The sequence below is a fragment of the Pandoraea sp. 64-18 genome, assembly GCF_001899225.1.
In the GTDB taxonomy this organism is placed as follows: Bacteria; Pseudomonadota; Gammaproteobacteria; order Burkholderiales; family Burkholderiaceae; genus Pandoraea; species Pandoraea cepalis.
The window spans coordinates 57,082-114,752 of record NZ_MKVU01000004.1 but is presented as its reverse complement, the minus strand read 5'-3'; the positions used below and the strand labels follow the sequence as shown (position 1 = coordinate 114,752).

Sequence of the window (57,671 nt, the reverse complement as noted above, 5' to 3'; positions counted from 1 at the left end):
GCGCAGTGCTTCGAGCTGACGCTCGACCTCGGCGCGCTGCGTCTGGCGTTCGCCGAGCAGGCGCGCGGCTTCGTCCACGTCCTTCTGGGCGAGTTCGATGAGCAGCTTGAGGGGCAGGGTGGAATTCATGGCCGCCGCCGGTTAGTGGAACAGACCGTGCATCTGGTGCACGGCGTCCGGATAACTGGCCCGCTCGCGCATTCCCTGTTGCAGGAAGTTTTCGAGTCGGGGATACAGCTCGATCGCCTGATCGAGCATCGGATCGCTGCCCGGCGCGTACGCGCCCACATTGATGAGGTCGCGGTTGCGCTGATAGCGCGAGAGCATCTGCTTGAAGCGCCGTACCTTGTCGAACTGCCCATCGTCGATGAGCGCGGTCATCGCACGGCTGATCGACTGTTCGATGTCGATCGCCGGATAGTGCCCCGACTCCGCCAATTGACGCGAGAGCACGATATGGCCATCGAGAATGGCGCGGGCCGAATCGGCGATCGGATCCTGCTGGTCGTCGCCCTCGGTGAGCACGGTATAGAACGCGGTGATCGAGCCGCCACCGTCCGGACCGTTACCGGCACGCTCGACCAGCGCCGGAAGCTTGGCGAACACGGAAGGCGGATAGCCCTTCGTGGCCGGCGGCTCGCCGATCGCCAGTGCGATTTCGCGCTGGGCCATGGCGTACCGGGTGAGCGAGTCCATGATCAGCAGCACATCCTTGCCCTGATCGCGGAAGTACTCGGCCAGCGTGGTGGCGTACGCCGCGCCTTGCAGGCGCAGCAGCGGCGAGACGTCGGCGGGCGCCGCCACGACGACGGAGCGCGCCAGGCCGTCCGGCCCGAGAATGTTTTCGATGAAGTCCTTCACTTCGCGGCCGCGCTCGCCGATCAGGCCCACGACGATGACTTCGGCCTGCGTGAAGCGGGCCATCATCCCCAGCAGCACGCTCTTGCCGACGCCCGACCCGGCGAAGAGGCCCATGCGTTGGCCGCGCCCGACGGTGAGCAACGCATTGATGGCGCGCACCCCCACGTCGAGCACCGAGTCGATGGGCGCGCGACCCAGCGGATTGACCGGCACCGACGCGAGCGAGGCGCTGTCGGTCATGCCCAGCGGGCCGAAATCGTCGAGCGGACGGCCGGCGGCGTCGACCACCCGGCCGAGCAGCGCTTCGCCCACGGGCAGACGCTTGCCGTTGTGACGTTGATTCGGCAGCGGACCGTCGGCGGCGGGCTCCATCGGGTACACGCGAGCGCCTGGCAGCAGGCCGGCGACCTCCGTCTGCGGCATGAGAAACAGACGGTCGCCACCGAAGCCGACGACTTCCGCTTCGGCCGTGGCCGGTTCGCGCGAGGCGTCGTGCACCGGCAGCTCGATCAGGCAGCCCGCGCCGACCGGCAGGCGCAGACCGACGGCTTCGAGCACGAGACCGGCGGCGCGGGTGAGGCGGCCGCAGCGGCGCGTCGGTTCGACGGCGTGAACGTGCGCGATGCGCTCGCGCAGCGTGTTCTGCCAGCGGCGAAGATGCGAGTCGCGGGCGATCTCGCGAGCGTCCAGGACGTGCGTGGCGGCTTTCGGCGCGGCGGATTCGATGGCAGCGCTCGGATCGGGACTGCCGGGTTCGGCGTCGGCGCTTGGCCATTGAGCCGGACGGTCGCTGTGATCGGCGTGGTCGGCGTGATCGTTTGGGTCGTCGGGTTGCAGCGCGCCGGCCTGCGCGGTCGGTGGGGTCGTATCGAAGCCCGAGCCGACGCCCGTATCGATTTCATCCCACAGGCGCACCGAGGGCTTCGTGCCGTCGTTCGCCGGGGCGGGCGCGGAGGGCGTGGAGGGCGCGGAGGGCGTGGCGGCATCGTGCGTGTTCTCGGTGCTGGGCAGCACCGGCGCATGCGCGGTAAGTGGGGTGAGGTCGGCGTTCACCACGGCAGATCCTTGCCCAGCGCGGCCATCACACGCTGCCAGCGCGTGGCGACGGTGGCATCGACTTCGCCACTCGCGGCTTCGGCCTTGCAGCCGCCGCGTTCAATGGTGGAATCGGCGCGCACGGTCCAGCCCGCAGCGCGCAGTTCCGCGCCCACATGCGCGTCGACGAGCGCGACGTCTTCCGGATGCAGGAGCAGACGCGGCGAGCCGGTCAGCGGATCGTTGGAGAGCAGGTCGCGCACGAGCGGCAGCAGCGTTTCGGGGCGAATCGTGAGGGTCTGGCCCAGTGCCTGGCGTGCGATGTCGAGCGCCAGTCCGAGCAGCGGCTCGGCCACTTCGCGATCGATGGCGTTCACCGCGTTGCCGAACCCATGCGCGATATCGGCGAGTTGTGCGGCACGCGTGTCGACTTCCTGTTGTCCGGCAGCCTGCCCGGCGGCGTAGCCCTCGGCGTGACCGGTGGCGTAGCCTTGCGCATGGCCCTCGGCGCGCGCCGCCTCACGCCACGCAGCGATCTGTTCCGCGAGCGCGGGATCGTCGAGCGGGTTGGGCGGCAACGGTTGCGGCGGGGACGGCGGCGGCGGCGGGTCGAACGACGCCATCTCCCAGCGCTGCCAGGCGGAAAGGCGTTCTTTCGGAATGATGGTCGACATGCGCGCGCGGTCCCTGGTCGGTTACACGTAAGCGTCTTCGCCGCGGCCGCCCACCATGATGGCGCCCTGATCGGCGAGGCGCCGCACCACTTGCAGCACCTTCTTCTGTTCGGCTTCGACTTCCGAAACGCGCACCGGACCGCGGGATTCGAGATCTTCGCGCAGCAGCTCGGCCGCGCGCGCGGACATGTTCTTGAAGAACTTCTCGCGCAGCTCGACCGGCGCGCCCTTGAGCGCGATGATGAGCGACTCCGACTCGATCTCCTTGAGCAGCACCTGGATGCTGCGGTCTTCCACGTCGAGCAGGTTCTCGAACACGAACATCTCTTCGACGATCTTCGCCGCGAGGTCCGAGTCGTAGTTGCGCACGGCTTCGATGACCGACTCTTCGTGCACCCCGCCCAGGTAATTGAGAATTTCCGCTGCGGTGCGTACACCGCCCATCGGGCTGCGCTTGATGTTCTCGCTGCCCGAAAGCAGTTTCGTCAACACGTCGTTCAGCTCACGTAGCGCGGCAGGCTGAATGCCGTCGAGCGTGGCAATGCGCAAGACGACGTCGTTGCGCAGACGCTCTGTGAACAGCGCGAGCACTTCCGAGGCCTGGTCGCGGTCGAGGTGTACGAGGATCGTGGCGATGATCTGCGGATGCTCATGGCGGATCAGCTCGGCGACGGCCGTCGAGTCCATCCACTTCAGACCCTCGATGCCGCTGGTGTCGCCGCCTTGAAGAATGCGCTCGATCAGGCCCGCGGCCTTGTCGTTGCCCAGCGCCTTGTTGAGCACCGAGCGGATGTATTCGGAAGAATCGAGCGAAAGCGCCGAGTGCTGTTCGGCTTCGAGCACGAAGTCCTGCAACACGTCGGCGATCTGGTCGCGCGTGACCTGCCGCAGCGAGGCCATGGCCGCGCCGAGCTTTTGCACTTCGCGCGGCGCGAGGTACTTGAAGACCTCCGCCGCTTCGTCTTCACCCAGCGACATCAGGAGGATGGCACTGCGTTCGAGTCCCTCAGCCGCGCTCATCGCCACCACCCACCCATGATTTGACTACCGTTGCCACGATCTTCGGATCCTGTCGCGCGACTTGGCGCGCGTACTGCAAATTGCGCTCGTAGGCGCTGACTTCGGCCCGCTTGCCGGCCTCGCCGTCGGCATTCTCGCCCTCGACGCCTTCTCCCCCGGCGGCACCGGCCGCACCGGCCAGCGTGGGCTCGGCCGGCGGCGGCGGGGTCAGATGCTTGCGAATGGCCGGACGAATGACGCCGAACCACAGATAGAGGCCGACCAGGCCGATCAAGACCCACTTGCCGACTTGCTTGGCCAATTCGATGTTCTGGCGCTGACGCCACCACGGCAGGTTGGCTTCCGGATCGGCCTCGACCGTGAACGGGCTGTTGACGATGTTGAGCGTGTCGCCGCGCTGGGTCGAGTAGCCGATGGCTTCCTTCGCCAGGTTCTGTATCTGGTCGAGCTGCGCTTGCGTGAGCGCCACCATCGCGGCCTTGCCCTTCGCGTCGGTGCCCGGGTGATAGTTCACCACCACGGCGGCCGACAGACGCTTCAGACCGCCCGTCGCTTGCTGAACATGGCGAATCGTGCGGTCGACTTCGTAGTTGACCGTGGCGTCCTTGCGGTCGCTGCGCGGGCCCTGCGGCGCGCTGGCGGCGCTTGCCGCGTTTGCGGCGTTTTGCTGGGCGAACTGCTGCTGCGTTTGCGTGATGGGCGCGGTGGCTTGACCCGGCGGCTGGTTCGACAACGCGCCGGGCACCCCGCCGGCGGGCGTGATGCCGATTTGCGAGGCTTCGCTGTTCTGCTGACTGCGCACCGCCTGCTCGCCCGAATTCGGCTTGTAATTCTCCGACGTCTGCTCGACCTGGTTGAAGTCGACGTCCGCCGTCACCTGAGCGTGCACGTTGCCCGGCCCGACGATCGGGTTCAGGATGGCCTCGATACGGCGCGCATACGATTGTTCGAGTTCGCGAACGTACTTGAGCTGGCTGGCGTCCAGACCCAGCGCATTGGCGCTCTGCGCGGAGAGCAGATTGCCGTTCTGATCGAGCACCGTCACGTTCTTGACCGGCAGCTCGGGCACACCCGATGCGACCATGTGGACAATGGCGCTGACCTGGCCGTCGTCGAGCACGCGGCCCGGATACAGCGTGACGAGCACCGAGGCGCTGGGCTTTTGCTGCTCACGCACGAAGACCGACGGCTTGGGGATCGCGAGATGCACGCGCGCGGCCTGCACCGCCGACAGCGATTCGATCGAGCGGGCGAGTTCGCCTTCGAGGGCGCGCTGGTAATTGACCTGCTCGGCAAACTGGCTGATGCCGAACTTCTGGTTGTCCATCAATTCGAAGCCGACCAGACCGCCCTTGGGCAGCCCTTGCGAGGCCAGACGCAGCCGCACCTCGTGCACCTGCTCGGCCGGCACCAGAATGGCACCGCCGCCCTCGGCGAACTTGTACGGCACGTTCATCTGCTGCAGCGAGGTGATGATGGCACCCCCGTCGCGATCGCCCAGGTTGCTGTACAACACCTTGTAGTCGGGGGCACGGCTCCACAGGAAAACGGCGATCAGCAAGGCGATGAGGGCCGCGCCACCGATGAGCAGCGGCAAGCGCTCGCGCGAGCGCAACTGCGCCAGCAGGGGCGACTTGGCGGCGACGTCCGCCGACTGGGTGGCGGCGTTCATGCGCGGCTCCACGCCAGCGGCGTTAACACGACGTTCTTCGCGGTGGAAGTGCTCACTAACATGCGACAGAATTCTCCGGGGGTACGCTTGGCATCGCGCTCACGTGCGACGGGCGCTAAGGATTGGAAAGGTCCGTTACCCGGTGCGCACGATGCCGATGGTCCTGATTATTCGTTGCCGAATATGGAATCGTTTCAAGGATTAGGCGGGTGTTTTGCCGCCAATTAGGGTCTTGGGGGCTTGCCAGGCGGTGGTAAGCTCCGACGTAACTGATAAGAGGCAAACCGGTGAGCACGACGCGGTGTCGCGGCGCTGCCGGTGCCAATCGAAGACAAGCGAGGACGAGCATCATGGCCATTCCGGGAATCGAGTCGGTATTGCAGAAGCTGGGCAGTGTGGCGTCGCAGGCGGCGGGCTCGATCCTGGGCACCTCGACCGCTGGCACCGGCGCGGCCTCGGCGACGGGTGGTTTCGCGTCCGAACTGGAAAACTCGCTCAAGCGCGTCTCGTCGGCGCAGAACGGCGCGGAGTCACAGGCCCGCGCGTTCGAAATGGGGCAGTCTGGCGTGGCGCTCAACGACGTCATGGTCGATCTGCAGAAAGCCAACATCGGCTTCCAGATGAGCTTGCAAGTGCGCAACAAACTCGTGTCGGCCTATACGACCGTGATGAACATGCAGGTGTAATGCCCACGTAGGGCATGCGGGGGCGCGCCGAGGTGCGTCGTCCGCACCGAAAAGGCCTCGTCGACCATGGACGGGGCTTTTTTATTGTCGGCGGGCGCGTGCTCGCGAGAGGGGCGATGCGCTGCCGGCCGATGACGTGCCCGGGCCGGCAGGCCGCGCACCGGTTACGCCGCACCCGCGCATGCGGGTTGCGGCGGCATGATGCGCTTCAGAAATGCGTGAAAGCGCGGCACGGTGAATGCCGCATCGTCCAGCGGGGTGCTGTAGAGCATGCCCTTGTTGACGAGTGCCTGTCGAACCGGTTCAAGCGCTTCGGCAGGTTTGCCAAATTCCGCGGCGACGGCGTGCAGATCGTGCGGACCTTCTCCCAACTCTGCCATCGCCCGCAGGTAGCGCTTTTCCGTCGGGGTCAGCCGCTCGAAGCGGAGGCGGTAAAAGTTGTTATCCAGCGCATCGATGGCCGCCCTCGACGCAAGTCTGACGTGTTCCGAAGTGATGGGACTTTCGTGCGCCACCTTCCAGACGAGCTTCCCCCATTGTTGGAGAAAATACGGGTAGGCGCCCGTGCGCTCGACGATCTCGTCAAGCGCATCCGGCGTGATGGCGACGCCGGCTTGTGCGGCGGGGACGGCGATCGCATCGCGTGCCCCGGCATTCGAGAGCGGTCCGATCGTGGCGATTTCGAACATTCGCTCCGCATAGGACTTGGCGTCACCCACCTGCCGGATCAGTGGCGGCAAGCCCGCGCCGATCAGAATGACGGGCAGCCGGTATTGCGCGCATCGGTGAAGGGCGTAAAGCAACGCGGACAACTCCCGCTTCGGCATGCCCTGAAGTTCGTCGATAAAAATGGCGAGCACGGTGTGCGCCGATCGGGCCGCGCGCCCCACCTCAACGAGCAGTGCACAAAGATCCAGGTCGAGAATGCCGCAATCCGCCAGACCTGGCTCGGGCGCGTAATCCAGACCGACTTCGATGCCGTCATAGGTGACTTTCAATCCGGAGACGAAGCCGGCGAGCGCGCGCAATCCTCGAACGACGGTGTCCTTCGCCGACTGTGTTCGACTCATGCGCAATAACGCGACACGCAACGCCGGGGCGATCGATGCCGGCAGCGACTTCACTTCCGGGGCTTCGAGATGCACGGTGATCGCGCCTTGCTGTTCGGTGTCGTAAAGGAGACGTTCGAGCAGCACCGTCTTGCCGACACCACGCAGGCCGATCAGCAGTTGACCATTGGCGTGGCGTCCGATGCGAAGGCGTTCGATGCAGACACGCACTTCCTCGCGAATATCATCGCGTCCGGACAAGGCGGGCGGCGGTGTTCCCGCGCCGGGATTGAAAGGATTCTGAATGGCTTCCATGGCAGACACGCAAGGTTGGGTTGGCGAGCAAATGCCCATGCCCGGCACGCGGTGCCGCGACATACGGAGAGAATCCTAGTGAGATCGCTTGTGCTGCGCGGATGGCAAAACGTCTGCCCATCGCGAGGAAGCCGGGGAAGCCTTTGCCCGCAGCGGTGCGCCGCTCGTCAGCGGTTACGGGGCAGGGCAGGAATTCAGACACTTCACCGCACGCTCGCCCGATGTGCGAACGGCATGACTTAGCGCGTGCGGTGGTCGGCGGATGGATTGTCGAATGCGTTGGACGGTGACGTGGCTGCGGCGGCCGGCAAGTCGGCCGAGGACGCCGGGGCGGCGACGCCCGGCGGCAGCGGCGGCGGGTGGCCACCCCGTCCCGCTTCGAGTTTGTAGAGCCACGCCAGCAACTCCGCGACCGCCTGATAGAGCTGCGCCGGAATCCGCTGATCGAGGTCGACCTGCATGAGCAGGCTTACCAGCTCCGGCGATTCATGCACATACAGGCCATGCTCGTGCGCGGTGCGCACGATCGTTTCGGCGAGCAGGCCGTAGCCCTTCGCCACCACGCGAGGTGCCGTGTCGTTCGCCCCGTAGGCGAGCGCGATCGCCGTGCGACGTTCCGGTGGCAGCGTCATGCCGCACCTCCGGTCTCTGCGTCTGGCGGCACATCGCCCGCCGAGGGCCCTCGCTGCCCGGTGGCATTGGTCGGGGCGGCAGCGTGCACTGGGCGCGCAGGGTCGGCCGGGTTGGCACCTGCCGATGACCCGCCGACGCTTGCCCCCGCGTCCGTCAGCGCGCCGAACGACAATTGGCTCGCGATGAGTCCGACGGCCGCGAGTCGCTGGCGCAATACCTCACCCTCTTGCGACAGTACATCGGCCGACACGGACGAATCGGTCAGCAGGCGCGCCTGTAACTGCTGCCCGGACAACCCGAGCGTGACGTCGACCGTGCCCAGCAACGGCAGCGTGAGACGCAGATGGGTATGCCATGTCGAGGGCGTGGCCGCCTCGCCGGGCATCGGTTGCCCGGCCCGTTCCTCGACCTGCCATGTCATCGGCGCTCCCGGCCACGCCATGCCGTTCCATTGGAATTGCGGATTCACCAGCATGTCCAGCTGCTGACGCACCAGCGTGACACTTTCCGCGGGCGCATTCGCCACGGCGGCCATCACCCCGGCCGGGCCGTGCGGCGCAGCATTGGGCGGTGAGCCGTTGCTCAGCGCAGCGAGGGTGGCGTCGGCCCCCTGCGCGCCTGGCAATACGCTGCTCGTTGTGTGCGCCACGCTTGCGGCATGCGCCAACGCGTTGGCCGTGTTGGGCAGATTGGCGCTCGCATGCAGACCGCTATCGGCTGCCTCGCCCGTTGCCGGTGGCGCAACGACGCCGGGCGACGCGGCACCGGAGGCGGCCGCCACGGGCGGGGTCGACGGGCTGAGCGTCGGCCAACCGGTGGCCAGCACGGCGTCGGCGCCCGCAGGGCCGAGCAACCGGGTGAGGGGGCCGGGACCGGGCAGCGTGGCGTCGGCACCGGCCGCGCGCAACTGCGCGGCCAGATTCGCCGAAGCGGGCCAGCGCAATTGCGGCTCGGCCTGTAGTTGCTCGAACGAGCGGCTGCCCGAGGCCCACTGCGACAGATGCGATTCGTAAAAGAGCCCGCTCGCGGACAACGCCTCCTTCAACGCCGCCGCGAGCAGTGGCGCGAGCGCGGGCGCGCCGGTGCCGGGGGCGGCCGGCCATACGGGCGTGCTCGCCTGCACGGGGCCAGGCGAGTCGGGCGCCAGCCGCAGAATCGTGTCGATGGTGCGCGCGGCGGCCGAGAGCGTCGCCTGTTGAACGGGGGAGGCAAGCCGGGCACCGGCTTGCGGCGGCGCGTTACCGAGTCCGACGGCCGTCGTCGACGGGCGGGTGGCGAGGTCGACGAGGGCGGACGTGGCGTCGCCGGTGGGCTGCAGGCCCGATACGGCACCTGGCGCAGTCGTCGAGGCCGCGCCTTGCCCGGCACCCAGCAATGTGTCGAGCCGTCGTGCGAGCGTTGTGGCCAGCACCGAATCGAGACCGGCCATACCTGACTGACTCCGAAGAATGGGCGACGCGACGCGCTGGCGCGTCAGGCGCCCAGGTTCAAGCCGTAGACTTCGTGCAGGGCACGTTGACGGCGTGTGCTGTTGATCATGGCATCCAGATGCGCCAGGCGCGGTACCACGAGATCGCGGATCGCGGCGTCGTCGGCCAGAATGCGACGGATGACGGCGTGCTTTCGCGCCCGCTCGTCCTCGCTGAGCGGTAGCGACGCGTCGAGCTGCTTGATCGAATCGACCTGCGCACGATACTGCATCTCGAGGTCGATGAGGGCATCCCAATCGCCATCGCGCGCCACGCCGAGCATGCGCTCCGTGAGGCCGGCAATGCTCTCGTAGCAGTTCAGCAACGACTTGGCTTCATTCATAGCGCACTCCGGTGCCCGCCTGTGCGGCGGGGGCCCCCGTGCCGGCCGCCGGCGTGATCGCTCGCCAGGCCGATGCAATCGTATCGAGCAGGGTGTCGACTTCCTGCACCTTGACCACGTCGTTCTCGAGATTCGCTTCGAGCAGGCGTTGGCCCATGTAGTCGTAAAGATCGCGCAGGTTGCGAGACAGTTCTCCGCCGGCGTCCATGTCCAGGCCGTCGCGCAGACCGCCAATAATGCCGATGGCTTTCGAGAGCGCGAGTCCGCGATCCGCGATGCGGCCGTCTTCGAAATGGACGCGGGCCTTCGTGAGGGCTGCCTTGGCGCCGTCGAACAGCATCATGATGAGCTGGTGCGGACTCGCGGCGATGACGCCCGTCTCGAGTCCGACTTTGCGATAAGCGTTGGCGGCGTTTTGACCGTACATGACTTTCTCCGAAGCGCGCGGCGTGAGTGCGTCGCGCGCTTACTTCGAGGACGACGACGAAGACGACGACCCGCCAAGCACCTGCTTGAGGTAGTCGCTCGTGTTCTGCAACTTGGCCATCGTCGCGTCCAGCGCCGTGAACTGGGCGAGGTAGCGGTTCTGCATCTGCGTCATCTGGTCTTGCCAGTCGCTTTCCTGTTGCTGCACGTGCTTGATGCTGGCATTCAGGTTCGACGTGGCCGTGCTGATGGCGCCCTTGGCACTCAGGAAGTTGCTGACCTGGTTCGACAGCAGCGACGCATAGCCTTGCGAGAAATTGATGGTGCCGCGATTGCCGAGGTTGGTGCCGGTGACCTGGATCTTGAGGCCGTCGGTCAGCGAACCCGCGGCGCCGGTCAGCGACTGGCCGCTGCCCGTGGCGATCACGCCGCCGATCGAGCCGCCGACATCCACGCCATCGGTGCTGGGCGACACCCCCGTGCCGAACAGCGTGGTCTGGGCATTGCCCGACGTCACGCGGATGTTCGAGGCGGAGCCGTAACGGTTCGACGTAATCGACAGCACCCCGGCCGTCTGCTTGACGGTCACTGTCGAGCCGTTGGCGACGAATTGCGAGTTGCCATTGATCGCGGCCTGCAAGGCGGCGGCCATCTTGTCGGGCGTGTAGGTGCCGTTCGGGATGGTGATGGTCGTGCTCGTGCCGTCGACCTGCACCGTCAGCGTATTGTTGGTGCCGTTGATGACGGTGTTCGCGCCAAGCGTGGCGTTCGACGTGAGCGTGCCTTGCGTCGCCAGTCGCGTGACGACGACGTCGTACTGGCCCGGCTGGGTATTGGTGGTCGAGCTCTGGTAGTTGATCAGGCTGTCGCTGGTCGTGCCGTTGGTGGCAAGCAACGACGCGAGTTGGGCGAAGCCGCCCGAGGCGATGGCCTTCTGCAGCTTGGTCGAATCGACCGCCAGCTGGCCCGATGTATCGGTGGCACTGCCGGAGCCGTCGCCGGCCTGGAACGTCACGCCGATGTCCGCGAGCGAGGTCAGCACCGATCCCGAGACCCCTGGCAGCTTGCCGTTCAGGATCTGCTGGATCTGCGTTGTGATCATCTGCGTGGTCGTGTCGCCGATCAGCGGACCGTTGTTGTTCGAGGTGCTGCCGGGCGAGGCGCTCGACTTGTCGAAGTACGTCAGTTGGCCGATCGCGGAGTGCAGCGTGTTGTACGCGGTGACGAAATCGCTGACGGACTTGGTGACGCCGTCGCTGTTGTTGCTGACGCTGACGGTGGTCGAGCCGGTCTTGAGCAGGGTCATCGACAGACCCTGCACGGCGCTCTTGACCGTGTTGGTCTGGCTCGACACGGCCAGGCCATTGATGGTCAGGTTCGCGTTCTGGCCCGCGGCCGTCTGCGTCAGGTTCTGGGTGGCGGTCGGGTCGTACGCCAGCATGTTCGTGAGCGTGGCGTCGCCGCCGGCGGCGACGTCCACCTTCATGCTCATCGCCTGGCCGGTCTGCGTCGAGGTCAGCACCAGGCGGTTCGGCGTGGCGCTGCCGTCGTTGACGATCGTGGCCGTCACCCCGCCCTTGGCGGCGTTGATGGCGTCGCGAATGCCTTGCAGCGAGTTGTTGCTGTTCGTGATCGTGATGCTGAACGGTGCCTGCTGCGCATTCGGCGAGAAGCTGGCGCCGGTGTACGTGCCGTTCGCGAGCGTGCCGCCCGATATCGTGCCGAAGCTGAACGTCAACTGGGTGGACGCGCCCGTGCCGATCGAGGCGGCAGGATCGGACACGCCGGACGTCGACAGGCTTTGCGCCTGCGCCAGTTGCGTCGTGTTGATCGTATAACTGCCCGCCTTCGCCGTGGTGTCCGCCGACGTCGTCAGGAAGGTCGCGTCGCCCGGTGTGGCGGTCATCTGCAGGAACGACGACGCCGACGACAGGGCCGACAGCGACGACTGGAACGAACTCAGCGCCGATTGCAGGCTGCCGAGTGCGGAGACCTTGGTCTGATAGCTGGCTTCTTGTGATTTGAGCAAGCTGAGCTTTTGCGTGGCCGGCTGCATCAGACTGGTCACGAGCGCGTTCACGTCCAGCCCGGAACCGATGCCCGGTGACGAAATGGAGCCCGTAGTGCTACTGCCGGTAGTCGCCATAAATTGCTCGCTCTCTAAAATGGTTGCTCAACTCACAAAACGCCGGCACAAAAAAGACTGCCTTTGTAATGTTTGCGGCGGCGCCCCCCGTGAAGGTGGCGCCGCCGGCGGCCCGGCCACGTTGCCGCCGGGCGTCAAACCCAACCCAACAGGCGCTTACTGGAGAAGCTTCAGCACTTGTTGCGGCAGTTGGTTGGCCTGGGCCAGCATCGAGATACCGGCTTGTTGCAGGATCTGCGACTTGGTCAGGTTGGCCGTTTCCGCAGCGTAGTCGGTGTCTTGCACGCCCGAACGCGCCGTGGTCAAGTTCTGCGTCGTGGTCGACAGGCTCGAAATCGTCGACTGGAAGCGGTTTTGAATAGCGCCCAGGGTCGATTGCAGCGTGTCGACGGTGCCGATGGCCGAGTCGATCTGCGACAGCATCAGCGTGGCGCTGTTGACCGTCTTCACGTCGGCTTGTGCCAGACTACCGCTCGTGGCGTACGTCGTGGCTGCCGTCGGCAGGCCCAGCTTGGTCAGCGTTGCCGCCGTACCGCCGCTGATCTGGAAGGCCGAACCCGAGCTGAGGTGCATCTTGCCCGTGGTGTCGACATACGCGTTCACGCCGCTGTTCGACGAGTTGATCGCATTGGCCAGGTCGCTGGCGCTGTTCATCTTGCCGGTGATGTTCGTGGCCTTGCCGTTGACGGTCAGGACCAGGTCCCCTGCGGCCAGCGTTTGCGAGAACGTACCAGCGACGGCGGTCGACGTGGTCGTCACACCGGCGGCGGCGCCTGCGACGGCCATGCCCAGCGTGGTGGCGTCGGCACCGGCGATCGTCATCGTTTGTGCCGCGTCGGTGTTGGTGATCGCGATTTCACCGGCCGAGTTGACCGAGGCGACGTTGCCCGTGAAGCCCGCGGATTGTGCGGCGGTGTTGATCGCCGTGGCCAGGTCGGCCGAGCTGTTGTACGTGCCGGCCTTGACGTTGACGGCGGCGCCTGCACCCATCTGCACGGTCAGTGCGGCAACGGTGAAGCTCAGCGGGTTGGCGGCGGACGTCGTTTGCGCGACCGAACCGATGCTCGAGATCGTCATGCTTTGTTGCAGGTTGACCGAGATGGTCTGACCTGCGTTGGCGCCGACCTGGAAGTTCGCCGTGCCCATCGAGCCGTCGAGCACGTTCAGGCCGTTGAACGACGTTTGCGTGGCCAGACGGTTCACTTCCGCCAGACGCTGTTGAACTTCCTGATCGAGCGCGGCACGGTCCGAAGCCGAGTTCGTCGAGTTGGTCGACTGAACGGCCAGCGTGCGGATGCGTTGCAGGTTGTCGGTGATCGCCGACAGGGCGCCCGCGGCGGTTTGCACCAGCGAGATACCGTCGTTGGCGTTGCGCTGCGCTTGCTGCGTGCCGTTGATCTGGGCCGACATGCGGTCCGTGATCGCCAGACCGGCGGCATCGTCGGCGGCGCTGTTGATGCGCATACCCGAGGACAGGCGCGTGATCGAGGTTTGCAGGCCCGACTGCGACGTGCTCAGGTTACGTTGTGCAACCAGCGAGAAGATATTGGTATTGATGACAGATGACATTTAGCCACTCCTTTCCCAAAATTTTTGGCTCCGGCTTAAGCGCCGTAACTTCGGCTCTACAGCCATTCGCCGAAAGCCGCCGTTGTAGGGGATATCGGACGGCCATTGGGAAAATTTAGGGTGATTTCACAAAATGATGTGTCACCCCCCATCGACGGGCCCTGTCGATGTAGGAAAAACGCTAGCGGACCAGTCTACAAAATTCTTCCCCGATCGATCCCGCAAGGAAAGGGGCAATCTGCCGCTTATTCAATCCCTGTAAGGCTTGGAGAGGCGCAGGCGACTGCCTGGCCCCTGTCGCGCGACCGCCAATTCTCGGCAGGTGGCAACGCTTTGAAGGCGCACGAGAAAATTTCTCGCCCGGGTGAGAAAGCGTTGCCGGACGCAACGCTGTCGACGACCGAGGTCGGTTCGGCGGTCCGAAATGCACGTGGCCCGCGTTCTCGGGCCACGTAGTGATCGCTTACTTCTGATTGGGTGGTGCCGGAGCGCTCAGGCGCAGAGCGGTCCCATCTCGGCGCTGACCAGGCCGTGTTGCATCACGTAATAGGTGAGTTCGGCGTTGTTGTTCAGGCGCATCTTTTCCAGCAGGCGCGTGCGATACACGCTCACCGTCTTGACCGAGAGCGAAAGCGCATTGGCGATGTCGGTCAGGCGCTTGCCCGAGCCGATCATGCAAAGCGTCTGATATTCCCGGTCGGACAGGCGCTCGTGCGGCGGTTGGTCGGCGTCCGGGCCGAGGTAGTCGGCGAGCGTCTCGGCGACCATCGGGCTGACATACTTGCGGCCCGCGGCGACCTGCCGCACGGCGGAGACCAACTGCTGGGCGTTCGAGCGCTTGCTCAGATAACCGGCCGCGCCGGCCTTGAGCGCCCGAAGCGCGAACTGGCCTTCACCGTACATGCTGAAGATCATGATCGGCAGACGCGGATGTTTGCGTCGCAGGGTCTTGAGAATTTCGAGCCCGTTCGTGTCGGGCAGCGAAATGTCGAGCAGGACGATGTCCCACTGGGCGGCGTCGGTCATCTCCAGCGCTTCCGCGCCGCAGTCGGCTTCGCCGACGACCGAGATGCTCCCGCTGTCGGAGAGCAACTGTCGCACGCCCTGACGCACGATGGCGTGGTCGTCGACGATGAGCACTCTGAGCGTCATGATGCGTATCCGTGAAGAGCAAGCGATTCCGGGGCATGATGGCCGGTCGCGGGTGCCGCGGCCGGGGACGACAGAATCTGGTGCCAGGGAAGACGCGCGCTCACGAGCGTCCCCGATCCTTGCGCACTGCCAATACGTATCGTGCCGCCAAGCGCCGTGCAGCGCTCGCGCATCCCAACCAATCCGAAATGTCCCTGCTTGCGACGCGCGCCGCGGACCAAGCCGCAACCGTCGTCGGAAATCGTGAGTTTGAGTGAACGATGACCGCCGTCGAGCGCCACCACTACGCGAGAGGCGTGTGCGTGTCGGGCAACGTTGGTCAAGGCTTCCTGCGCAATTCGATATAACGCCAGCACCGCGTCGGGCGTGAGCCTGGCGACGCGCTCGCGCGTCACGTCGTCGCAGCGCCAAATGCAGGTGAGACCGCTTTGTTCGCCAAAGCGACGCAGCCAGGCGCGCAACGACGCGACGAGACCGGCGTCGAGCGCGGGGGGGCGTTGGCGGCAGACGAGGTCATCCGCCGCGTCTTGAGCCGCGTTTGCTGCCTGCTGAATCTGGGTGCAGAGGGACTGCCACTCGGCGGCGTCGGCCGGGGCGCGCGTGGCAAGACGCGCTACCACCAATTGCAATGCCGTGAGGTGCGCCCCAAGTCCGTCGTGTATCTCCCTGGCCAGGCGCGTGCGCTCGGCTTCGCGAGCGGCGTCAATTGCGTGTGCCTCGGACTGTGCCGGCGCGCGCGAGGCGGACTCGGCGGGCAACGCCGTGTCGCACGCGGCCGCCAGACCCGATGTCGGCGTCACGGCGCGCGTGTGCAACGCGTCGTCAAGTGACACGCGACGTCTCGCAGCCTGTGCGGCACGATCGACGAGAAACGGCATGGAGGCAAATTCCTGAGAGAAAAAGTCCCGTGCCGCAACTTGCGCGCCGAGACCCCACCGAATTTAACAAACTTTACATTTCGTCACAATTACACGTGGCAAACAAGCACGTGACGGACGTCGAAGCATAACTCTTTGATTTGGATCAAAAAGTATTGGCTTGCTTAAGGGGAATTCTGCGAAGACCCCAAAATATATCAGGGTTTGTCCTAGCGCATGGAGTCGAGCCAGTGTTTCAAACGATTTTTTCAATCTAACCAACGGTAAAGCCTGAGTTTTTCTTGCGAATTCATACGGCTGCGAGTTTCTATCAGGCGGTGGTGCAGGCTTGCGGTGTGCGGTATCGGAGACGTGACGCCGGCAACGTCTTCTAAAGGGCGTTGCGTTCAGCCTCTATCGCGAGCGGTAGCGTCACGGTCACCATCAGACCGCGACCGTCGTCGCCCGACGCCAGCGTCACGGTGCCGTAACTGGCCGCCACGATTTCCTTGACGATGGCCAGCCCCAGCCCGGTGCCGGGCTGACCCGGCGGCGCATTGCGATAGAAGCGCTCGAACACACGCTGCCGCGCCTCGGCCTGGATGCCCGGCCCATCGTCGATCACGCGCAGGCGGGCCATGTCCTGAGGACTGTCGATGGCGACGGTCACGCGACCACCCTCGTGGATATAGCGGATCGCATTGTCGACAAGATTCATGACCATGGCGTGAAACAGCTCGCCATTGCCCTCGACCCACACGTGCGCTTCGGTCGTCTCCAATCCCAGATCGATATGGCGTCGTTGCGCAAGGGCGACGAGTTCCTCGAGCACGGCGGCGGCCACGGCCACCAGATCGACACGCGAGCGCGAGAACGCCGGCGTGTCGGCCGCCTCCGCCTGCGAGAGCAGCAACAGCTTGTTGGTGAGATCGGCCAGCCCTCGACTGCTCGTCTGCATGGCGGCTAGTACGTCGGCCAGCGCAGCGCGATCATCGAGCTGCGCCGCGAACTGCAACTGGGTATCGAGCAGCGTGAGCGGGGTGCGTAGCTGGTGCGCGGCGTCGGCCACGAAGCGCCGCTGTTGCTGCGCCTGTGCCGAGAGCCGCTGGATGCACAGGTTGATGGCGTCGACGATAGGTCGCAGTTCGGTTTGGAGTTGTCCGGCGCGAATGGGCACCAGTTCCTGCGGCGCGCGCCCGGCGACCTCGTCCTTAAGGCGAATGAGCGGATGCAGCTCGACCGTCAGCCCGATGAGCACCAGCAAGGCGGCCAGCGCGGCCATGGCGATCTGGCGGTGCAGCGACGGTTCCCACAACTGCGAGAGCATCGCGTCGTGCGCGTGCATCGTCTCGGCCACCACGACCGCGACCTGATAGGGTGTGCCGGCGTTGTACATCGTGCGCACATAATTGACGGCCCGAAGCGGTTCGCCATTCACGGTGACGCTGAAGTACGCCGGGGTCGTGCCGGAAAAGAGCGGCGGGCGCGGGAAATCCGGCGGGCCGGCGAGCAATTGGCCGTCTTCGGTGACGACCTGATAGAGCACCCGGTCCCGCGCCGGCGACGCGAACAGTTCGAGTGCGGAGGGCGGCACGCTCGCGCGCAGGGCCCCATCGACCCAGGTGAGTTCCCCGGCGATCACTTGCGCCGACGTGAGCAAGGCCCGGTCCTGCACGAGCGCGGCGGTGTCGCGCGCACTGCGATAGGCCTGCCACCCACTCGCGCCGATGTAGAGCGTGAGAGGCAGCATCAGCCACATCAGCAGCCGTACGCGAAGGCTAAGCATCTTTGGCGCGCAGCAGATAGCCCAGGCCGCGCAGCGTCATGATGGCTGCGTGGCTCGTCTCGAGTTTCTTGCGCAGACGATGGATATAGATCTCGATGGCATCGGCGCTCGGTTCGTCGTCGAGACCGAAGACGCCGTCGACGAGGGCGCTTTTGGCAACGGTCTTTCCCTGCTTGCGCATGAGGATTTCGAGCACGGCATGCTCGCGCGACGGCAGCGCGAGCGGCGCACCCGCGATCGTAAACTGTCGCGTGCCCGCGTGATAGGCCAGATCGGCACACACCAGATCCGCGCTCTGCTCGGGCGCATGCCGGCGGGCGAGCGCCTTGACGCGCGCGATTAGCTCGCGCACTTCGAAGGGTTTGACCAGATAGTCGTCGGCCCCCGCGCCGAGACAGTCGACCTTCTCGTCGACGGAACCGCTGGCCGTGAGAATGATCACCGGCACATTATTGCGACGCTCACGCAGCCGTCGCAGCACATGCTTGCCGCCGAGCTTTGGCAGCATGAGATCGAGCAGCACCACGTCGTACGTCTCGGTTTGCAGTAGACGGTCGGCGGCGTCGCCGTCGCGCGCGGCGTCGACCGTGAAGTTGTCGTCGCGCAGCATGCGGGCGAGCCAGTGGGCGAGGGTGTCGTTGTCTTCGATCAGCAGCAGTTTCATGACGGCAAAGGCGTAGGGCGACGCAGACAGCGGCGCAGACAGCGACGGCGAGTGTGCCCGCCGAACCGGCGCAAGCCAACAGCGGGTAAACACCCATCGGTTGCGCAAGAAAACCTGCATGGGACGAAAGCTCGATGAAAGCTTCGGTTTTCTACAATTCGCATCAAGGCAAAGGAAACGATTCAGAGGACCGCTGCCTGGGCCCTGTGGCAAACCACAGCGGTCGGCCGGCGCCGCAACGCGACGCTTGAGCCATTATCCCTAAAAACGATGGAGACACCATAATGCGAGCAAGCCATGGCGTGCGTACGCCGAAAGCCTTCGTGAAACCCGTTCTGGCCGCCGTGTTCGGCGCATCGCTGGCGCTGGCCGCCGTGCCGAGTTTCGCCGCCGACAGCGGCAAGATCACGATCATGGTGGGCGGCATCACCAAGATGATCTACCTGCCGGCCAAACTCGCCGAGCAACTCGGATACTTCAAGGACGAAGGGCTGAACGTCGAGCTGCTCTCGCAGCCGGCCGGTGTCGACGCCGAAAACGAATTGCTCGCCGGTGCCGTGCAGGCCGTGGTTGGCTTCTACGATCACTCCATCGACCTGCAAAGCAAGGGCAAGGAAATCGAGGCCATCACGGTCTTCGGTCAGGTGCCCGGCGAAGTCGAACTGGTCAATGCCAAGAGCCGCGACACCATCAAGAGCATGGCCGACGTCAAGGGCAAGACCCTGGGTGTGACGGGCCTGGGTGCGTCGACCAACTTCCTCACGCAGTACCTCGCGGCCAAGCACGGCATCACGTCGTCGCAATTCTCGGTGCTGCCCGTCGGCGCGGACAACACGTTCATCGCCGCCATCAAGCAGAACCGGATCGACGCCGGCATGACGACCGAGCCGACCGCCTCGCGTCTGATCAACACGGGCGACGCGGCAGTGCTCGTCGACATGCGCACGATGAAGGGCACGGTCGACGCGTTGGGCGGCGCTTACCCGGCGTCGAGCCTGTACGTGCAGCGCGCGTGGGCCGACACGCACAAGGAAGAGGCGACCAAGCTGGCCCGCGCGTTCGTGAAGACACTCAAGTACATCAACACCCACTCGGCCGCAGAGATCACCGAGAAGATGCCGAAGGACTACTACGCCAACAACAAGGCGCTGTACCTGCAGGCGCTGCAGAACTCGCTGCCGATGTACTCGCCGGACGGCCGCATGCCGAAGGATGGTCCGGAGACGGTGCTCAAGGTGCTCGCCGCGTTCAACCCGAACGTCAAGGGCAAGCACATCGACCTTTCGAAGACCTACACCAACGCGTTTGTCGACGCCGCGAACGTGCCGAAGTAAGCGTTCGATCTCGCGTCACCCTTTGATCCTGTAGTTCCGGCGCGCGCGTCGCTCGACGCGCCGCCACCCGAGCCGCCCGCACCCGACGACCGTCCGGTGTGTGGGCAGACTCACCCCTGAAAAACCGCAACGACACCGTTTGCCCTTCGACGTCACTGAGGAACCGGGCATGACCCAGACCATCACCCCCACTGCGCCGGCGCGCGCTGCGAGCCCTGTCTCGCGCGATACCCCGGCCATCGAATTCGACAACGTGTCGTGCCGCTTCATCTCGGCGGACGGCCACGCCACCATCGCGCTGCGCAACTTCAGCATGTCGGTCGCCCGCGGCGAGTTCGTCGCCATTGTCGGGCCGACCGGCTGCGGCAAATCGACCACGCTGTCGATGATCACCGGCCTGCTGCGCCCGACTGCCGGCAGCGTGCGCGTGATGGGGCAGCCGGTCAACGGCATCGACCCGCGCATTGGCTTCGTGTTCCAGAACGACGCGGTATTCCCGTGGCGCAGCGTGCGCGAGAACGTGGCCGCCGGCCCGCTGTTTCGCGGTCAGTCCAAAGACGCCGCTTACGCACTGGCCGACCAATGGATCAAGCGCGTGGGCCTGGACAAGTTCGGCGACCACTACCCGCACCAGCTCTCGGGCGGCATGCGCAAGCGCGTGGCGCTGGCACAGACCTTCATCAACAACCCCGAAATCCTGTTGATGGACGAGCCGTTCTCCGCGCTGGACATGCAAACGCGCACGCTCATGCAGGACGAGTTGCTGCAACTGTGGTCGTCAACCTCCGGCTCGGTGGTGTTCGTCACCCACGATCTGGAAGAGGCGATTGCGCTGGCCGATCGCGTATTCGTGCTCACGGCGCGTCCGGCCACGCTGAAGAATGTGTACACGATCGATTTGCCGCGTCCGCGCGTGATGTCGGAAGTTCGCTACGAGCAGCGCTTCATCGACATTTCGCGCGAGATCTGGGCGGATCTGCGTGAGGAAGTGAAGATCGGTTGAAGACGACGCCCCCGCCGGGGCATCGACAATGCAATTGCGGGCCGCGCATCGACGCGCGTGCCCACGCCGTCTGGAGGAGGGCATGAACATGAGTGAACAGGCCATGGTGGCAGGATTCAGTGACGCCGATCTCGCGCGCGAGGAAGCCAGCGCGCAGCGTCGCATCAAACAGCGTCGCGCGCTGGTGATTTTTCTGCGCGTGGCCATTCTGGTGATCGGGTTGGGCGGCTGGGAAGTGGGCGCGCGCGTGGGGTGGATCGACCCGTTCTTCTTCTCGCAACCGACTCAAATCGTTGCGCAGATCTATGAATGGTGTGTGGAAGGCACCTCGCAGGGCCCGCTCTGGACGCAGGTGTTCGTCACGCTCGAAGAGACCGTGCTGGGCTTTCTGATCGGCGGCGTGGCGGGTGTGATCTGCGGCATCGTGCTCGGCCGCAACAAGCTGCTCTCGGATGTCTTTAGTCTCTACATTCAGATCGCCAACTCGATTCCGCGCGTCGTGCTCGGGTCGATCTTCGTGATCTCGCTGGGTCTGGGCATGGCCTCGAAGGTGGCGCTTGCCGTGGTGATGGTGTTCTTCGTCGTGTTCGCCAATGCCTTCCAGGGCGTGCGTGAAGCCGACCGCTACATGATCGCGAATGCGCAGATCCTGGGCGCGTCGCGCCGTCAGGTGACGATGTCGGTGGTGATTCCGTCGGCGTTGTCGTGGATTCTCGCCAGCCTGCACGTCAGCTTCGGCTTTGCCCTGGTGGGTGCGGTGGTCGGTGAGTTCCTCGGCTCGAAGCAGGGCATCGGCCTGCTCATCTCGACCGCGCAGGGCGCGTTCAATGCGAGTGGCGTGTTTGCCGCGATGATCGTGCTTGCCGTGGTGGCGCTGGCGGCGGATTACCTGCTGACGTCGCTCGAGAAACGTTTGCTGAAGTGGCGTCCGGCGGCGTTCAGCACCGAGTAATGCCGACGGTCATCGTCTGCGCATAAAACAACGGCGCCATCCATTGCGGATGGCGCCGTTGTCGTTTGGCGTGGGACGTGGGACGTGGGACGCGAGGTCGCCAGATTCCTGAATGCCTCGCGGTCTCCGGGCGTCGTCAGATGTTGAGCTTGCTGACCTTTGTGCCTTCGACGTTCAGGTTGGCCATGAGACCGGCGTTGGTCATCACGATCACTTCGACCGGCGAAGTCGCGGTGTTCAGATCGACCGCGCCGTTCGCGCCGATCTTGACCAGGGCCACGGAGGCGTCGGCCCCCGCCGTCCAGCCGTCGGTGCGCTGGAATTTGTCGAGGGCGTCCTGCGTCATGAACAGGAAGATAATGGCCTTCGACTGCGCACCGATCTGCAGACCGAACGACGCCGTCACCGTGTTGTAGTAGCCCTTCGTGGCGCCGCCCACGCGCAGCGCGCCTTCGCCGTATTGGCCGCCCACGACGAAACCGGCTTGCAGCACCGACGGGAACACGAGCATGCCGCGCGACTTGTTCACCAGTTCGCGCGAGCCCGGTACGGACGCATACATCTTGTCGAGCGCGCCATTCACGGAAGCATCGATCTCACGGCGCTTGTTCGCGTTGGCGCCGGGTGAGCTGTCGCTCTTGCTGGCCTGCGACGGGGTGGTCGTGGTGCAGCCCGACAGCGCGAATGCAGCGGCGGCAACAGCGACGGAAGTCTTCATCAGGAATTCGCGTTTTTGCATTTTCTCCCTCCAGGTAGCGTGTGCCCCGTGCTGAGCACGGCGGCATGGATCCGGATAAAACGTCGGGCCGATGACGCATTCCACGCGGCACGCGTCGTGTCGGCCATGAAGCGGATGATGAGAACGATAATTCGGCATCCGACGGATGTGTCTGCGTGAAATCGTGGCAGACAACCCATCGGCGTGACGACGATTATGCGGTCTCTGACGTTATTGTCAAGGAAATAGGGCAACAAGTTCCGTTAACTTGCAGACATCTCTCGTCAACTTGTAGGTGTCCGCCTACGTGCACTTGCGCATGTACTCTTCCTTGAGCGCTTTGCGCGGGCGGGTGCGTGTAGGAATGTCGACGCGATCGCCGGCGGGCGACTCGACCCGGCGTCCGCGCTGGTAGACCGGCTTGTCCGGCGTGTTGGCGATCTTGTCGGCGAGCGCGCGACACTCGTCGCGCAGTGAGGGCGATCTCGCGCCGGACGCAGTCGCCTGCGATGCGGCCTGATCGCGCGCGGCTTGCGAGCATTGCTCTGGCGGCAGGGCGTGGCCGACGCTATCGAAACACACGGGCGTCTGCGCCCACGCGCCGCCGCTCACACCGAGCAGTGCGACGACGGTGGAAGCTTGCAGAAAACGTTTGATCGGCGCGTAAGACCGCGCAAGATCGGCAATGCCAAGCATCGACGCTGCGACGCCGTTTGGCGTGAATGACGCGGATGAGGTGAAGGCTGTGAGGGCAGTGGACATCGGGGACAACGTAGCGGCGCGGCGTGGCATCGTCGATCTCCTCAAGGGAACCGCGCTGCGGCGCGGGTGCGCCTATTCTGGCATCGCCCCGGCGGGATTGTCGATACCCGCGACGCCATGCCGCGCGGCGCCCATGCCCGGGCGGTCCGTGCGCAATTCGAGCCGATAGCCGACGCCATAGATCGAGCGCACGATTTCCTCGTCGGGCCGGATCGCCTGCAACTTGCGACGCAGGTTCTTGATATGGCTATCGACCGTGCGATCGGCCACCACGCGGTGATCGTCGTACATGCGATCGAGCAGGTGGGCACGAGGGAAGGTCTTGTCGGGATGGCTGGCGAGCGTCGCCAGCAACCGCAACTCCACCGGCGTGAGCGGCAGTTCGTGTCCGTCGAGCCGTGCGTGATGACGCATCGCGTCGATGACGAGCGCGCGCGGCGGTGCCGCGTTTGCAAGACTGGCGGTTCCCTGGGGGCCGAAGGTGGTACTGGCGGTACTGGCGCCTCTCACCCGGCGCAGAATCGCCTTGACGCGTGCCACGACTTCGCGCGGACTGAAGGGCTTGCAGATGTAGTCGTCGGCGCCGAGTTCGAGGCCCAGCAGCCGGTCCGTCTCTGCCGCGCGCGCCGTCAGCATGACGACCGGCACCTCGGAGAACTCGCGCACGGCGCGGCAGACTTCGAGGCCGTCCATGCCCGGGAGCATGAGATCGAGCAGCACCAGGCGCGGTTGTGTCGCGCGCACGGCCGGCACCACGTCGCGGCCGTCCGAGAGAATGCGGCAAGGCATGCCCGCCACCCGCAGGTATTCCGCGAGCAACGCGGCGAGCTTGGGCTCGTCTTCGACGATCAGAATCGGGGCGGTGTTGGAGAGGGTCATCGCGTCGGTCGGTGAACGTGGGGCGGAAAGCGGCGCCGGGGTCAATGCGTGCGAAGCGCCCGGCGACGGGTTCGGCGAGGTCGAAGGCATGGGCGAAGGGTTCATCACGAGCTCGCAAGGGCGGGGTCATCGAGCCGCGCGGGCCCGGGGCGGCTCGTCCCGCCGGGTGACCGGTCGCATCCGCCGCCGCACGCCCCCCCTGCGGCCGCAGGCGCAGGGCGGTGACGCGGCAGAGTGATCGTGAGTCCGAGACCCCCCAGTGGGGAATGCCGCGCGGCGATCTGACCGCCGTGCGCTTCGACGATATGTTTGCAAAGCGTCAGCCCCAGACCGGCGCCACCGCTTCGCCGGCTGCGGGATGCCTCCACGCGGAACAGGCGCTCGAACAGACGCGGCAGCGCGTCGTCCGGCACGCCCGGCGCAGAATCCTCGATCTCCAGACGCAATTGCGTGGCCGTGGCCGACAGGTACACGCGCACGGCGCCGCCGCCGTCGGTGTAGCGCAGCGAGTTTTCGAGCAGATTGCCCAGCAGTTGCGTCACGCGGTGGAGATCGCCGTTGATGATGAGCGTGTCGTCGGGCAGGTGCACGTTCAGCGCGATGCCCTTGGCGTCGAACCAGTCGCCGAACGCGGCCACGGACGTGGCGACGCGCTCGGTCATGTCGACGGGGGCGAACGTGTAGGTGAGTGCGCCGACGTCCGAGAGCGAGAGTTCGTACAGATCGTCGATCAGTTTGGAGAGCTGCGAGATTTCAACGCGCAGCGAGGCGAGGGCGTCTTGCGTGAGCGGGCGTACGCCGTCTTCCAACGCTTCGATTTCCCCGCGCAGGATCGACAGCGGCGTGCGCAGCTCGTGGGAAATGTCCGCGAGCAGGTCGCGGCGCGAGCGGTCGTTGCGGGCGAGCGTGTCTGCCAGGCGGTTCAGATCGACGGCGAGACGGGCGAGCTCGTCGGCACCGGCTGTCGGCGCGCGTACGCTGTAGTCGCCCATCGCCATGCGGTGGGTGGCCTCCAGCAACGGGGTGACGGGCACGAGCAGACGCCGGGCGAGATGCAGCGCCACGACACCGAGCAGCGCGACGCCGAGGACCGTCAGATACATCAGGTTGTCGCCGCACAGCCAGCGATGCCCGCCGAGCGCGGCGCGCACGGCGAGTGCCGTGGCCGTCATGGTGATCAGGCCTGTCGCGAAGAGCGCGAGGAAAAGCTTGCGGGTGATGCCGGAGTTCATGCGCTGCGTGGTTGGGCGAACGGTGATGGCGGGAAAGCGCGCCTGACGGGGCGAACCCATGGAGCTCTGCCGACGTTGGCGCGCCATTTTCTCAGCATCGGTGTGGCGCGCGGCGGGCCTCCACAAATTTTCCTCTATTTGTGCTTAGTGCCTGCACCTGCACTCCTTACTATTCCTCTCGACGCTGGCCGCCGTGTCGGCTGCGCCATCGATCAACCGTTCACACTATTCCAAGACGACCGGATCCGGCATCCGGGATCGGCGCGGGGGCGCCTCACCATGTCGAAGCTGTCGATGCTACCGCGCGTTGCGGCGCGCGGTGTTCTCCGGACGCTTGCGCTGCTGGCCGCCACGGGCGCCATGTTGGGGGCCTGCTCCAGCTCGTCGCCGGCGCCCACGCCGATGGGCATGATGCCCATGCCGCGCGTGGCGAACGTGCAGACGGGCGGATCCATCTACCAATCGACCACCGCCACGAACTGGTTCGAGACACCGGTCGCGCATCGCATCGGTGATCTGCTTACGATTGCGGTGTCCGAAAACTCGTCCGGTGGAAACAAGTCGCAGAGCGACATCTCGCGCAACGCGAGCGTGACGGGCAAGAGCGCCAAGGCCAATGGGGCCGATTCCGTGCTGGAGCGCTGGTTCAACATCGGTCAATCGGCCAGTGCCTTCAAGGGCAACGGCAACAACAGTTCGAGCACGGCGCTGGCCGGCACGATTGCGGTGGCGATCGTGGACGTATTGCCGAACGGCGCATATGTCGTGGGCGGGGAAAAGCAGGTCCTGCAAGGGCGCAATATGGAGACGTTCCGCTTTACCGGCGTGGTCAACAAATTCGACATCTCACCGGGCAATGTGGTCGCATCGAGCAAGGTGGGACAGGCCAAGGTGGCGCGCGTGGAGGAGGGGCAGGTCGCCGACGGGAGCAGTGGTGGCTGGCTGCAGGGCATTCTGCTCGGCGTGTCGCCGTTCTGATGAAACGACTGGCGATCGTGCTGATGCTGGCGGCGGCCGCCAGCGCCACCCTGGGCGGGTGCCTCTTCACGACACCGGTGCCGGTGCTCGCCGCGCAGGTGGCCTCCAGCATGGTGTCGACGGGCGTGATGCTGTCGGATCAACTGCCGTCGATCGTGCCGCCGACGACGCCCGCCGCACCGGAGCTGCTCTCGCAGAATGTGTGTATAGAACTGGCGCCCGACGGCATTTCCGATCTGCTGCCGGCGATACAGGGTCGCCTACGCGCTTATGGCATCGTGAGCACGATCTACAGCCCGGGCACCTGGCCGACGGGCTGCGTGGTGCTCAATTACTCGGTGCGCCGCGCCTGGCGCGATGCTCTGTGGGGCAACACGCCGAGCGAATACCTGGCCTATGCAACGCTGACGCTCAGCCGCAACGGATCAGTGATCAATACCGTGTACTTCGACGGTCGATCGCGTACGGTCGAATCGTGGTCGGCGTCAAACTCGCGCATCGCGCAACTGGTTGATCGGCTGGTGGTGTTTTGAGCGAACAAGGGGCGGCGACAAGCGTCATCCGCGCAAGGGCGTTCAGAACCGGTAACTCACCTTCAGACTCCCCGCCTGCGACGATGCGCGTGCCGTATTGACGAGCGCATCGTAGGCGAGCGAGATATCCAGGTGCTTGGCCAGTGTCACGCCGACGCTGGCGCCGAGCGTCAGGAAGCCGCGCGGCAAATCCGCACCCGATGCGACGAAGGCCGTACCGTCCTGCGAGGCCACGGTGATCACCCGGGCGACATCGAGCAGTTCGTGCGCGTACGCCACGCGGAACTGGACGTTCACGGGGCGCGTTGCGTCGCCGAACGCCTTGTCGAGCGTCACACCGACAAACGGTTGCAGGCTCCGCGTGTTGTCCGTGCCAACGCGCAGATTCTGTCCGCCCGCACCGCTTTCGTCGAAGCCGTTCGCGTGGAAGTAGGCGTAGCGCAGGCCGGCTCGAGGCGTCACGACAATGCCCGCGATCGCCATCGGTGCACTCGCCTGTGCCGCCGCCGTCAATTCCTGCCCGATATGATCGCCCTCGGCCGTGCCGATGCCCGCGAACGGGCGTTTCTGCGACAGGAAGTGAAGGCCGTACCCGACAGTGGCGGCAACATCGACCGCGCCCATCTCACGGCTTGCATACGCGGCAAGGCGCAGCGTGTCCCGTGTGCCTGAGCTCGCCGTGCCCTTTTCCGAAAGATCGGCATGGGAATAGCCGCCCGCCAGCCCAAACATGACGCGTTCTTCGTGCCGTTCCGCGCCAGCAAGGAAGCCGTATTGATTCTCCTGAAAGCCAGACTGAGCGCCCGAGCCATTCACACGTGCGTGCAATCCGGTGGCCGTGGCCCAGACGGGCGAGGTACGCGGCGCCGCGTCGCCGGTGGCAAGCCCTGTATCCACGGCGCGTCGCGTGGCTTGATCGAGAAGCGCCGCGGCCGTCGACTGCGCATTCGCCAGCGCCGCCGTGCCCAGCGCGGTGTAGACGCTCGTGTTTTTCGGCGCAATCACGATTGCGCCCGAGCTCCCGGGATCGCTGACGGACGGATCGACCAGCGACAGGATGACATCGTTCGCACCATAGGCGACCGACGATTGCAGGCTGCCAAGATTGGCGCCTGCCGCCTGCGCGCCGGTGACCGAAGAGAAGCGACCTTTGACGCCATTCGCCGCGGTCACCACCGTATAGCGTGTTGCCTGGTACGTGCCGGGATCGTACGTAATCGCCAGCACCCCGTTCAGCGTCGCGCTTCCCGATACCTTGAGCTGCGACGCCGCCGTCGGACTCACCTCGATCGCCAACGTTGCATTGGACGCCTGTGTGTAGTTTCCACTGATGCGCAACGTGCCGATGGAGCCTCCCGGCGCCACGATGCCGCCGTTGGTCACGCTGCCGATAATCGTGCCGTGCCCGCGCAACGTCCCTTGTGCGCCGACGGCCACGTCGCCGCCCAGTGAGGCGGTGTCGTGGTTGGCGTCGCCGACTTCGAGCGTGCCCGCCGCAACGCTCGTCGTCCCCGTGAAGGCCGTGCTCGCGCCATTGAGAACGAGCATGCCGCTGCCGAGCTTGGTGAAGGTCCCGCTGCCCGCAAGGTCGCCGGCATACGTACTGTTGCCTGAGGCATCGACGCTCAGCGAATTCGCCCCCATGAGCAGACGCGTGCCTGCCACGCCGCTTAATCCGGAGACCGCTTGCGTACCCGCAGCAGACATATCGAACGTCGCGCCGCTGCCCAGCATCGCAAGGCTCGTCACCGAAGACAATTGGCCGGCGCCTGTCAATGCCAGTGTGCCTCCATTGATCGTGGTCGCGCCGGTGTAGACGTTCGCGGCCGAGAGCGTCTGTGTGCCGCCATTCAATGTCAGCCCACCGGAGCCGCCGATGCTGCCGGAGAAGACGCCCGAGGCGTTCGTGAGCGTAAGGGTGCGGGCCCCGAGCGCGACCGACCCACTGCCGGCGATGCCCGTGAGCGACGCGCCGTTTGTCGTTGCCGAAATGTCGAGCGCGCCGTTACTGGTCACGCCACTCGATGCTGCGACACTGCCGCCGCCGCTGAGCTTGAGCGTGGCCCCGCTGTCGACCACGGTCGCGCCGGTGTAGGTGCTGGTGCCTGTCAGCGTCTGGGTGCCGGCGGCCACCCGAACGCCGCCCGTGCCGTCGATGACGCCGTCGAACGTGCCGGCCGCGTTGGTGAGCGACAGTGACTGTGCGCCAAGCCGCACCGTACCCGCGCCTGAAAGCGCCTTGATCGACGTCCCCGACGTGACGGCGGATATATCGAGCACCGAATTCAGCACGACGCCGGACGAAGCCGCGATGCTGCCGCTTCCCGCCAGGGCGAGTGTGCCATTGCTGATCGTGGTCGCCCCCGTATACGTGTTGATGCCCGAAATCGTCAACGTGTTGCCGCCCACGACACTGAGCGAGCCAGCCCCGGAAATCACGCCCGACATCGTCAAGCCGGTCGACGCCGTGGAGACGGTCGCGCGCGACGCCGCGTCGCTCAGAATGACATCGTTGTTCAGTGTCAGCCCTGTGTTGCTTGCGGCAATGGTGGCCGTCGCCCCCGCGTCGAAGAGCAGCGTTCCGAGGATCGAGGAGCCCGTCAGCAGATTCAGCGAATTGTCCGTGCCGCCAAACTTGATCGCCGCCGCTCGGGTCCCACCTGCGCCGGTCAGCGCACCCATGATGAGACCTGCGTTCGTGATCGAATCCATGCCACGCGTCACCACGCCGACACCGCCTCCGATGCCCATACCGCCCGAGATCGTTCCGATATTGGCGAGGGAATTGTGGGTTTGGGCAAGATCGACCCCAGTGCCCCCGGCGCCGCCTGCCGCGGACCCCGAGGCGCCCGCGCCCGCGGCCCCGCCTGCGCCGCCCGTGATCGTGCCGGTGTTTACGATGGACGCACTGCCGCCGAGCGAGAGCAGGCCGTCGCCGCCAGCGCCGCCGCCGCCGCTGAACCCACCGGAACCCCCGGTGCCGCCGACGCCCCCGGTAATCGTCCCGTTGTTGGTGATCGTCGCTGCGACCCCGGCCGAGGTGAGTCCGCTACCCCCGCCGCCACCGCCCCCGCCGTTGCCGCTCACGCCGTTGGTGGTATTACCCCCGTTGCCCCCAGCCCCGCCCGTGACCGCTGCCGCGCCTGCGACGGTGATGTTGCTGCCAAGGTAATAAAGGCCGGTGTTGCCGCCGTTCCCGCCGCTTCCGAAGTTGGTTCCGTCCGGTCCCGTGTTGCCGGCGTCGCCCGTCACGGGGGCGTTGATAACGATGTTGCTGGAGGCGATCACTTGCGCGGGACCGTTGGCTGTCGCGGCAGCGACGTCTCCGGTTGCGCCCGCGCCGCCGGTACCGAGGGCCCCCCAGCTTCCCGGGTCCTGTACGGTCACGGTGCTGGCGTCGAGGTGGCTGGAGCCGCCGCCCTGGCCATTTCCGGCGCCGCCCGCGCCGCTTCGACCCGGGAAACCGTCGCCGCCCGGTGCACCGCAGCCGCTGGTGTCGCTGGGCGTGCAGGCCGCGGCCCAGACAGGGGCTGCAGCCCCGGCGAGGGCCAGCGCAATGGCCGTGCTCCCGACCGTTCGAATGAACCCCTGACCCGTCGGTCCTCGGGCTGGACGTCGCGCCGGCACAAAGCCGAAATGTGGAGCCGAAGACGTCACCGACGTCGTAGCGGCGAGCTGCGCCTGACGGGCTGCGCACCCGAGTTTGCCTTGGACCACGAATAATCTCTCGTATCGCGCCGTGCATGGCGACCGGTGACCGAGAAGCTACGGCCTTTCCCCCGCACTACGGCAGACATGGGACGCCAATGCTCAGGAAGACCGCGCCTATTTCGATGGATGAGCATCGGTGCGTGCGCTATTTGAGTGCGCATAGGACACCGAATGTAATACAAAGGAAGGTAACTCGCTATAAGGGTGACGTTTCCCTGCGACGGTGTCCCGCGGTGAAGTGGGCGGTGAGGCTTCAGGCGGCCAGATGGCGGTTCGCGCCTGGTCGGCCATTCTTGCCCTTTCAGCCGCGTCAGGATGGCGCGGCCCAGCCGAACCCATCTTCCTTCTGGACAAACTTTGGGAATCCGTTGGCAGCGCACACCGCGTTGCCGTTGGGCCAGCGCCGTTCAGCTGTCCGGACAATCATCCTGCCGGGCGGCAAGCACCTATCGAGCCATTGCGGCCCGCCGTCTTTTTGTATCAGGTCATTGGCGACGAGCATATGCACGCCGGACGTAGGAATGTCCGTCCGAGTCTTCGGACACGGAGCCATCAAGGCGTTCAATTCCGGCGGCGCCGCATATTCCGGATGCCCGCCGAATGCAGAATGAGAGCGGATGTAAGTGCTTGATTTGATTGGCGCGCCCGACTGGAATCGAACCAGTGACCCTCGGCTTCGGAGGCCGATACTCTATCCCCTGAGCTACGGGCGCTATGCTGACCACCGGGGGAGAAGGCGCGAACGCGCGACCGGTAGGCAAAGAGGTAGAAGCATAGCGGTTTTGCCGCGCGCCGTCCATGCCCTGTGCATCGTCTCGCCACACAATGCGGCAATTCGTTGCCAAGCGCCGCGTGAGCGCGGATTTACTGTACATGCAGTACCCCCGCACTTCGCGCACGAAGCACGCGGAACACCGCTTTGGCTTTCGCGTAAGCTAGGGAAAATACGGGACTTTTGCGGCGTCTGCGCACCGCCTTGGCGTGTCATCGGTCAAGGGTTTGTTGCTACAATGGCTCGATATTTTGACCGGATGGCGCCAGCCGCCCGGGGTGATGCACTCGGTTTCCACAAAAATACTATTGAGAGATCCCGCATGAGTGAAGCACATAACGAGCATGAGTCTCTGATCAAAACACCCAAGCAGCTCATCGCCGCCGTCGTTGCGGGTTTCCTGGTTCCGATCGTCATCATCGTCCTGCTGGTCAATTACGTCGGCAATAACGCCCTGACCGGTGCCGGCAGTTCCGCCATGACCGAACAGGCCATCGCCGAGCGCATCGCGCCCGTCGCCAAGGTCGATATCAAGGACGCCAACGCACCACGCGTCTATCAGACCGGCGAACAACTCTACAAAGCCGTCTGCGCCGCCTGTCACGCATCGGGCGCAGCCGGCGCGCCGAAAGTCGGCACGGCCGACTGGGCGCCGCGCATCGCACAGGGCTACGATGGCATGCTCAAGATCGCTCTCGCCGGCAAAGGCGCCATGCCCGCGCGTGGCGGCACCAGCCCCGACGACGTGACGGACTACGAAATCGGCCGAGCGATCGTCTACATGGCCAACGCCTCCGGCGGCAAGTTGCAAGAACCGGCTGCCCCGGCACAGCCCGCGTCGGGCGCTGCAGCGCCCGCCCCGGCATCGGCGGCACCCGATGCAGCTTCCGGCGCCGACGCCAGCACAGCCGCCGCCGCCGCCGCGATGGCCTCGCTCAAGACCGCCCCCCCGGCCGCCGCCGGCGCAGGCAGTAATCTCGAAGCGGGCAAGAAGCTCTACAACACCGTTTGTATGGCCTGCCACGCGAGCGGCGTGATGAACGCCCCGAAGTTCGGCGACAAGGCCGCATGGGCCCCGCGCATCGCCACCGGCATCGATACGCTGCACAACGCGGCCCTCCATGGCCTGAACGCCATGCCGCCGAAGGGCGGTGCCGCCAACGCGTCGGACGACGACGTCAAGGCCGCCGTTGATTACATGGTGAGCGCGGCTAAGTAAATCGCCAAGTCAGCGGTCAGGTAAGCGCTCAAGCGCCAAGTCTGGCGTGAATCGCTCGGCACCCACAAGAATCCCCGCTTCGGCGGGGATTCTTGTTTCTGGCGTCCGACGAGCAGCGTCCAACTACCCATGGCGAGGGAGGCTGGATTACACCCGCACCGTCAGCGTCGGATCGAACGCCGCGTTTTCGACGCGTCCCTCGAAGCAATAGCCGCGCGGATTGCACAGCACCCGGGTCGCGCCGACGCGGTAGTCAAACGAATCGTGCGTATGGCCGTGAATCCACAACGCCGCCTCGGAGGCTTCGACGAATGAGGTCAAATCCGAAATAAACGCCGGATTGACGAGCGACCCTGCGAAACGGGGATGGATGCTCTGCGGCGTTGGCGCATGATGCGTGACCACGATGGTCGGGCCGTCGTGCGGTGCGGCGAGCACGCGCGCAAGCCAGGCGACGTTTTCACGGCACAGCGCCGCGCAGTCGTCCGGCGAGAAGAACGGCAGATCCGCCCACGGCACCGCCGGATCGCCCACGCGAATGCGTGTGAAGTCGCGTACGAATTTGCGTGACTCCTCTACGACGTCGTCGTGCTTGCCGTCGGCATCGTACAACGCGAAGTCCGTCCATAACGTCGTGCCGACAAAGCGCACGCCGCCAATCACCTCCGATCGTCGCTCAAGCAGATGCACGTTCGTGCCCGCGCTCAGGTGCCGCAAGTCGGCCAGCGTGCCCGCCAGTGTCGCGCCGTAGAACTCGTGATTTCCGGGAACGTAGATGACGGGGCGCCCCAACGCTTTCGCCCACTCGATGGCTTGCGCCGGTCGGCCGATGTCGCCGGCGAGAATCGTGACGTCGGCGTCCACCTCGGGAATGGCCAACGGCGCCACGGACAAATGCAGGTCGGACAGGATATGCAGTTTCACGCACCAGCTCCACAAAGTCTTGGGATCGGTGCCGCACACGCGCCGCCGCCGTGTGCGCCGAGCGCATCACGTGAGCGCGGGCGGTGTGGGCATTGGGTCGAAATCAAGGCAATTCACGTTTTGTTTCGCCCGTTTTCTACCGACTATCGCCCGCGTCACGCCGATGGTCAAGATGTCTTTGTCATCGGCAGGATGCGCTTCTATAGTGAAACTTCACCTGACGAGTGGAGGCGAGCCTATGCGGAAACTGTTGGTTGCTGTTCTGCTTTGTTTGACCGGTCTGGTCGGGATGGTCGTGGCGTCGAGCCCGGCAGCCGCTTGCGATCAGACGTCTTCGGGTAGTGGCAAATAGCAGCAAGCATTGACTTTACGGTACGCCGTGCCGCCGCCGACAGCCCCGGTACGATGTCGCCGTTCCTCAAGCCAGCCCCCGCTCGCGGGGGCTATTCATAGGTAGGGCGTGGTCGGCGCGCGTCGAGTCAGGCGCCCGAGGAGGATGGGGTCTTGTTCGCCCCGCCCGCGAGCATGGCCTTGAGGCTGGCGAGCCGGTCCTTCGGCGACATGGGCGCGTCTTCGGGGGGCGGGGGCGGCGCTTCGTCGAGTTGCATCTCGGGCACGAAGCGCGAGACCTCGCACGAATAGGTTTCGCGTGCCCGCTTGCGCTTCTTGCACCATGACAGTTGCAGCGAGCGCTGCGCACGCGTGATGCCGACATACATCAACCGGCGCTCTTCCTCGATCTTTTCGGCGGTAACTTCTTCGTCCTCGCGAAGGTGCGGCAGGATGCCCTCTTCCACGCCGACGAGAAACACGTGGGGATACTCCAGCCCCTTCGAGGCGTGCAGCGTCGACAGGCGCACGGCGTCGGGATCGTCGCCGTCGCGGCCTTCGAGCATCGACATCAGCGCAATGGTCTGCGTGAGTTCCATCAGGCTCTTGCCGTCGTCGTCGAGGCCGTCGGCCTTGTCGAAGCCGGTGGGCTGCGCCTCGTCGCCCCGCGTGCCCTTGCGCTTCATCCATTCGAGGAATTCGAGAACGGTGGTCCAGCGCGATTGCGCCTGACGCTCGTCGAATGTGTCGTACAGATAGGCCTCGTAGTGAATCCCTTCCATCAGATCGTCGATGACTTCATTGGCCGGGTCGCGCGCCGCGCGCGCTGCAATGCGCTGGATGAAGTCGCAAAACGCACGCAGCGGTTCGAGCTGGCGCGGCGGCAGCCGCGCCTCGACCGCCCCCATGTAGACGGCCTCGAACAGCGACACCTTGGCCTGTCCCGCGAAGCTGCCGAGCACTTCGAGCGTGGTGCTGCCGACCCCCCGGCGCGGCGTGGTCACGGCGCGAATGAAGGCGGGATCGTCGTCGGGGTTTGCCAACAGCCGCAAGTACGCGCACAGATCCTTGATCTCCGCCTTGTCGAAAAACGACTGGCCGCCGGAGAGCACGTACGGAATGCGTTCGCGCCGCAGCACCTGCTCGAAGATACGCGCCTGATGGTTGCCGCGATAGAGAATGGCGTAGTCGCGAAACTCGGCGCGCCGCTCGAACTTGTGTGCCGACAAGCGAAATACGACCGACTCGGCTTCATGCTCTTCGTCGTTCATCGCCGTGACCGTGATCGGATCGCCCAGGCCGTGCTCACTCCACAGCTTCTTCTCGAAGAGTTTCGGATTCTTCGCGATGACGTTGTTCGCCGCCGTCAGAATGCGCGACGTCGAACGGTAATTCTGTTCCAGCTTGACGACCTTGAGCGTCGGGAAGTCGACCTGCAACTGCTTGAGGTTCTCCAGCGTGGCGCCGCGCCAGCCGTAGATCGCCTGATCGTCGTCGCCCACGGCGGTGAACGCCGCGCGTGGACCCGCGAGCAGCTTGAGCAGCAGGTATTGGCAGGTGTTGGTGTCCTGGTACTCGTCGATGAGCAGGTAGCGCAGCTTGTTCTGCCAACGCTCGCGCACTTCCTCGTCGCGTTCGAAGAGTTGGGCGGGTAGCCGGATCAGGTCGTCGAAGTCGACGGCCTGATAGGCCTGCAACGTGGCCATGTAATTGCGATAGACGAGGGCGGCCTGATGTTCGTCGGCGGTTTCGGCGGCGGCCAGCGCTGTCTCGGGGGTGACCAGTCCGTTCTTCCAGAGCGAGATGGCGGTCTGAACGCCGCGAATCATCGCCTTGTCGGTCGTGCCCAACTGCTCCTGAATCAGCCCGAAGCAGTCGTCGGCGTCGAGAATCGAGAACTGCGGCTTCAACCCGACGTTCGCCGCCTCGCGCCGCAGGATTTGCACGCCCAGCGAGTGGAACGTACAAATGGTGAGCTGGTTGACAGGCACCTTACGGCCTTCCTTGCCCGGCGTGGTCAGCAGCTTGCCTTCGAGCTGCTTGGCCACGCGCTCGCGCATTTCGGCGGCGGCCTTGTTCGTGAAGGTCACGGCGGCGATGTGCTTCGGCTCGAACCCCTTCGTCTCGATCAGCCAGGCGATCTTTTGCGTGATGACGCGCGTCTTGCCGCTGCCCGCCCCGGCCAGCACGAGACATGGGCCGTCGAAATAGCGCGTGGCTTCGTTCTGAGCGGGATTGAGCGGGAAGGAGGACATGGTGTGACGCGAAGGAGATGAAGACGGCGGCCGGCAAGGGTGCGCGCACGGCGAGGGCTGTGACGGCGATGCGCGGCCGCCCGCCGGGGCGATGCATCGGCAAGCGCCGGGCGGTGGGCAAGTCTATCATGCGAGCGCCACTCGGCTGTGCGCGCCCGACAGGCGTTGTGCGAACGCCAACTGTGGGGCGGGCGCGACGCCGGAGGCTGGCGTCGACGCAGACCGGATGCCTATAATGGGCAACGTTGCCATCGTGGTGAGGTCGCCGTGCAATGTCCAACCTGTGGGACGAACAATGCGCCGCGTGCGCGGCACTGTGCGCAGTGTGGCGCAAGACTCGCGCACGCCGAATCTTCCGGCTGGGTCACCGGCGCGCTCGTGTTCGGCACAGCGGTTTTCGCTGCCATCGCGCTGCTCGGCATCTGGTGGAATCTGCGCGCCCCCTACGTCGACCCGGTGCCCAAGTCATCCGACGCAATGACCGTCACCCCTTTCAACTCCGGTAACGAAGCACCGCCAGCCGTCGCGTCGGCCGCGCTGGCGGCTGCGGGTGCCGACCCTGCGTCAGGCGAGGCATCTGCCGCGTTGGCCCGGGCGCAGGCGTTGGCGGCGGTCGATGCGGCCGCGTCCGGTGCGGCGGCCGACGTCGCTTCGGCCAACCAGCCCGCGCCGCTCACCGCCTCGGCGGCCACCGCAGCGTTGACTGCCGCTGTCACGGCGCCCACATCGCCCCCGACCCGCAACAACGCGCCGGACGACATGATGCAACTGCTCAGCCGCCGCGCAGGGGCAGGTGCGGTCGGCAATACGGCGCGTCCGCCGGCCAATGTCGATCTTCCCGCGCATTTCGACAACAACGATATTGGCTCGATCGCCGCCGAAGCCCAGCCGGGCGCGGCACCGGTGGCATCACCGGCAGTGGCGCCGTCGACGGCCAGTGCCGTGGCCGCAGCGCTTGCGCAGTGCGACCGCTATCGCTGGTATGAGGTAATACCGAAGCAGCGCTGTGTGTGGACGGTGTGTAACGGACGCTGGGGCAAGAATGGCTGTCCGGCGGGCACGAATCCAGGCGAGTCACGCTGACCGGCGCACGCGCCCGGCGCGATCAAAAAAGCGCCCATTTCCCCGTGCGCGACGAAGGACTGGGAAAGCCCGTCCGACGGTGTTCAACGCCGATTGGCGCTCAGGTAATCCGCATCAAATTGACAGCCTTCGTCTTTCGCCGTAAAGTGCGCGAGCGTGGTCGGGAGAGCGCACCGGGAAGCACATGCCGGGGCCGCCGAAGGGGTAATACCCACAAACTCTCAGGCATCAAGGACCGTCCGCGCCGAAGGCATCGCCTTCGATCTCTGGAGAGCGGTTGCAGCGTGCGTGGCACGCGGACAACCCACCGAAGGGGCCGGCACGAGCGGCATGGCGCACAGCGCGCCGCACGCACCGGGCAATCTCTCAGGTACCAAGGACAGAGGGGTCATCTCGCCAACTGGCATTGCGCCGGGCTCGTGCACATGCACGCGCCGGACGCGGAAAGTGCCGGTCGTCGAGATGACCCCTTTTTGCATTGTCGGACGCCGTATTCCGACATGCCTGACCCTTGATGCCTTGATGCCCCGATGACCGAACTCAAACGCACTCCGCTCAACGATACGCACCGCGCCGCAGGCGCCCGCATGGTCGACTTCGGCGGCTGGGACATGCCCGTGAACTACGGCTCCCAGATCGAAGAGCACAACGCCGTGCGCACCGATGCCGGCATGTTCGACGTCTCGCACATGTGCGTGGTCGATCTGCATGGCCCGAGCTGCCGCGAATTCCTGCGCTACGCTGTCGCCAACAACGTCGACAAGCTGCAAACCCCGGGCAAGGCGCTCTACACCTGCATGCTCAACCCGAGCGGCGGCGTGATCGACGACCTCATCATCTATTTCATCGCCGAAGACTGGTTCCGCGTGGTGGTCAACGCCGGCACCGCCGACAAGGATCTCGCCTGGATCGGTCAGCTCAACGCGCACGGCGATTACAGCCTGACGATCATTCCGCGCCGCGATCTGTCGATCGTGGCGGTCCAGGGCCCGAACGCCCGCGCCAAGGTGTGGCAAGCGGTACCGGGCAGCCAGGCCGCGAGCGAAGCGCTCAAGCCGTTCAATGCCGCTTTCGCCAAGGACACGGCGTTCGGCGAGTTGATGATCGCGCGCACCGGCTATACCGGCGAAGACGGCTTCGAAGTGATCGTGAACGCCGATCACGTGGCCGCGCTGTGGAACGCGCTGGTCGCGGCGGGCGTGCGTCCGGCCGGGCTGGGCGCGCGCGACACGTTGCGTCTCGAAGCCGGCATGAACCTGTACGGCCAGGACATGGACGACGACGTGTCGCCGCTGGACGCCGGCCTGGGCTGGACCGTCGAGAAGGAAAGCGATCGCACGTTCGTCGGCAAGGACTCCCTGCTCTCGCGCGGCCAGACGTGGCGCTTCGCGGGCCTCGTGCTCGACGGCAAGGGCGGTGTGCTGCGCGCGCACCAGGTCGTGGTGACCGAGGCGGGCGACGGCGAAATCACCAGCGGCACGTTCAGTCCGAGCCTGCAGCAATCGATCGCGTTCGCCCGTTTGCCGAAGGGCGTGCCGGACGGCGCGACGGTCCAAGTGCAAATTCGTGACAAGCAATTGCCCGCACGTGTGGTCAAATTACCGTTCGTGCGTCACGGCAAGGCCGTGGTGGCCTGAGCAACACGGCGCCACGGTGCGGCGACACGAATTACCGATAACCGAATACCCCAAACACTGAATCCCGGAGCGTCAACATGGCGAATATCCCCGATAACCTGAAGTACACCGAGTCCGACGAATGGGCCCGCCTCGAAGCCGACGGCACCGTGACCGTGGGCATTACCGATTTCGCGCAGGAATCCCTGGGCGACATCGTGTTCGTCGAACTGCCTGACACCGGCCGCACCGTGGCGGCGGACGAAGCCTCGGCCGTGATCGAATCGGTCAAGGCAGCGGCCGACGTGCACTCGCCGGTCAGCGGCGAGATCCTCGAGACCAACACCGAAGTGTCCGGCTCGCCCGATCTGGTCAACACCGACGCTTACGGCAACTGGCTGTTCCGTCTGAAGCCGTCGAACACGGCCGAGCTGGACAAGCTGCTGGGCGCTGAACAATACGCCAAGAAAATCGGCGGCTGATGCCCCGGGCGGTGCCGCGAGACCTTCGGTTCGCGCGGCACCGTCCCGGCTGCCGCCCCCGCCGTCACTTGCCGTGATCGAACGAGAGATCTGACCCATGAATGCTTTGACTGACCTGCAAGCGCCGCGCCGCTCGCTCTCCGAGCTGGAGCAGCGCGACAACTTCTCCGCGCGCCACATCGGCCCGGACACCCCCGAACAACAGGCGATGCTCGCCGAGCTGGGCTACGCGTCGCGTGCCGCATTGATCGACGCCGTGGTCCCCGCGTCGATCCGTCGCGACGGCGCGCGCTTCGCCCAGTCGCTCGGCCCGTTCGCCGCCGCGCAAACCGAATCGCAGGCGCTGGCGCAACTGCGCGCGCTGGCCAGCCAGAACCAGGTGTTCAGGTCGTTCATCGGTCAGGGCTACGCCAACACGTTCACGCCGGGCGTGATCCTGCGCAACGTGCTGGAAAATCCGGCCTGGTACACGGCCTATACGCCGTATCAGCCGGAAATCTCGCAAGGCCGTCTCGAAGCGCTGCTCAACTATCAGCAGATGATCATCGACATGACGGGGCTGGCGATCGCCAACGCGTCGATGCTCGACGAAGCGACTGCCGCCGCCGAGGCGATGACGCTGGTCAAGCGTACCGGCAAGTCGAAGTCGAACACGTTCTTCGTCGCCGATGACGTGTTGCCGCAAACCATCGAAGTCGTGCAAACGCGCGCCAAGCCGCTGGGCTTCGAAGTGCAGGTCGGCCCGGTGGCCGCCGCGGCCGATGTCGATGCGTTCGGCGTGCTCGTGCAATACCCCGGCGTGGGCGGCGACGTGCGCGACTATCGCGCGCTGGCCGACGCGATCCACGCCAAGGGCGGCATGCTGATCGCCGCCGCCGATCTGCTCTCGCTCACGCTGCTCACGCCGCCGGGCGAGTGGGGCGCTGACGTCGCCGTTGGCAACAGCCAGCGCTTTGGCGTGCCGATGGGCTTTGGTGGCCCGCACGCCGCCTACCTGGCCACGCGCGACGAACTCAAGCGCTCGATGCCGGGCCGTCTGGTCGGCGTGTCGGTCGATTCGCAAGGCAAGCCGGCGCTGCGTCTGGCGCTGCAAACGCGCGAACAACACATCCGCCGCGAGAAGGCGACATCGAATATCTGTACTGCGCAGGCGCTGCTCGCCATCATGGCCAGCATGTACGCGGCGTACCACGGCCCGCAGGGGCTGCGCATCATCGCCGAGCGCACGCATCGTCTGACGGCCGTGCTGGCCGCCGGCCTCGCCGCACTGGGCGCCGCGCCGCGCAACGCCACGTTCTTCGACACGCTGACCGTGCCCGTGGCCGGCCGTGCCGATGCCGTGCACACGGTGGCCGCTGCACGCCGCTTCAATCTGCGTCGCGAAGACGCCGACACTGTCGGTATCTCGCTCGACGAGACGAGCACGCGCGACGACGTGATCGCCCTGTGGGAAGTGGTGGCCGAGGGCCTCGGCAAGAGCGCCGTCTCGCTGGACTTCGACGCCATCGAGGCCACCGTCTCGAACGGCTACCCGGTGGCACTGGCGCGCCAAAGCGCGTATCTCACGCACCCAGTGTTCAACCGCTACCACTCCGAACATGAAATGCTGCGCTATCTGCGCAGCCTGTCCGACAAGGATCTGGCGCTCGACCGCACGATGATCCCGCTGGGCTCGTGCACGATGAAGCTCAACGCCACCTCGGAAATGCTGCCGGTGACGTGGCCCGAATTCGGTCAGATTCACCCGTTCGCGCCGACGGAACAAACGGTCGGCTACCGCGCGATGATCGACCAGCTCGAACAGATGTTGGTGGCCGCGACTGGCTACGCCGCCGTCTCGCTGCAGCCGAACGCTGGCTCGCAGGGCGAGTACGCCGGTTTGCTCATCATTCAGGCGTATCACGCATCGCGCGGTGAAGCGCATCGCGACATCTGCCTGATTCCCGCGTCGGCGCACGGCACGAACCCGGCGTCGGCCCAGATGGCCGGCATGCAGGTCGTGGTGGTCGCTTGCGACGCCAACGGCAACGTCGATCTGGCCGATCTGCAGGCGAAGGCCGAGCAGCATCGCGACCGTCTTGCCGCGATCATGATGACGTACCCGTCCACGCACGGCGTGTTCGAAGCCGGCGCGCGCCAGATCTGCGAGATCGTGCATGCGAACGGCGGTCAGGTGTATGTCGACGGCGCGAACATGAACGCCATGGTCGGCCTGTGCGCACCGGGCGAATTCGGCGGCGACGTTTCGCACTTGAACCTGCACAAGACGTTCTGCATTCCGCACGGCGGCGGCGGCCCGGGCGTGGGTCCGGTCGCGGTGGGCGCGCATCTGGCGCAGTTCCTGCCGAACCAGCACTCGACGGGCTACTCGCGCGACGCCAACGGCATCGGTGCCGTGTCGGCCGCGCCGTATGGTTCCGCCTCGATTCTGCCGATCTCGTGGATGTACGTTGCCATGATGGGCGCGCAGGGCCTGACGGCCGCCACCGAGACGGCTATCCTGAACGCGAACTACGTCGCGAAGAAGCTCGCGCCGCACTACCCGGTGCTGTACAGCGGCCCGGCCGGGCTGATCGCGCACGAGTGCATTCTGGATCTGCGTCCGCTCAAGGACACCAGCGGCATCACGGTTGACGACGTGGCGAAGCGCCTGATGGACTTCGGCTTCCACGCCCCGACGATGAGCTTCCCGGTGCCGGGTACGCTGATGGTCGAGCCGACGGAATCGGAATCGAAGCACGAACTCGACCGCTTCATCGAGGCGATGATCGCGATTCGCGAGGAAATCCGTGCCGTGGAAGAGGGCCGTGCCGATCGCGAGGACAACCCGCTCAAGCACGCGCCGCACACGGCGGACGTGGTGACGGCGGACGAATGGCCGCACGCCTACGCCCGCAGTCAGGCGGCGTACCCGGTGAAGTCGCTGCGCGAGCGCAAGTACTGGCCGCCGGTCGGACGTGCTGATAACGTCTACGGCGACCGGAATCTGTTCTGCGCCTGCGTGCCGATGAGCGACTACGAATAAGCGTCGCGAAAGCTTGGCAATCAGGGGCTGGCAGACACGTTGCCGGCCCCTTTTTTGTCTTTATGGATGTCACGCGAATGCGCCGGATGGGTGGCATTCGTCGCGTCTCCGCTACGTTTCAGAACTTCAGGAAAGCCCCATGGCCGTTTCAGTTTTCGATTTGTTCAAGATCGGTATCGGACCGTCGAGTTCGCATACCGTGGGGCCGATGCGCGCGGCGCTGATGTTCGTGCAAGGTCTGGAGCGCGACGGCCTGCTGCCGCAGGTGGCGACGCTGCGTGCCGAGCTGTATGGTTCGCTCGGCGCCACGGGCAAGGGCCACGGCACCGACAAGGGGGTGCTGCTCGGCTTCATGGGCGAGGCGCCCGACACGGTCGATCCGGCGACGATTGCGGGGCGTTTGACCACGCTGCGTCAGGCGAAGGTGCTGTCGATTCTTGGCAAGCACGAGGTGCCGTTCGTCGAGAAGGAACACATGGTGTTCTACCGTCGCGAGGCGATGGCCGAGCATCCGAACGGCATGAAATTCCACGCGTTCGATGCCGAGGGCAACAAACTGCGCGAAGGGCGTTATCTGTCGGTCGGCGGCGGGTTCGTCGTGACGGCCGGCGCGTCGAACGCGCAGGTGCTCGCCGCGCACGACCAACTGCCGTATCCGTTCCGCACGGGCAAGGAACTGCTCGAGATGTGCCGCGCAAGCGGCAAGACCATCGCGGAACTGATGTGGGAGAACGAGAAGGTCTGGCACCACGGCGACGCGGCAACGGCGGAAGCGGATATTCGTCGCGGGTTGCTCAACATCTGGGATGTGATGCAGTCGTGCGTGACGCGCGGTTGCGGCATTGGGAACGACGATGCCGACGGCGAACTGCCGGGGCCGTTGCATGTGCGACGTCGCGCGCCGGAGTTGTATCGTCAGCTCACACAACGCGCCGAGCGTACGCTGTCCGATCCGCTGTCGGTGATGGACTGGGTGAACCTCTACGCAATTGCCGTCAATGAAGAGAACGCTGCGGGCGGCCGCGTGGTGACAGCGCCGACGAACGGCGCGGCGGGCATCATTCCGTCGGTGCTGCATTACTACGACCGCTTTGTGCACGGCGCGAACGAGCAGGGCGTGATCGACTTCCTGCTCACTGCCGGGGCCATCGGCATTCTGTACAAGCTCAACGCGTCGATTTCCGGGGCGGAAGTGGGATGCCAAGGTGAAGTCGGGGTGGCGTGTTCGATGGCTGCGGGGGCACTGGCTGCGGTACAGGGCGGCACGGTCGAGCAAGTGGAGAACGCGGCCGAGATCGGCATGGAGCACAACCTCGGCCTGACGTGCGACCCGGTCGGCGGGCTGGTGCAGATTCCGTGCATCGAGCGCAATGCGATGGCGTCCGTGAAGGCGGTGAATGCGGCGCGCATGGCGTTGCGCGGCGACGGTGCGCACTACGTGTCGCTCGACTCCGTCATCAAGACGATGCGCGAGACCGGTGCCGACATGAAGACCAAGTACAAGGAAACGGCACGCGGTGGTTTGGCGGTGAATATCGTGGAGTGCTGACACTTCTCTAAACGGTGCAGCGGATGGTCAACGAGCCGGGTTCAATGGGTAGGCATGAAGAAGGCAATGAGCCACGCGGCTTTTCTATTCCTGGTCGGCCCTTCCGGATTCGCACCTTCTGCCGGAATTTAACGGAAGAATCCCAAACACACTGCGAGTGACGTCGCAGACAATGCTCCATCTCAACGATCCCGCAATCGCTGACACGCGATGTCGCGCCTTTGCCGGACGATTCGAAAGGGGCATATCAATGCGAAGAAATCAGTCGGGGATCTTTCTCGTCTCCGCAGCGATCGCGATCACCATCGTGGGGATGCTGATTACGTTTTGGGGCGTGAATCAGATGCGGCAGATGCGGATCGAGCGGGCAGAGCGCGCCGGGCACGGGCTGAGGATCATTGGCAACGCGGCAGATACCATCGTCGCAAAGTACTACAAGGACATTGAATCGCTGCTGTCGACGCCTGGTAAAACTTTTGCGATCAAGGGCCATACGTTCACCCATGAGCCTGCTTCGTCGTCGTTCGATTATTCGTACATAGGTCGGCTGGACGCGGCAGCGCTGTTGGCGGTGTTGGATATTTCCGGGGTGGGAAGCAAGCCGCCGCATGGCCTGGGCGATTACGGTATCCGGATTTATCGGAAGTGCGATCGCGAGAAGCCACCGAACTGCCAGATCAATTCGCTGACGTATCTCACTGAACCGGCAAAGCGTGCTTATTCGTCGGAGCCGGATTACGCTTTCGCGGCGATTGTCGCGAAGACGGTCGGTGTCTTCGGTGGGACATCCACGATGGATAAGCCGCAGGAATTCCGATTTGTCGACGAGAGTATGAAGCCCATTCCCGATACTGTTCCGAATCCATTGGGAAAGCCGGGATTGGTCGCCATGCGGGGCGGTTACCTGACGCACAGTCTGGACGTCAATGTTCGACGCGACGGATCGCGCAACATTACGGGTGATCTGGACTTCGAGAACGGCAATTCGCATCAAAGCATCAAAGGGATCAAGAACATCGTCGGCGTGGGAAAGCTCAGCATGATGGAGCTTGAGATCGCGGGCCAGGCCACGATGAAAGGTCCACTGCATCTGAGTGACAAAGGCAAGAACCGGCAGGACATCGTCGGGGCGCGAAATATCGAAGGCGACGGCATGCTGACGATGAAAGGCCTTGAGGTGCAGGGCGCAACGGTGAAGGGTGACGCGACCATTCTCGGCAGCCTGGACGCGAAACGCGGGGCCACCGTCGGCGGTACGCTGAAAATGGAACGCCACAATATCGAGCGCGCGGGGCGGGTGACCGCACAGAGTCTTCAATCCGACTCGGGCGTCATCCGCCTGGATCGATCCAACCGGCAAAATGCGTCGTGCCAGGCTGGCGAAATTGGGAGAGACGCCGACGGCAAAATGCTCTCGTGCCAGAGCTCTGGTGGCAGTTGGACGTGGCAACTCGCTCGTACCACCGAGTACGTCACCAGGATCGTGCATAAAGAGGTCGAGCGAATCGTCGAGAAGGACAGGCCTATCGTCATGGCGACTTGGGATTACTACTACAACAGGTGCAACGATTATCGAATGTCGGGCGGATGGAAGACGGGATACTACGGAAAAATAGAGGGCGCGCTTTTTTGCAGCATTGTCGCGAAAGGTTGGTGTGACAGGAGTGCGTTCGGTTCAAACGAAAGGGCGACCGTCTATAACGCGGACAACAACGGGCGGCAAGTGACAACTGGCGGCACGCCATACGTCTTTTTTGGCAACACCTACGGCGTTATTGCCTGCGGGTTTTCCTCGGAACGTGATGCCAAGGCAGCTGGGTTCACCGTTTGCGATAGCCGGACCAATAACTGCCGTATGGCAAAGGACTTGTGAGCGCGAAAGTCACCGCGGCTTCGTACCCACTTTCGTGCCCGCTTTCGTGACTGTCACGCAACCGACACAAGCGCTTGTTAACCTACTTTTCGATGTCTCCTTGCCTTGTCTTTGAGCCGCGCGGCGTTTGCCGGGCGGCTTTTTTCTTGTCGCGCTGTTGCGTATAGGAATTGGCGGAAAGATTTGCCGGTTTCTATCGCGCAGGGTCAAACCTTGAGATTCTTCGTCGCTTGCCCCCTGGCATTGCGGGGCCAACAAGTGGTTGCGACAGGAGACACGTGACATGGAGAGCTGGCTCAAGCCGTTGGTCGATACCCTCGGCGGGGTGCTGTCGGGATACCCGCTTGTGATCACCTTGTTGGGGGCGGGGCTTTACTTCACCGTCCGATTCGGTGGAATCCAGGTCCGGGCGCTCTGGCACAGCATCTGTTTGCTGCGTACCTCCGGGAGTACCTCCGGCATCTCACCCTTTCAAGCGTTTGCCACCGGGCTGGCGAGCCGTGTCGGCACCGGCAATATCGCGGGTGTCGCCGTCGCGCTCACGATCGGCGGGCCGGGTGCCATCTTCTGGATGTGGATGACCGCTCTGCTCGGCATGGCGTCCGCCTTCGTCGAATCCACGCTGGCGCAAATCTTCAAGGTGCCGCGCCACGACAACACCTTTCGCGGCGGCCCGGCGTATTACATACAGATCGGCCTTGGGTCGCGCAAATTCGGTGTCCTGTTTGCGCTGGCGCTACTGTTCACCTTCGGGTTCGCGCTCAACTCCGTGCAGTCGCACTCGATTGCCGAGGCGCTGGAAGCGTCGTTCGGCTGGGAGCGGATCTGGATCGGCGTTGCGCTGGTGCTGATGACGGCACCGATCATCTACGGCGGCGTGCGACGCGTCGCACGCTTTGCGCAATGGATCGTGCCGGTCATGGCGCTCGCCTATGTCGGGCTGGCCATCTATGTTTGTGTCGTCAACCTCGATCAGATCCCCGGCATGATCGCGATGATCCTGCGGCACGCGTTCGGGCTTGAGCCGGCCGCCGGCGGTATCGCCGGATATGCCGTCAGCCAGGCCGTCATGATGGGCGTGAAGCGTGGCCTCTTCTCCAACGAAGCGGGCATGGGCAGCGCGCCCAATGCCGCCGCCGTGGCCACGACCAAACACCCGGTACAGCAAGGCCTGATGCAGATGCTCGGCGTGTTCTTCGACACCATCGTCGTGTGTTCGGCCACGGCGTTCATGATCCTGCTCTCGGGCGAGTTCATGCCGGGTGCCGCACCCGAAGGGGCCGTGCTCACCCAGCGCGCCCTGGCCGCTCACGTGGGAAATTGGGCGGTGATCTTCACCGGCATCACGGTGTTCTTCCTCGCTTACTCAAGCGTGCTCGGCAATTACGCCTATGCCGAGGTCAACATGGACTACCTGACGCAGCGTCTGTGGTTGCTCAACATTTTCCGCGCGCTGGTGCTGCTGGCCGTCATGCTGGGGTCGGTCGCCAGCCTGCCGTTGGTGTGGAGCTTCGCGGATGTCGGTACCGCGTTGATGGCGTTCATCAATCTGGTCGCCATCGGCTTGTTGATGAAGTACGCGTTGCTCGCGTGGCGCGACTATCAGGCCCAGCGCCGTGCGGGTGTCGCCGAGCCGGTTTTCACGCGCGACGCATTGCCGCCTGAGATGCGTGAGCGTTTGCCCAAGGATGTCTGGTGACGGGGGCGTGCCGTCGGTCATGGCGAAACGCCGTTGCGCGCTAACGCGGTGAAGCGGTATGGCGGGAAAGCCCTAACGCCCCAACGCTGTATCGCTGTAACGGCGTCATGCCACGGCGGCACACATCAAGCACAAGGGCCGGTGAGTCATCCTCACCGGCCCTCGTCGTTACCGCTATCGGCCCATCGCCAGGCGCTTACTTGCCGCCGATGGTCTCCAGCACGGTCCACTTGCCACCGACCACCTTGTAGAGCGTGATCGAACCGTACTTCAGATCGCCCGATTTGTCGTACGCCAGCTCACGCGTGGTCACGCCGGGCATGCTGGTCTTCGCGAGCGTCGGCAGGTACTTCGCCGGATCAGTCGAGTTGGCCTTCTTCATGGCCGACATCATGGCCATGGCACCATCGTAGGCGTACGGCGAGTACGTCTCCGGCGCGCTGCCGAACTTGGCCTTGTAGCGCGACTCGTACGCGGCGCCGCCGGGCATCTTGTCGAGCGGCAGGCCGGCGAGCGACACCACCGAGCCGTTGGCGGCGTCGCCAGCGATCTTCAGGAACGCGTCGGACTTGACCATTTCACCGGCCATCAGCGTGCTCTTCATGCCCAGTTCGCGCAATTGCTTGGCGAGCGGGCCAGCTTGTGCGTCGGCACCGCCATAGAAGATCATGTCCGGATTGGCGCGCTTGAGGTTAGTCAGGATGGCGCGGAAGTCCACGGCCTTGTCGTTGGCGAACTCGCGACGCACGATCTTGCCACCGGCGGCCTTCACCGCTTTCTCGAACTCGTCGGCCAAGCCCTGACCGTAAGCCGTGCGATCGTCAACGATGGCGATGTTCTTGAAGCCCAGCTTCTTGACGGCGAACGTACCGACGACCGACCCTTGCTGAATGTCTGAGGTCATCATGCGGAACGTCGTCTTGAAGCCCTGCTTCGTGTATTCCGGGGCCGTCGCCATGGCGATTTCCGGAATGCCTGCCTGCGCATAGATGCGCGAAGCGGGAATCGTCGTGCCGGAGTTGAAGTGGCCGAGCATGCCCTTGATGCCCGAATCGACCAGCTTCTGCGCGACCAGCGAACCCTGACGCGGGTCGGCCTGATCGTCTTCCGACTGCAACACGAACTTCACCGGCTTGCCTTCGATAGTCGGCTTCGTGGCGTTGTACTCGTCAATGGCGAGCTGGATGCCGTTCTGCATGTCTTTGCCGTAGTGCGCCTGGGCGCCCGTGAGCGGTGCGGCAAAACCCAGCTTCACTTCCTGCGCCTGTTGCGCGTTGGCCGTACCGAACGCGAGCAGTCCCGCGACGGCGACCGCGCTGAGCGTAAGCTTCGATTGCATCAACCCTCTCCTTGCATGTGTATGTCGTTGAGTGGCATGCCTGCGGGATCGCCGCGGCACGCCTTTCTTGGATCGCCGTCTGCACAAGGCCGGTCGGCCCGGGACGGCTTCAATCGCAATCAAACGCAATATGCGTCCGACGCGGCAGTATTGGATGGCTGCGCGCGCCGGTCAAGAGGGAGAAGTTCCGATGGAAGGTGCTACCCGCTTATGGCGAGGGTTGCGCCGTCGGAGCGCCGGTGCTACCCGAATCGCCCTTTGCGCCTTGCTGGATCGCGCGCAGCGTCGCTTCGGCGCTGGCGTAGCGGGCGAGCACGTCGGCGCTTGGGGCCTTGTCAAAGCGACTCACCACGATGAGCGCCAGGCCGCCCAGCACAAAGCCCGGCAGGATTTCGTACAGGTCGAACCAGCCGAACTGCTTCCAGATCAGGACCGCGGCCGCCCCCACGACAATGCCCGCGAGCGCCCCGTTACGGGTGACGCGCGGCCACAGCAGCGTGGCCAGCACCAGCGGACCGAAGGCCGCCCCGAAACCCGCCCAGGCGTAACTCACCATGCCGAGCACACGGCTCTGCGGATCGAGGGCCAACACCACGGCGATCACTGCCACGCTCAACACCATCGCCCGGCCGATCCACACGAGGCGGCCCTGGCTGACCGGCCCGCGCGCAAACGTTTTGTAGAGGTCTTCCGTCAGTGCACTGGCGCACACGAGCAGCTGGCACGACAAGGTGCTCATCACGGCTGCGAGAATCGCCGCCAGCAGCACGCCCGTGAGCCACGGGGTGAAGAGCTGGGTCGTGAGCGCCATGAAGATGGTCTCCGGGTTTGCCGCCACACCGGCACCGAGATCGGGCCGCGCGCTATAGAACGCCAGTCCGAAGAAGCCCACGGCGACCGCACCGGTCAGGCACAGCACCATCCAGGTCATGCAGATGCGACGCGCCTGCGGAATCGCCGCCGCTGAGCGCGCGGCCATGAACCGCACGAGAATATGCGGCTGGCCGAAATAGCCCAGACCCCAGGCGAGCATCGAGATGACGCCGATAGGCGCGAGATCGCCGAACCAATCGGTATGGGCGGGGTGCACGGCGGTGACCGCGTCCACGGCCGCCGCAGGGCTGCCGTCGAGCGCAATCACGGCGATCGGGGTGACGACCAGTGCGGCGAACATCAGCGAGGCCTGCACCGTATCGGTCCAGCTCACCGCAAGGAATCCGCCGATGAAGACGTAGGCAATGGTCGCCACAGCGCCGATCCACAGCGCCGTGCGGTATTCCAGGCCGAACATCGTTTCGAACAGCCGGGCGCCGGCAACGACCCCCGACGCGCAATAAATCGTGAAGAAGATGAGGATCACGAGCGCCGTGACGATGCGCAGCACGTGGCTGCGGTCACCGAAGCGCTGTGTGAGGTACTCGGGCAGGGTCAGCGCGTTGCCGCACACCTCCGTATGCACACGCAAGCGCGCGGCCACGAGATGCCAGTTGGCCCACGCGCCGATCGCCAGGCCGATGGCGATCCAGACACCCGACAGGCCGCCCATGTAGATCGCCCCAGGCAGGCCGAGCAAGAGCCAGCCGCTCATGTCGGAAGCCCCGGCGGAAAGCGCGGTGACGAAGCTGCCGAGGCGACGTCCGCCGAGAATGTAGTCGGGAAAGATCGTGGGTGGCGCGATAGCCGAGCCATCCGATCACCAGCATCAATAGCAAATACACGGTGAATGACACCGCAGTGGGATTCCAAAGGGACATGTAGCCTCCTCGAGCGTCGGTGTCACGTGCGTTGCGCGCCTCTGCCGGCATGACGAAAGAGGCGGCGACGCGGGACGACGAACGCTATGGCCAGCGATACGTGTCGCTGGCACGGGTTGACCGCGCAATGGCGGTGAGACGCGTGATATGTCGGGGGCGGGCGCGAAGATACCGCGAATGCGCGCGGTGTGCGTGAGTACGGGAAGTGCGGCGGGGCGTGATAAGCGTTGGGCTGATCGGGGAGATGGGCGGGGAGGCGCGAGAAAAGCGCAGGAAGGCGCTGGAATGAGGCGGGCGGTTGACCCGTTAACCCATCGCGGCCGCCATTGTCCCGGAAGGCAGGACGCTGGCAGCCGCTGAGGACAACGCGATCGGGACGACGGCGCGTCCGGGGAGGGGGGCGAAATCGGCAGTCGGAACCTGCGAATCCTGCGGATTCAGCCATCAGATTTCGGACGAATCCGACGGGATTCGTCGCGAAACCTGACGGTCCGCCGCGATCAGCCGATGGTCATGAGGTTGGCATTGCCACCTGCGGCAGCCGTGTTGACCGACACCGAGCGTTCGCACAGCAGTCGCTCCAGTGCGTAGTCGTCACCGGCGGCCAGCGCCTCGGGCGCGAGGCCCTGCATCGACAGGATCGGACCGTTGCGGGTTGCGATGCGACGGTTCAGGGCGCGCAGCTCGTCGCTGTCGCCTTCGAACAGCACCGCGGCGAGCGATGGCTCGGCGGCGGCGTCCGCCCCTGCCGCCAACACTGACGCGCGTCCCTTGAGGGCCGCCGGCAGGGCGCTCACCAGTTCGCGGGCGGCAATGCTCTCCGTGAAGACGGCGTCGTTGCCCGTCGCCAGCGCGGCAGCCAGTTGCGTGCGCGCGCCGAGCGGCGTGGCAGCCACGCACAGGACCGGGCCGCGTGGCTCCAGACCATAGGTGTTGCGCTCACCGGTCGGTCCCGGCAGCACGGCGGTGGCGTCGAGTGCCGACGTGGCCAGATAACGGTCGACGCGATGAATCGCGGCGGCGCTATCGGCCGAGTTGTCCTGCGCGCGCAGCCAGTCGCGGTAGCTCACCAACGGCGAGAGCGCGGCTTCGTTGCGGTTCAGCTCGGCGGGCAGCGAAGCCGGACGCGTCGCCAGCAGACGCGGCAGATACATCGGGCCGCCGGCTTTCGGACCCGTCCCAGACAAGCCTTCGCCGCCGAACGGCTGCACGCCGACCACGGCGCCAATCACGTTCCGGTTCACGTAGACGTTGCCGACATGGGCGCGCTCGGTCACATAGGCAATGGTTTCGTCGATACGCGTATGCACGCCGAACGTCAGGCCGTAGCCAGTGCCGTTGATCTGATCGAGCAGCTTGTCGAGTTGCGCGCGCTTGAAGCGGATCACGTGCAGCACCGGGCCGAAGACTTCGCGTTGCAGCGCCGTGAGATCGGTCAGCTCGATGAGTGTCGGCGGCACGAACGTGCCGTGGCGGGCGGCGTCGGGCAGCGGCAGTTGTTCGACCGGGAAGCCCTTGTCGCGCATCTGCTCGATGTGGCGGTTGATGCCGTTTTGCGCTTCGGCGTCGATCACCGGACCGACGTCGATGGACAGGCGATCCGGATTGCCGATGGCCAGTTCCTGCATCGCGCCCTTGAGCATATGCAACGTCTTGTCGGCGATGTCGTCCTGCAGGCACAGCACACGCAGCGCCGAGCAGCGCTGACCGGCCGAATCGAAGGCCGATGCGAGTACGTCGTACACGACCTGTTCGGGCAGTGCCGACGAATCGACGATCATCGCGTTCTGACCGCCGGTCTCGGCGATCAGTGGGATCGGACGGCCATTGGCGTCGAGGCGCTCGGCCAGCGTGCGCGCGATGATGCGCGCCACTTCGGTCGAGCCGGTGAACATGACGGCCTTCGTGCGGGCGTCGGCCACGAGCGCGGCGCCGACTGTTTCCCCTGTGCCCGGCAGCAATTGCAGCGCGCCGGCCGGAACGCCGGCGGCGTGCATCAGGCGAACCGCTTCGGCGGCGATGAGTGGCGTCTGCTCGGCCGGCTTGGCGATGACCGGGTTACCGGCGGCCAGCGCGGCGGCGACCTGACCAACGAAGATCGCGAGCGGGAAGTTCCACGGGCTGATGCACAGCACCGGGCCCAACGGGCGGTGCGTGTCGTTGGAGAAGCCCTGACGGATCTGCGCGGCGTAGTAGCGCAGGAAGTCGACGGCCTCACGCACTTCGGCCACGGCGTTGGGCAGCGACTTCCCCGCTTCGCGCACGCACAGGCCCATGAGCGTGGGCATGTGGGCCTCAAGCAGATCGGCCGAGCGCATCAGGCTGTCGGCGCGTTCCTCGACCGGCGTGGCTTGCCAGATCGGGGCAGCGGCTACGGCGTTGACGAGCGCGGCATCCACATCGGCCGAGGTGGCCTCGATGACCTGACCCACGGTGTCGCGCAGATCGGCCGGATTGCGCACGGCACGTGGCGTGCCCGTGGTGCGCTCACCGTCGGCCAGCATTGGCGCGGCGCGCCACGGCGTGCCCGCGCTGGCGAGCAGGGCCGACGACAGCGACGCGAGACGGTGCTCGTTCGACAGGTCGAAGCCCGAGGAGTTGGCGCGCGCCACACCATACAGTTCACGCGGCAGCGGAATCTTGGCATGCGGTGCGCCGAGCGGTTGTACCTTCTCCGATTCCGAGATCGGATCGGCGATCAGTTCGTCGACGCTGACGGTCTCATCCGCAATCCGGTTCACGAACGAGGTGTTCGCGCCATTTTCGAGCAGACGGCGCACGAGGTAGGCGAGCAGCGTTTCGTGCGTACCGACCGGCGCATACACGCGGCAGGGCCGCGCGAGCTTGCCCGAGGCGATCGGGCCGACGACCTCTTCGTAGAGCGGCTCGCCCATGCCGTGCAGGCACTGGAATTCGTACTGGCCGGGGTAGTAGTTATTGCCCGCCAGGTGATAGATGGCAGAAAGCGTGTAGGCGTTGTGCGTGGCGAACTGCGGGTAGATGGCGTCCGGCACGGCGAGCAGCTTCTTCGCGCAGGCAAGGTACGACACGTCCGTGTAGATCTTGCGGGTATAGACCGGATAGCCTTCGAGCCCGTCGACCTGCGCGCGCTTGATTTCCGTATCCCAGTACGCACCCTTGACCAGACGCACCATGATGCGGTGACGGCTGCGACGCGCCAGATCGATGATGAAGTCGATCACGAACGGGCAACGCTTCTGATAGGCCTGCACCACGAAACCGATGCCGTTCCAGCCGGCCAGCTCGGGATCGAAGCACAGCGCTTCGAGCAGGTCGAGCGAGATTTCGAGGCGATCGGCTTCTTCGGCATCGATATTCAGGCCGATGTCATAAGAGCGTGCCAACTTGGCGAGCGCCTGCACGCGCGGCAGCAGTTCCGCGACCGTACGCTCATGTTGGCTGCGCGAGTAGCGCGGATGCAGGGCCGATAGTTTGATCGAGATGCCAGGGCCTTCATAGATGCCGCGGCCGGCCGAAGCCTTGCCGATGGCCTGAATGGCTTGCTCGTAACTCGCGTAGTAGCGCTGGGCATCCTCTTCGGTCGTCGCGGCTTCGCCGAGCATGTCGTACGAATAGCGGAAGCCCTGGGCTTCGTATTTGCGGCTGTTGGCGAGTGCTTCGGAGATGGTTTCCCCGGTCACGAACTGCTCGCCCATCAGGCGCATGGCCATGTCCACGCCCTTGCGGATGAGCGGCTCGCCGCCGCGGCCGATCAGGCGCGTGAGGGCCTTGGTGAGACCGGCTTCGCTGGTGGTGGTCACAAGCTTGCCGGTGATCATCAGGCCCCAGGTGGCGGCGTTGACGAACATCGACGGCGAATTGCCCATGTGGGCGTGCCAGTCGCCCTTGCTGATCTTGTCGCGGATGAGCGCGTCGCGCGTGGCCTTGTCGGGAATGCGCAGCAGGGCTTCGGCCAGGCACATCAGCGCCACGCCTTCCTGGCTGGACAACGAGAATTCGTGGATCAGACCTTCCACGCCGCCGCCGGTGCTCTTGCCGCGCAGCGCGACGACGAGCTTGCGGGCGAGGTCGGAGGCCGACGTCGCGGTCGCCGGGGCCAGTTTGGCCTGACCGACGAGCACGGGCACGCATTCCGGCTCGGGGCGGCGGTAGGCCGCCGTGATTGCCGCCCGCAGCACCGATTGCGGTTGCACGTTCTGGGCGAATTCGAGGAACGGATGCGGCACGGTATCGTCGCCTGCGTGGCCGTCGATCACCTCGGTGCCCGATTGGGTCGCGCCGCTTAATTCGGGCGGCAGCGCGCCGCTCTCAATGCGCTCCAGGTAAGCGAAGATGGCCTGTTTGATGAGCCAGTGCGGGGTGCGCTCGATTTGCTGGGCGGCGCTTTTGAGCCGGGTACGCAGTACGTCGTCGACCTTGACGCCGAGGGTGGTGTTAGCCATGGAAGGGTTACCTGATGACGCGAAAACGTGACACCCATAGCGGGTGAATTTCGGCATCGTAACCGGGTTTCAAAAGAGGTGCAACCTGGGTCGATATTAGGGTTGCACCTAGGTGTGAGGCCGACACGCGAAACGTCGTGTGGCGCCCCGGCCCGCGGGCCGGGGCGAGAGGCGTTACTTCTGGTCGGTGCCGTACGTTTTTCCCAAATACTCCGAAATCAGCTTGACCTGATCTTCCGGGATGGGCGCGCCATACACTTTCACCATCTTCGTGACTTCCGCGCTCCAGAAGGCCGCCGACATAGGCGGTTGGGTGTTGACGTAGTCGAGCGAGTGGCACATGACGCACCACGAGTTGGCCGATTGATAACCGGCCAGCGTCGAGGCCTTCAACTGCGATGTCTCCTGCGGCAGCTTGATCTCGAGTGCATGGACGGGGGCGGCGAAGACGCCGAACAGACCCAACAGGCCGGACAGCAGGGCAGCGCGGCGCGCAATCTTCGAAAGGTTCATGATCGTCCCCCGTCTCAAGCCGCGATCACACGCACGGTTTCCACCCCGTTGCGCAGATAGCCGGCCGGATTCCACAGCGATTGCAGCGGTTGCGACACCCCTGCACGATTCGTCGCCCGCACTTGGAGCGCGTACTCGCCGGGCTTGGGGGGCGTGAACGACGCCGTCCATTCGCGGAACGAGTACTTCGACAGTTCGTGGCCGAGCTGGGCCGCCTGCCAGGTCTGGCCGCCGTCGGCCGAGAACTGTACGTCGCGAATGCCTTCGCCGCCGTCGAACGCGATGCCGCGCACGCGCACCGCTTTGCCCGCCGCCACGTGCTCGCCGTCGGCAAGACTCGTGACGAACGAGCGCACGGTGAAGCGTTCGATCGGTTTTGTCTTCTCGGGCGCCTTGCCGGGCGTGACGCAATTGCAGTCGTTATCGGGAATGCGATACGCCGTGGCCATCCAGAAGCCGTCGAACACCTTGTCGATAACGTTGATGTCCGCCAGATGCTTCACCCAATACGTGCCGTAGTAGCCCGGCACGACCAGCCGCACCGGAAAGCCGTTGAGCATCGGCAGATCCTTGCCGTTCATGGCGAACGCGATCATCACTTCGCCATCCATCGCGTGATCGAGGTCGAGCGCCTTCACGAACTCGGGCGTCGTGGGGACGATCGGCCGGTCAAGCCCTTCGAACGTCACTTGCTTTGCGCTGGCCGACACGCCCGCCCGTTCGAGAATCCGCTTGAGCGGAATGCCGCGCCAGCGCGCGTTGCCCATCGCACCATTGGCAATCTGTCCGCCGGCGACGCGCGGCTCGAAAAAGCCACGGCTATTGCCCGAGCATTGGTGGACGGCCACGATCTCGACTGGTGCGCCGTAGTCCTTCTTGAGCGACGCGAGCGAGATATCGAGCGGTTTGGCGACGCTGCCGCGCACGTGAATCCGATGCTTCGCCGGATCGATGTCGGTCGGAATGCCCGCGAGGTGGTAGCGCACGAAGAACGCATCGTTCGGCGTGATGAGCCCGTCGTTGAAAATCGCGAACGGCGTTTCCAGTTGCGGGGGGCGCGCCGTCAAGCGGATCAGCGGGCGCTTCTGCGGATACGCGACGAGTTCGCGTTCCCCATTGGCAAACGGCAGCGTCACCATGTGGGGTGCGGTGGTGGCGGCGAGGACGTCAAGCGCGCGCCCCGCGAGGCTGGCGCCAACGCCCAGTGCACCCGCGCGTCGCAAGAAGCGGCGCCGGGAAGCCTCGGCCAAAGGCGATTCGGTGGGCGGGAGGGGCGGTGTGGCGATGTGCGGCGCCGTAGGGGCGGCGCGCCGGTCGTGCGATTTCATCGGGATGTCTCCTGTAGGACTTCTTATCGTGCAGACGACGTGAACCGTTCGGCGTGCGGTGATCGACTACTGTCTGCATCGTCGGGGATTCGGGCGATGTTGTCAAATTTCCGGAACGCTATATACCGATTTATATTTCGAGAGGATCGACTTCGAGGTGCCAACGCACGGGCGCCTTGAGTGCGCGCAGCTCGCTCATCCAGTGCGTGAGGAAGCGTTGGAGCGCGCCGCGATGCGGGCTCTCGACCACGAGCTGGGCGCGTTCGGTGCCCGCGATCCGGACCATCGTCATCGGCACCGGATCCCACAGGGAGATGCGCGCGTCGTGCAGCACGGGCGTGGCGGCGATCTCGCGGGCCTGTTTGAGAAACGTCATGGCGTCGTCCAGGCGCCGGGCTTCGGCGCGCAGGAGCGCTTGATGCGTGAACGGCGGCAGCAGGGCGACGCGCCGCTCCTCCAGTTGCTGCGCCGCGAAGCCCGCGTAGTCGTGACGCATGAGCGACGCGAACAACGGGTGCGACGCGTAGCGCGTCTGAATCAGCACGTCGCCGGGGCCGTCGGCGCGGGCGGCGCGCCCGGCGCGCCCGGCCACCTGCATCAGTTGTGCAAACAGACGCTCGGCCGCTCGGAAGTCGTGGGAGAAGAGGGCGCTGTCGGCGTTGACCACGCCCACGAGCGTGACGTTACGGAAGTCGTGGCCCTTGGCGACCATCTGCGTGCCGATCAGGATGTCGACTTCGCCCGCATGGACCTGCGCGAACAGCGCCTGCGCGCTGCCTTTGCGGCGTGTGCTGTCAGCATCGATGCGTGCGAGCCGGGCGTCCGGGAACTGTTCAGCCAGCGCCTCCTCGATGCGCTGCGTGCCGCGCCCCAGCGGCGCGAGATCGAGATTGCCGCAATCGGGGCAGGCATGCGGAATGCGCGACTCGGCGCCGCAGTGATGGCAGCGCAGCCGCCGCTCGGGCTTGTGCAACACCATGTGGGCGCTGCACCGGCGGCAGTCGCTGATCCAGCCGCAGGCATCGCA

42 protein-coding genes, 1 tRNA gene, 1 pseudogene and 2 riboswitches (2 of these 46 only partly in view) are annotated in these 57,671 nt (G+C 65.2%); of the genes and pseudogenes, 14 read left to right on the top strand and 30 right to left on the bottom strand.

Going from position 1 to position 57,671, the window contains the following annotated elements; all coding sequences use genetic code 11:
• The 5 genes from fliJ to fliF all read right to left on the bottom strand — a co-directional run.
• On the bottom strand, positions 1-129 hold the beginning of the coding sequence (gene fliJ, locus BGP02_RS01265) for a flagellar export protein FliJ (protein WP_017231687.1). It extends 324 nt beyond the left edge of the window; 129 of the gene's 453 nt are visible here — the first part of the coding sequence; its start codon is at positions 127-129; its stop codon lies off the left edge, out of view.
• A gap of 12 nt (positions 130-141) precedes the next feature.
• Positions 142-1,698, bottom strand: coding sequence for a flagellar protein export ATPase FliI (fliI, locus tag BGP02_RS01260; RefSeq protein WP_442796501.1), 1,557 nt, complete (start codon positions 1,696-1,698; stop codon positions 142-144).
• Between the two features lie 212 nt (positions 1,699-1,910).
• The gene (fliH, locus tag BGP02_RS01255) at positions 1,911-2,570 is read right to left on the bottom strand and encodes a flagellar assembly protein FliH (protein ID WP_261939564.1); all 660 of its coding nucleotides are present in this window, start codon (positions 2,568-2,570) and stop codon (positions 1,911-1,913) included.
• Between the two features lie 21 nt (positions 2,571-2,591).
• Positions 2,592-3,590, bottom strand: a complete 999-nt coding sequence (gene fliG / locus BGP02_RS01250; protein ID WP_130027558.1) for a flagellar motor switch protein FliG — start codon at positions 3,588-3,590, stop codon at positions 2,592-2,594.
• Positions 3,577-5,262 (bottom strand): flagellar basal-body MS-ring/collar protein FliF, encoded by a 1,686-nt coding sequence (fliF, locus tag BGP02_RS01245; protein ID WP_017235189.1) that lies wholly within the window; start codon positions 5,260-5,262, stop codon positions 3,577-3,579. Before fliF ends, fliG begins: the two co-directional genes overlap by 14 nt.
• 350 nt (positions 5,263-5,612) lie before the next feature.
• Here fliF and fliE point away from each other — a divergent pair, with 350 nt between their 5' ends.
• A complete protein-coding gene (fliE, locus tag BGP02_RS01240; protein WP_286797396.1) occupies positions 5,613-5,948 on the top strand; it encodes a flagellar hook-basal body complex protein FliE in 336 nt (111 codons plus the stop codon).
• A 164-nt stretch (positions 5,949-6,112) separates the two neighbouring features.
• Here the strand turns inward: fliE and BGP02_RS01235 are convergent, their stop codons facing one another.
• The 11 genes from BGP02_RS01235 to BGP02_RS01185 form a co-directional block, all read right to left on the bottom strand.
• Positions 6,113-7,312: an ATP-binding protein gene (locus BGP02_RS01235; protein WP_286797395.1), complete on the bottom strand. Its 1,200-nt coding sequence runs from the start codon at positions 7,310-7,312 to the stop codon at positions 6,113-6,115.
• 239 nt (positions 7,313-7,551) lie between these two features.
• Entirely contained in the window at positions 7,552-7,944 is a 393-nt protein-coding gene (locus tag BGP02_RS01230) for an EscU/YscU/HrcU family type III secretion system export apparatus switch protein (protein ID WP_150564401.1), read from the bottom strand.
• Complete coding sequence (gene fliK / locus BGP02_RS01225; protein ID WP_261939566.1) at positions 7,941-9,374, bottom strand: flagellar hook-length control protein FliK; 1,434 nt, start codon at positions 9,372-9,374, stop codon at positions 7,941-7,943. Before fliK ends, BGP02_RS01230 begins: the two co-directional genes overlap by 4 nt.
• Before the next feature lie 44 nt (positions 9,375-9,418).
• Positions 9,419-9,757, bottom strand: a complete 339-nt coding sequence (locus BGP02_RS01220; protein WP_017231579.1) for a flagellar protein FliT — start codon at positions 9,755-9,757, stop codon at positions 9,419-9,421.
• Positions 9,750-10,184, bottom strand: a complete 435-nt coding sequence (gene fliS / locus BGP02_RS01215) for a flagellar export chaperone FliS (RefSeq protein ID WP_017231580.1) — start codon at positions 10,182-10,184, stop codon at positions 9,750-9,752. The genes BGP02_RS01220 and fliS overlap by 8 nt, the downstream gene beginning before the upstream one ends.
• Positions 10,185-10,223: 39 nt before the next feature.
• Positions 10,224-12,329 (bottom strand): flagellar filament capping protein FliD, encoded by a 2,106-nt coding sequence (fliD, locus tag BGP02_RS01210; RefSeq protein ID WP_017231581.1) that lies wholly within the window; start codon positions 12,327-12,329, stop codon positions 10,224-10,226.
• 156 nt (positions 12,330-12,485) lie between these two features.
• The gene (locus tag BGP02_RS01205; protein ID WP_268567064.1) at positions 12,486-13,898 is read right to left on the bottom strand and encodes a flagellin N-terminal helical domain-containing protein; all 1,413 of its coding nucleotides are present in this window, start codon (positions 13,896-13,898) and stop codon (positions 12,486-12,488) included.
• Positions 13,899-14,390: 492 nt separating this feature from the next.
• A complete protein-coding gene (locus BGP02_RS01200; RefSeq protein ID WP_017231583.1) occupies positions 14,391-15,050 on the bottom strand; it encodes a response regulator in 660 nt (219 codons plus the stop codon).
• Positions 15,047-15,928, bottom strand: a complete 882-nt coding sequence (locus BGP02_RS01195; protein ID WP_286797388.1) for a sensor histidine kinase — start codon at positions 15,926-15,928, stop codon at positions 15,047-15,049. The genes BGP02_RS01200 and BGP02_RS01195 overlap by 4 nt, the downstream gene beginning before the upstream one ends.
• 370 nt (positions 15,929-16,298) lie before the next feature.
• On the bottom strand, positions 16,299-17,693 hold the full coding sequence (locus BGP02_RS01190; protein ID WP_039829658.1) for a sensor histidine kinase: 1,395 nt from the start codon (positions 17,691-17,693) through the stop codon (positions 16,299-16,301).
• Positions 17,686-18,357, bottom strand: coding sequence for a response regulator (locus tag BGP02_RS01185; protein ID WP_026131524.1), 672 nt, complete (start codon positions 18,355-18,357; stop codon positions 17,686-17,688). The genes BGP02_RS01190 and BGP02_RS01185 overlap by 8 nt, the downstream gene beginning before the upstream one ends.
• Positions 18,358-18,641: 284 nt before the next feature.
• Between BGP02_RS01185 and BGP02_RS01180 the strand changes: the two genes are divergently transcribed.
• From BGP02_RS01180 to BGP02_RS01170, 3 genes are all read left to right on the top strand, one after another.
• Positions 18,642-19,691, top strand: coding sequence for an ABC transporter substrate-binding protein (locus BGP02_RS01180; RefSeq protein WP_017231587.1), 1,050 nt, complete (start codon positions 18,642-18,644; stop codon positions 19,689-19,691).
• A 169-nt stretch (positions 19,692-19,860) separates the two neighbouring features.
• Positions 19,861-20,694, top strand: coding sequence for an ABC transporter ATP-binding protein (locus tag BGP02_RS01175; protein ID WP_017231588.1), 834 nt, complete (start codon positions 19,861-19,863; stop codon positions 20,692-20,694).
• A gap of 82 nt (positions 20,695-20,776) precedes the next feature.
• Positions 20,777-21,646, top strand: a complete 870-nt coding sequence (locus BGP02_RS01170) for an ABC transporter permease (protein ID WP_017231589.1) — start codon at positions 20,777-20,779, stop codon at positions 21,644-21,646.
• A gap of 136 nt (positions 21,647-21,782) precedes the next feature.
• Here the strand turns inward: BGP02_RS01170 and BGP02_RS01165 are convergent, their stop codons facing one another.
• The 4 genes from BGP02_RS01165 to BGP02_RS01150 form a co-directional block, all read right to left on the bottom strand.
• Positions 21,783-22,385 carry a BPSL1445 family SYLF domain-containing lipoprotein gene (locus BGP02_RS01165; protein ID WP_017231590.1) on the bottom strand — a complete coding sequence of 201 codons (603 nt, stop codon included), beginning with the start codon at positions 22,383-22,385 and terminating at the stop codon, positions 21,783-21,785.
• 282 nt (positions 22,386-22,667) lie between these two features.
• The gene (locus BGP02_RS01160; protein WP_017231591.1) at positions 22,668-23,156 is read right to left on the bottom strand and encodes a hypothetical protein; all 489 of its coding nucleotides are present in this window, start codon (positions 23,154-23,156) and stop codon (positions 22,668-22,670) included.
• A 42-nt stretch (positions 23,157-23,198) separates the two neighbouring features.
• Complete coding sequence (locus BGP02_RS01155; protein ID WP_039829662.1) at positions 23,199-24,005, bottom strand: response regulator; 807 nt, start codon at positions 24,003-24,005, stop codon at positions 23,199-23,201.
• 104 nt (positions 24,006-24,109) lie between these two features.
• Positions 24,110-25,297, bottom strand: a complete 1,188-nt coding sequence (locus BGP02_RS01150) for an ATP-binding protein (RefSeq protein ID WP_261939567.1) — start codon at positions 25,295-25,297, stop codon at positions 24,110-24,112.
• A gap of 219 nt (positions 25,298-25,516) precedes the next feature.
• On the opposite strand from BGP02_RS01150, the gene BGP02_RS01145 reads away from it, so the two are divergent.
• Positions 25,517-26,215, top strand: a complete 699-nt coding sequence (locus BGP02_RS01145; protein WP_268567062.1) for a flagellar basal body L-ring protein FlgH — start codon at positions 25,517-25,519, stop codon at positions 26,213-26,215.
• Positions 26,215-26,748, top strand: coding sequence for a hypothetical protein (locus BGP02_RS01140; RefSeq protein ID WP_286797381.1), 534 nt, complete (start codon positions 26,215-26,217; stop codon positions 26,746-26,748). The genes BGP02_RS01145 and BGP02_RS01140 overlap by 1 nt, the downstream gene beginning before the upstream one ends.
• Positions 26,749-26,790: 42 nt before the next feature.
• Here the strand turns inward: BGP02_RS01140 and BGP02_RS01135 are convergent, their stop codons facing one another.
• Together BGP02_RS01135 and BGP02_RS01130 are read right to left on the bottom strand one after the other, a co-directional pair.
• Positions 26,791-30,465, bottom strand: coding sequence for an autotransporter domain-containing protein (locus tag BGP02_RS01135; RefSeq protein WP_286797380.1), 3,675 nt, complete (start codon positions 30,463-30,465; stop codon positions 26,791-26,793).
• 631 nt (positions 30,466-31,096) lie between these two features.
• Positions 31,097-31,172 (bottom strand) — tRNA-Arg (locus tag BGP02_RS01130).
• Positions 31,173-31,490: 318 nt separating this feature from the next.
• Between BGP02_RS01130 and BGP02_RS01125 the strand changes: the two genes are divergently transcribed.
• Entirely contained in the window at positions 31,491-32,450 is a 960-nt protein-coding gene (locus BGP02_RS01125; RefSeq protein ID WP_286797378.1) for a c-type cytochrome, read from the top strand.
• A gap of 147 nt (positions 32,451-32,597) precedes the next feature.
• Here BGP02_RS01125 and BGP02_RS01120 read toward each other — a convergent pair whose 3' ends face one another.
• The gene (locus BGP02_RS01120) at positions 32,598-33,374 is read right to left on the bottom strand and encodes a metallophosphoesterase (RefSeq protein ID WP_268567053.1); all 777 of its coding nucleotides are present in this window, start codon (positions 33,372-33,374) and stop codon (positions 32,598-32,600) included.
• Positions 33,375-33,853: 479 nt separating this feature from the next.
• Positions 33,854-35,959: a UvrD-helicase domain-containing protein gene (locus tag BGP02_RS01115; RefSeq protein ID WP_017231709.1), complete on the bottom strand. Its 2,106-nt coding sequence runs from the start codon at positions 35,957-35,959 to the stop codon at positions 33,854-33,856.
• Positions 35,960-36,337: 378 nt separating this feature from the next.
• On the opposite strand from BGP02_RS01115, the gene BGP02_RS01110 reads away from it, so the two are divergent.
• From BGP02_RS01110 to BGP02_RS01080, 7 genes are all read left to right on the top strand, one after another.
• Positions 36,338-37,042, top strand: coding sequence for a hypothetical protein (locus BGP02_RS01110; RefSeq protein ID WP_261939584.1), 705 nt, complete (start codon positions 36,338-36,340; stop codon positions 37,040-37,042).
• 151 nt (positions 37,043-37,193) lie between these two features.
• A riboswitch (glycine riboswitch) is annotated at positions 37,194-37,290 on the top strand.
• 8 nt (positions 37,291-37,298) lie between these two features.
• Positions 37,299-37,435, top strand: a riboswitch (glycine riboswitch).
• Between the two features lie 137 nt (positions 37,436-37,572).
• Complete coding sequence (gene gcvT / locus BGP02_RS01105) at positions 37,573-38,679, top strand: glycine cleavage system aminomethyltransferase GcvT (protein WP_017233614.1); 1,107 nt, start codon at positions 37,573-37,575, stop codon at positions 38,677-38,679.
• Between the two features lie 77 nt (positions 38,680-38,756).
• Positions 38,757-39,140 (top strand): glycine cleavage system protein GcvH, encoded by a 384-nt coding sequence (gcvH, locus tag BGP02_RS01100; RefSeq protein ID WP_150564425.1) that lies wholly within the window; start codon positions 38,757-38,759, stop codon positions 39,138-39,140.
• A gap of 97 nt (positions 39,141-39,237) precedes the next feature.
• On the top strand, positions 39,238-42,165 hold the full coding sequence (gene gcvP / locus BGP02_RS01095; protein WP_261939585.1) for an aminomethyl-transferring glycine dehydrogenase: 2,928 nt from the start codon (positions 39,238-39,240) through the stop codon (positions 42,163-42,165).
• 139 nt (positions 42,166-42,304) lie between these two features.
• Positions 42,305-43,714: an L-serine ammonia-lyase gene (locus BGP02_RS01090; RefSeq protein WP_017233612.1), complete on the top strand. Its 1,410-nt coding sequence runs from the start codon at positions 42,305-42,307 to the stop codon at positions 43,712-43,714.
• A gap of 250 nt (positions 43,715-43,964) precedes the next feature.
• Positions 43,965-45,587: a shufflon system plasmid conjugative transfer pilus tip adhesin PilV gene (locus BGP02_RS01085; protein ID WP_261939586.1), complete on the top strand. Its 1,623-nt coding sequence runs from the start codon at positions 43,965-43,967 to the stop codon at positions 45,585-45,587.
• A gap of 283 nt (positions 45,588-45,870) precedes the next feature.
• Positions 45,871-47,286: an alanine/glycine:cation symporter family protein gene (locus BGP02_RS01080; RefSeq protein WP_017233610.1), complete on the top strand. Its 1,416-nt coding sequence runs from the start codon at positions 45,871-45,873 to the stop codon at positions 47,284-47,286.
• Positions 47,287-47,482: 196 nt separating this feature from the next.
• On the opposite strand, the gene BGP02_RS01075 is transcribed toward BGP02_RS01080, so the two are convergent.
• The 6 genes and pseudogenes from BGP02_RS01075 to BGP02_RS01050 all read right to left on the bottom strand — a co-directional run.
• The gene (locus tag BGP02_RS01075) at positions 47,483-48,625 is read right to left on the bottom strand and encodes a branched-chain amino acid ABC transporter substrate-binding protein (protein WP_017233609.1); all 1,143 of its coding nucleotides are present in this window, start codon (positions 48,623-48,625) and stop codon (positions 47,483-47,485) included.
• Positions 48,626-48,833: 208 nt separating this feature from the next.
• Positions 48,834-50,379, bottom strand: a pseudogene (putP, locus tag BGP02_RS01070) (sodium/proline symporter PutP).
• Between the two features lie 500 nt (positions 50,380-50,879).
• Positions 50,880-54,803, bottom strand: coding sequence for a trifunctional transcriptional regulator/proline dehydrogenase/L-glutamate gamma-semialdehyde dehydrogenase (gene putA / locus BGP02_RS01065; RefSeq protein ID WP_017233607.1), 3,924 nt, complete (start codon positions 54,801-54,803; stop codon positions 50,880-50,882).
• 174 nt (positions 54,804-54,977) lie between these two features.
• Complete coding sequence (sorB, locus tag BGP02_RS01060; RefSeq protein ID WP_017233606.1) at positions 54,978-55,316, bottom strand: SorB family sulfite dehydrogenase c-type cytochrome subunit; 339 nt, start codon at positions 55,314-55,316, stop codon at positions 54,978-54,980.
• A 14-nt stretch (positions 55,317-55,330) separates the two neighbouring features.
• Positions 55,331-56,644 carry a SorA family sulfite dehydrogenase catalytic subunit gene (gene sorA, locus BGP02_RS01055; RefSeq protein ID WP_268567049.1) on the bottom strand — a complete coding sequence of 438 codons (1,314 nt, stop codon included), beginning with the start codon at positions 56,642-56,644 and terminating at the stop codon, positions 55,331-55,333.
• Between the two features lie 130 nt (positions 56,645-56,774).
• A protein-coding gene (locus BGP02_RS01050; protein ID WP_286797366.1) for a primosomal protein N' crosses the window boundary here: on the bottom strand, positions 56,775-57,671 show its 3' end. Its footprint extends 1,611 nt past the window's final position; only the last 897 of its 2,508 coding nucleotides appear in the window; its start codon lies off the right edge, out of view; its stop codon occupies positions 56,775-56,777.

Coding starts and splice junctions, on each gene's coding strand:
- fliH (WP_261939564.1), bottom strand. CDS start 2,570: ATGTCGACCATCATTCCGAAAGAACGCCTTTCCGCCTGGCAGCGCTGG.
- fliG (WP_130027558.1), bottom strand. CDS start 3,590: ATGAGCGCGGCTGAGGGACTCGAACGCAGTGCCATCCTCCTGATGTCG.
- fliF (WP_017235189.1), bottom strand. CDS start 5,262: ATGAACGCCGCCACCCAGTCGGCGGACGTCGCCGCCAAGTCGCCCCTG.
- fliE (WP_286797396.1), top strand. CDS start 5,613: ATGGCCATTCCGGGAATCGAGTCGGTATTGCAGAAGCTGGGCAGTGTG.
- BGP02_RS01235 (WP_286797395.1), bottom strand. CDS start 7,312: ATGGAAGCCATTCAGAATCCTTTCAATCCCGGCGCGGGAACACCGCCG.
- BGP02_RS01230 (WP_150564401.1), bottom strand. CDS start 7,944: ATGACGCTGCCACCGGAACGTCGCACGGCGATCGCGCTCGCCTACGGG.
- fliK (WP_261939566.1), bottom strand. CDS start 9,374: ATGGCCGGTCTCGATTCGGTGCTGGCCACAACGCTCGCACGACGGCTC.
- BGP02_RS01220 (WP_017231579.1), bottom strand. CDS start 9,757: ATGAATGAAGCCAAGTCGTTGCTGAACTGCTACGAGAGCATTGCCGGC.
- fliS (WP_017231580.1), bottom strand. CDS start 10,184: ATGTACGGTCAAAACGCCGCCAACGCTTATCGCAAAGTCGGACTCGAG.
- fliD (WP_017231581.1), bottom strand. CDS start 12,329: ATGGCGACTACCGGCAGTAGCACTACGGGCTCCATTTCGTCACCGGGC.
- BGP02_RS01205 (WP_268567064.1), bottom strand. CDS start 13,898: ATGTCATCTGTCATCAATACCAATATCTTCTCGCTGGTTGCACAACGT.
- BGP02_RS01200 (WP_017231583.1), bottom strand. CDS start 15,050: ATGACGCTCAGAGTGCTCATCGTCGACGACCACGCCATCGTGCGTCAG.
- BGP02_RS01195 (WP_286797388.1), bottom strand. CDS start 15,928: ATGCCGTTTCTCGTCGATCGTGCCGCACAGGCTGCGAGACGTCGCGTG.
- BGP02_RS01190 (WP_039829658.1), bottom strand. CDS start 17,693: ATGCTTAGCCTTCGCGTACGGCTGCTGATGTGGCTGATGCTGCCTCTC.
- BGP02_RS01185 (WP_026131524.1), bottom strand. CDS start 18,357: ATGAAACTGCTGCTGATCGAAGACAACGACACCCTCGCCCACTGGCTC.
- BGP02_RS01180 (WP_017231587.1), top strand. CDS start 18,642: ATGCGAGCAAGCCATGGCGTGCGTACGCCGAAAGCCTTCGTGAAACCC.
- BGP02_RS01175 (WP_017231588.1), top strand. CDS start 19,861: ATGACCCAGACCATCACCCCCACTGCGCCGGCGCGCGCTGCGAGCCCT.
- BGP02_RS01170 (WP_017231589.1), top strand. CDS start 20,777: ATGAACATGAGTGAACAGGCCATGGTGGCAGGATTCAGTGACGCCGAT.
- BGP02_RS01165 (WP_017231590.1), bottom strand. CDS start 22,385: ATGCAAAAACGCGAATTCCTGATGAAGACTTCCGTCGCTGTTGCCGCC.
- BGP02_RS01160 (WP_017231591.1), bottom strand. CDS start 23,156: ATGCCACGCCGCGCCGCTACGTTGTCCCCGATGTCCACTGCCCTCACA.
- BGP02_RS01155 (WP_039829662.1), bottom strand. CDS start 24,005: ATGACCCTCTCCAACACCGCCCCGATTCTGATCGTCGAAGACGAGCCC.
- BGP02_RS01150 (WP_261939567.1), bottom strand. CDS start 25,297: ATGGGTTCGCCCCGTCAGGCGCGCTTTCCCGCCATCACCGTTCGCCCA.
- BGP02_RS01145 (WP_268567062.1), top strand. CDS start 25,517: ATGTCGAAGCTGTCGATGCTACCGCGCGTTGCGGCGCGCGGTGTTCTC.
- BGP02_RS01140 (WP_286797381.1), top strand. CDS start 26,215: ATGAAACGACTGGCGATCGTGCTGATGCTGGCGGCGGCCGCCAGCGCC.
- BGP02_RS01125 (WP_286797378.1), top strand. CDS start 31,491: ATGGCGCCAGCCGCCCGGGGTGATGCACTCGGTTTCCACAAAAATACT.
- BGP02_RS01115 (WP_017231709.1), bottom strand. CDS start 35,959: ATGTCCTCCTTCCCGCTCAATCCCGCTCAGAACGAAGCCACGCGCTAT.
- gcvT (WP_017233614.1), top strand. CDS start 37,573: ATGACCGAACTCAAACGCACTCCGCTCAACGATACGCACCGCGCCGCA.
- gcvH (WP_150564425.1), top strand. CDS start 38,757: ATGGCGAATATCCCCGATAACCTGAAGTACACCGAGTCCGACGAATGG.
- gcvP (WP_261939585.1), top strand. CDS start 39,238: ATGAATGCTTTGACTGACCTGCAAGCGCCGCGCCGCTCGCTCTCCGAG.
- BGP02_RS01090 (WP_017233612.1), top strand. CDS start 42,305: ATGGCCGTTTCAGTTTTCGATTTGTTCAAGATCGGTATCGGACCGTCG.
- BGP02_RS01085 (WP_261939586.1), top strand. CDS start 43,965: ATGCGAAGAAATCAGTCGGGGATCTTTCTCGTCTCCGCAGCGATCGCG.
- BGP02_RS01080 (WP_017233610.1), top strand. CDS start 45,871: ATGGAGAGCTGGCTCAAGCCGTTGGTCGATACCCTCGGCGGGGTGCTG.
- BGP02_RS01075 (WP_017233609.1), bottom strand. CDS start 48,625: ATGCAATCGAAGCTTACGCTCAGCGCGGTCGCCGTCGCGGGACTGCTC.
- putA (WP_017233607.1), bottom strand. CDS start 54,803: ATGGCTAACACCACCCTCGGCGTCAAGGTCGACGACGTACTGCGTACC.
- sorB (WP_017233606.1), bottom strand. CDS start 55,316: ATGAACCTTTCGAAGATTGCGCGCCGCGCTGCCCTGCTGTCCGGCCTG.
- sorA (WP_268567049.1), bottom strand. CDS start 56,644: ATGAAATCGCACGACCGGCGCGCCGCCCCTACGGCGCCGCACATCGCC.